The 57,224-nt window shown below is 66.8% G+C and carries 55 protein-coding genes and 1 pseudogene (1 of these 56 running past the window's edge); 15 read left to right on the top strand and 41 right to left on the bottom strand.

What is annotated here, in order from left to right; all coding sequences use genetic code 11:
- Together VJT49_RS18000 and VJT49_RS35300 are read right to left on the bottom strand one after the other, a co-directional pair.
- The coding region (locus tag VJT49_RS18000) for a transposase (RefSeq protein WP_414636016.1) at positions 1–297 on the bottom strand (297 nt) is incomplete at its 3' end.
- Positions 236–894, bottom strand: a pseudogene (locus VJT49_RS35300) (IS701 family transposase); the annotation flags it as partial. The gene VJT49_RS18000 and the pseudogene VJT49_RS35300, both read right to left, overlap by 62 nt.
- 151 nt (positions 895–1,045) lie before the next feature.
- On the opposite strand from VJT49_RS35300, the gene VJT49_RS18005 reads away from it, so the two are divergent.
- On the top strand, positions 1,046–1,312 hold the full coding sequence (locus VJT49_RS18005; RefSeq protein ID WP_324165997.1) for a hypothetical protein: 267 nt from the start codon (positions 1,046–1,048) through the stop codon (positions 1,310–1,312).
- Between the two features lie 3 nt (positions 1,313–1,315).
- Entirely contained in the window at positions 1,316–1,648 is a 333-nt protein-coding gene (locus tag VJT49_RS18010; RefSeq protein WP_324165998.1) for a hypothetical protein, read from the top strand.
- A gap of 245 nt (positions 1,649–1,893) precedes the next feature.
- Here the strand turns inward: VJT49_RS18010 and VJT49_RS18015 are convergent, their stop codons facing one another.
- From VJT49_RS18015 to VJT49_RS18075, 13 genes are all read right to left on the bottom strand, one after another.
- The gene (locus tag VJT49_RS18015) at positions 1,894–2,376 is read right to left on the bottom strand and encodes a (2Fe-2S)-binding protein (RefSeq protein ID WP_324165999.1); all 483 of its coding nucleotides are present in this window, start codon (positions 2,374–2,376) and stop codon (positions 1,894–1,896) included.
- The gene (locus tag VJT49_RS18020) at positions 2,373–3,191 is read right to left on the bottom strand and encodes an FAD binding domain-containing protein (protein WP_324166000.1); all 819 of its coding nucleotides are present in this window, start codon (positions 3,189–3,191) and stop codon (positions 2,373–2,375) included. The genes VJT49_RS18015 and VJT49_RS18020 overlap by 4 nt, the downstream gene beginning before the upstream one ends.
- Before the next feature lie 10 nt (positions 3,192–3,201).
- Entirely contained in the window at positions 3,202–3,927 is a 726-nt protein-coding gene (locus VJT49_RS18025) for an enoyl-CoA hydratase (protein WP_324166001.1), read from the bottom strand.
- A complete protein-coding gene (locus tag VJT49_RS18030; RefSeq protein WP_324166002.1) occupies positions 3,924–6,257 on the bottom strand; it encodes a xanthine dehydrogenase family protein molybdopterin-binding subunit in 2,334 nt (777 codons plus the stop codon). The genes VJT49_RS18025 and VJT49_RS18030 overlap by 4 nt, the downstream gene beginning before the upstream one ends.
- Positions 6,254–7,018: an SDR family NAD(P)-dependent oxidoreductase gene (locus VJT49_RS18035; RefSeq protein ID WP_324166003.1), complete on the bottom strand. Its 765-nt coding sequence runs from the start codon at positions 7,016–7,018 to the stop codon at positions 6,254–6,256. The genes VJT49_RS18030 and VJT49_RS18035 overlap by 4 nt, the downstream gene beginning before the upstream one ends.
- A 2-nt stretch (positions 7,019–7,020) precedes the next feature.
- Positions 7,021–7,815, bottom strand: a complete 795-nt coding sequence (locus tag VJT49_RS18040) for an MBL fold metallo-hydrolase (RefSeq protein ID WP_324166004.1) — start codon at positions 7,813–7,815, stop codon at positions 7,021–7,023.
- Positions 7,812–8,924, bottom strand: coding sequence for a zinc-binding dehydrogenase (locus VJT49_RS18045; protein WP_324166005.1), 1,113 nt, complete (start codon positions 8,922–8,924; stop codon positions 7,812–7,814). The genes VJT49_RS18040 and VJT49_RS18045 overlap by 4 nt, the downstream gene beginning before the upstream one ends.
- Complete coding sequence (locus VJT49_RS18050; protein WP_324166006.1) at positions 8,921–10,321, bottom strand: aldehyde dehydrogenase family protein; 1,401 nt, start codon at positions 10,319–10,321, stop codon at positions 8,921–8,923. The genes VJT49_RS18045 and VJT49_RS18050 overlap by 4 nt, the downstream gene beginning before the upstream one ends.
- Positions 10,318–11,010, bottom strand: coding sequence for an SRPBCC family protein (locus VJT49_RS18055; RefSeq protein WP_324166007.1), 693 nt, complete (start codon positions 11,008–11,010; stop codon positions 10,318–10,320). The genes VJT49_RS18050 and VJT49_RS18055 overlap by 4 nt, the downstream gene beginning before the upstream one ends.
- 75 nt (positions 11,011–11,085) lie before the next feature.
- The gene (locus VJT49_RS18060; protein WP_324166008.1) at positions 11,086–12,636 is read right to left on the bottom strand and encodes a class I adenylate-forming enzyme family protein; all 1,551 of its coding nucleotides are present in this window, start codon (positions 12,634–12,636) and stop codon (positions 11,086–11,088) included.
- Positions 12,637–12,743: 107 nt separating this feature from the next.
- On the bottom strand, positions 12,744–13,352 hold the full coding sequence (locus VJT49_RS18065) for a TetR/AcrR family transcriptional regulator (RefSeq protein WP_324166009.1): 609 nt from the start codon (positions 13,350–13,352) through the stop codon (positions 12,744–12,746).
- Positions 13,353–13,421: 69 nt separating this feature from the next.
- The gene (locus VJT49_RS18070) at positions 13,422–14,111 is read right to left on the bottom strand and encodes a 3-oxoacid CoA-transferase subunit B (protein ID WP_324166010.1); all 690 of its coding nucleotides are present in this window, start codon (positions 14,109–14,111) and stop codon (positions 13,422–13,424) included.
- The gene (locus tag VJT49_RS18075; RefSeq protein WP_324166011.1) at positions 14,108–14,821 is read right to left on the bottom strand and encodes a 3-oxoacid CoA-transferase subunit A; all 714 of its coding nucleotides are present in this window, start codon (positions 14,819–14,821) and stop codon (positions 14,108–14,110) included. Before VJT49_RS18075 ends, VJT49_RS18070 begins: the two co-directional genes overlap by 4 nt.
- A gap of 218 nt (positions 14,822–15,039) precedes the next feature.
- Between VJT49_RS18075 and VJT49_RS18080 the strand changes: the two genes are divergently transcribed.
- Positions 15,040–16,200, top strand: a complete 1,161-nt coding sequence (locus VJT49_RS18080; RefSeq protein WP_324166012.1) for an acetyl-CoA hydrolase/transferase C-terminal domain-containing protein — start codon at positions 15,040–15,042, stop codon at positions 16,198–16,200.
- 57 nt (positions 16,201–16,257) lie between these two features.
- On the opposite strand, the gene VJT49_RS18085 is transcribed toward VJT49_RS18080, so the two are convergent.
- From VJT49_RS18085 to VJT49_RS18100, 4 genes are all read right to left on the bottom strand, one after another.
- Positions 16,258–17,610 carry an amidohydrolase family protein gene (locus tag VJT49_RS18085; protein WP_324166013.1) on the bottom strand — a complete coding sequence of 451 codons (1,353 nt, stop codon included), beginning with the start codon at positions 17,608–17,610 and terminating at the stop codon, positions 16,258–16,260.
- A gap of 95 nt (positions 17,611–17,705) precedes the next feature.
- Positions 17,706–18,005: a putative quinol monooxygenase gene (locus VJT49_RS18090; protein ID WP_324166014.1), complete on the bottom strand. Its 300-nt coding sequence runs from the start codon at positions 18,003–18,005 to the stop codon at positions 17,706–17,708.
- 8 nt (positions 18,006–18,013) lie between these two features.
- On the bottom strand, positions 18,014–18,793 hold the full coding sequence (locus VJT49_RS18095) for an SDR family oxidoreductase (protein WP_324166015.1): 780 nt from the start codon (positions 18,791–18,793) through the stop codon (positions 18,014–18,016).
- Positions 18,794–18,973: 180 nt separating this feature from the next.
- Complete coding sequence (locus tag VJT49_RS18100; RefSeq protein ID WP_324166016.1) at positions 18,974–20,269, bottom strand: amidohydrolase family protein; 1,296 nt, start codon at positions 20,267–20,269, stop codon at positions 18,974–18,976.
- 335 nt (positions 20,270–20,604) lie between these two features.
- Between VJT49_RS18100 and VJT49_RS18105 the strand changes: the two genes are divergently transcribed.
- Entirely contained in the window at positions 20,605–21,522 is a 918-nt protein-coding gene (locus tag VJT49_RS18105; RefSeq protein ID WP_324166017.1) for a cyclase family protein, read from the top strand.
- Between the two features lie 102 nt (positions 21,523–21,624).
- Here the strand turns inward: VJT49_RS18105 and VJT49_RS18110 are convergent, their stop codons facing one another.
- Complete coding sequence (locus tag VJT49_RS18110; RefSeq protein WP_324166018.1) at positions 21,625–22,245, bottom strand: cysteine hydrolase; 621 nt, start codon at positions 22,243–22,245, stop codon at positions 21,625–21,627.
- A 244-nt stretch (positions 22,246–22,489) separates the two neighbouring features.
- Here VJT49_RS18110 and VJT49_RS18115 point away from each other — a divergent pair, with 244 nt between their 5' ends.
- The 3 genes from VJT49_RS18115 (at position 22,490) to VJT49_RS18125 (ending at position 26,262) form a co-directional block, all read left to right on the top strand.
- Entirely contained in the window at positions 22,490–23,263 is a 774-nt protein-coding gene (locus tag VJT49_RS18115; RefSeq protein ID WP_324166019.1) for an SDR family oxidoreductase, read from the top strand.
- Positions 23,264–23,344: 81 nt separating this feature from the next.
- Positions 23,345–24,559: a TMEM165/GDT1 family protein gene (locus VJT49_RS18120; protein ID WP_324166020.1), complete on the top strand. Its 1,215-nt coding sequence runs from the start codon at positions 23,345–23,347 to the stop codon at positions 24,557–24,559.
- 65 nt (positions 24,560–24,624) lie between these two features.
- Positions 24,625–26,262 carry a class I adenylate-forming enzyme family protein gene (locus tag VJT49_RS18125; protein WP_324166021.1) on the top strand — a complete coding sequence of 546 codons (1,638 nt, stop codon included), beginning with the start codon at positions 24,625–24,627 and terminating at the stop codon, positions 26,260–26,262.
- Positions 26,263–26,349: 87 nt separating this feature from the next.
- On the opposite strand, the gene VJT49_RS18130 is transcribed toward VJT49_RS18125, so the two are convergent.
- Both VJT49_RS18130 and VJT49_RS18135 read right to left on the bottom strand, forming a co-directional pair.
- Positions 26,350–27,276 carry a cyclase family protein gene (locus VJT49_RS18130; RefSeq protein WP_324166022.1) on the bottom strand — a complete coding sequence of 309 codons (927 nt, stop codon included), beginning with the start codon at positions 27,274–27,276 and terminating at the stop codon, positions 26,350–26,352.
- A 44-nt stretch (positions 27,277–27,320) separates the two neighbouring features.
- Positions 27,321–27,761 (bottom strand): Zn-ribbon domain-containing OB-fold protein, encoded by a 441-nt coding sequence (locus VJT49_RS18135; RefSeq protein WP_324166023.1) that lies wholly within the window; start codon positions 27,759–27,761, stop codon positions 27,321–27,323.
- Between the two features lie 188 nt (positions 27,762–27,949).
- Here VJT49_RS18135 and VJT49_RS18140 point away from each other — a divergent pair, with 188 nt between their 5' ends.
- From VJT49_RS18140 to VJT49_RS18150, 3 genes are all read left to right on the top strand, one after another.
- Positions 27,950–29,050 (top strand): acyl-CoA dehydrogenase family protein, encoded by a 1,101-nt coding sequence (locus tag VJT49_RS18140; RefSeq protein WP_324166024.1) that lies wholly within the window; start codon positions 27,950–27,952, stop codon positions 29,048–29,050.
- 69 nt (positions 29,051–29,119) lie between these two features.
- Positions 29,120–30,322 (top strand): CoA transferase, encoded by a 1,203-nt coding sequence (locus VJT49_RS18145; protein ID WP_324166025.1) that lies wholly within the window; start codon positions 29,120–29,122, stop codon positions 30,320–30,322.
- A 19-nt stretch (positions 30,323–30,341) separates the two neighbouring features.
- Positions 30,342–31,187, top strand: coding sequence for a MaoC/PaaZ C-terminal domain-containing protein (locus VJT49_RS18150; protein WP_324166026.1), 846 nt, complete (start codon positions 30,342–30,344; stop codon positions 31,185–31,187).
- A gap of 39 nt (positions 31,188–31,226) precedes the next feature.
- On the opposite strand, the gene VJT49_RS18155 is transcribed toward VJT49_RS18150, so the two are convergent.
- The 6 genes from VJT49_RS18155 to VJT49_RS18180 form a co-directional block, all read right to left on the bottom strand.
- Positions 31,227–32,288, bottom strand: a complete 1,062-nt coding sequence (locus tag VJT49_RS18155; RefSeq protein WP_324166027.1) for a serine hydrolase domain-containing protein — start codon at positions 32,286–32,288, stop codon at positions 31,227–31,229.
- Between the two features lie 47 nt (positions 32,289–32,335).
- On the bottom strand, positions 32,336–33,277 hold the full coding sequence (locus VJT49_RS18160; RefSeq protein ID WP_324166028.1) for a cyclase family protein: 942 nt from the start codon (positions 33,275–33,277) through the stop codon (positions 32,336–32,338).
- Between the two features lie 45 nt (positions 33,278–33,322).
- Positions 33,323–33,511 carry a ferredoxin gene (locus tag VJT49_RS18165; protein WP_324166029.1) on the bottom strand — a complete coding sequence of 63 codons (189 nt, stop codon included), beginning with the start codon at positions 33,509–33,511 and terminating at the stop codon, positions 33,323–33,325.
- 63 nt (positions 33,512–33,574) lie between these two features.
- Positions 33,575–35,236: a cytochrome P450 gene (locus tag VJT49_RS18170; RefSeq protein WP_324166030.1), complete on the bottom strand. Its 1,662-nt coding sequence runs from the start codon at positions 35,234–35,236 to the stop codon at positions 33,575–33,577.
- Positions 35,237–35,253: 17 nt separating this feature from the next.
- On the bottom strand, positions 35,254–35,457 hold the full coding sequence (locus VJT49_RS18175; RefSeq protein ID WP_324166031.1) for a hypothetical protein: 204 nt from the start codon (positions 35,455–35,457) through the stop codon (positions 35,254–35,256).
- A gap of 128 nt (positions 35,458–35,585) precedes the next feature.
- On the bottom strand, positions 35,586–37,082 hold the full coding sequence (locus VJT49_RS18180) for a long-chain fatty acid--CoA ligase (protein WP_324166032.1): 1,497 nt from the start codon (positions 37,080–37,082) through the stop codon (positions 35,586–35,588).
- A gap of 258 nt (positions 37,083–37,340) precedes the next feature.
- On the opposite strand from VJT49_RS18180, the gene VJT49_RS18185 reads away from it, so the two are divergent.
- From VJT49_RS18185 to VJT49_RS18195, 3 genes are all read left to right on the top strand, one after another.
- Positions 37,341–37,748 carry a VOC family protein gene (locus VJT49_RS18185; protein ID WP_324166033.1) on the top strand — a complete coding sequence of 136 codons (408 nt, stop codon included), beginning with the start codon at positions 37,341–37,343 and terminating at the stop codon, positions 37,746–37,748.
- Positions 37,749–37,815: 67 nt separating this feature from the next.
- The gene (locus VJT49_RS18190) at positions 37,816–38,418 is read left to right on the top strand and encodes a hypothetical protein (protein WP_324166034.1); all 603 of its coding nucleotides are present in this window, start codon (positions 37,816–37,818) and stop codon (positions 38,416–38,418) included.
- On the top strand, positions 38,415–38,699 hold the full coding sequence (locus VJT49_RS18195; RefSeq protein WP_324166035.1) for a hypothetical protein: 285 nt from the start codon (positions 38,415–38,417) through the stop codon (positions 38,697–38,699). The genes VJT49_RS18190 and VJT49_RS18195 overlap by 4 nt, the downstream gene beginning before the upstream one ends.
- Positions 38,700–38,797: 98 nt before the next feature.
- Here VJT49_RS18195 and VJT49_RS18200 read toward each other — a convergent pair whose 3' ends face one another.
- The 4 genes from VJT49_RS18200 to VJT49_RS18215 all read right to left on the bottom strand — a co-directional run bounded on the left by VJT49_RS18200 (position 38,798) and on the right by VJT49_RS18215 (position 44,263).
- The gene (locus VJT49_RS18200; RefSeq protein ID WP_324166036.1) at positions 38,798–39,589 is read right to left on the bottom strand and encodes an enoyl-CoA hydratase/isomerase family protein; all 792 of its coding nucleotides are present in this window, start codon (positions 39,587–39,589) and stop codon (positions 38,798–38,800) included.
- A gap of 222 nt (positions 39,590–39,811) precedes the next feature.
- On the bottom strand, positions 39,812–41,077 hold the full coding sequence (locus VJT49_RS18205) for a thiolase C-terminal domain-containing protein (protein WP_324166037.1): 1,266 nt from the start codon (positions 41,075–41,077) through the stop codon (positions 39,812–39,814).
- A gap of 48 nt (positions 41,078–41,125) precedes the next feature.
- The gene (locus VJT49_RS18210) at positions 41,126–42,460 is read right to left on the bottom strand and encodes an acetyl-CoA hydrolase/transferase family protein (protein ID WP_324166038.1); all 1,335 of its coding nucleotides are present in this window, start codon (positions 42,458–42,460) and stop codon (positions 41,126–41,128) included.
- Positions 42,461–42,721: 261 nt separating this feature from the next.
- The gene (locus tag VJT49_RS18215; protein WP_324166039.1) at positions 42,722–44,263 is read right to left on the bottom strand and encodes an MFS transporter; all 1,542 of its coding nucleotides are present in this window, start codon (positions 44,261–44,263) and stop codon (positions 42,722–42,724) included.
- 455 nt (positions 44,264–44,718) lie between these two features.
- Between VJT49_RS18215 and VJT49_RS18220 the strand changes: the two genes are divergently transcribed.
- A complete protein-coding gene (locus tag VJT49_RS18220; RefSeq protein WP_324166040.1) occupies positions 44,719–45,357 on the top strand; it encodes a TetR/AcrR family transcriptional regulator in 639 nt (212 codons plus the stop codon).
- Between the two features lie 215 nt (positions 45,358–45,572).
- Here VJT49_RS18220 and VJT49_RS18225 read toward each other — a convergent pair whose 3' ends face one another.
- Entirely contained in the window at positions 45,573–46,700 is a 1,128-nt protein-coding gene (locus tag VJT49_RS18225) for an acyl-CoA dehydrogenase family protein (protein ID WP_324166041.1), read from the bottom strand.
- A 332-nt stretch (positions 46,701–47,032) separates the two neighbouring features.
- Here VJT49_RS18225 and VJT49_RS18230 point away from each other — a divergent pair, with 332 nt between their 5' ends.
- Positions 47,033–47,764: a TetR/AcrR family transcriptional regulator gene (locus VJT49_RS18230; RefSeq protein ID WP_324166042.1), complete on the top strand. Its 732-nt coding sequence runs from the start codon at positions 47,033–47,035 to the stop codon at positions 47,762–47,764.
- On the opposite strand, the gene VJT49_RS18235 is transcribed toward VJT49_RS18230, so the two are convergent.
- The 8 genes from VJT49_RS18235 to VJT49_RS18270 form a co-directional block, all read right to left on the bottom strand.
- On the bottom strand, positions 47,653–48,534 hold the full coding sequence (locus VJT49_RS18235; RefSeq protein WP_324166043.1) for an alpha/beta hydrolase: 882 nt from the start codon (positions 48,532–48,534) through the stop codon (positions 47,653–47,655). The genes VJT49_RS18230 and VJT49_RS18235 overlap by 112 nt on opposite strands.
- Before the next feature lie 82 nt (positions 48,535–48,616).
- Positions 48,617–49,702, bottom strand: coding sequence for an ABC transporter ATP-binding protein (locus tag VJT49_RS18240; protein ID WP_324166044.1), 1,086 nt, complete (start codon positions 49,700–49,702; stop codon positions 48,617–48,619).
- On the bottom strand, positions 49,699–51,624 hold the full coding sequence (locus tag VJT49_RS18245; protein ID WP_324166045.1) for a dipeptide/oligopeptide/nickel ABC transporter permease/ATP-binding protein: 1,926 nt from the start codon (positions 51,622–51,624) through the stop codon (positions 49,699–49,701). Before VJT49_RS18245 ends, VJT49_RS18240 begins: the two co-directional genes overlap by 4 nt.
- A complete protein-coding gene (locus VJT49_RS18250; RefSeq protein WP_324166046.1) occupies positions 51,621–52,568 on the bottom strand; it encodes an ABC transporter permease in 948 nt (315 codons plus the stop codon). Before VJT49_RS18250 ends, VJT49_RS18245 begins: the two co-directional genes overlap by 4 nt.
- 101 nt (positions 52,569–52,669) lie before the next feature.
- On the bottom strand, positions 52,670–54,028 hold the full coding sequence (locus VJT49_RS18255) for an ABC transporter substrate-binding protein (protein ID WP_324166047.1): 1,359 nt from the start codon (positions 54,026–54,028) through the stop codon (positions 52,670–52,672).
- 889 nt (positions 54,029–54,917) lie between these two features.
- Positions 54,918–55,751, bottom strand: coding sequence for a mycofactocin-coupled SDR family oxidoreductase (locus VJT49_RS18260; protein ID WP_324166048.1), 834 nt, complete (start codon positions 55,749–55,751; stop codon positions 54,918–54,920).
- A 107-nt stretch (positions 55,752–55,858) separates the two neighbouring features.
- On the bottom strand, positions 55,859–56,950 hold the full coding sequence (locus VJT49_RS18265; protein WP_324166049.1) for a hypothetical protein: 1,092 nt from the start codon (positions 56,948–56,950) through the stop codon (positions 55,859–55,861).
- Positions 56,951–57,224 carry the final stretch of a UGSC family (seleno)protein gene (locus VJT49_RS18270; protein ID WP_324166050.1) on the bottom strand. It continues 281 nt past the right edge of the window, so the window shows 274 of its 555 coding nt (coding positions 282–555); its start codon lies beyond the right edge, outside the window — the gene reads right to left on this strand; its stop codon occupies positions 56,951–56,953. It lies immediately after the preceding gene.

Consider the following 57,224-nt stretch of genomic DNA (forward strand, 5'->3'; position numbering starts at 1 on the left):
GTCCTTGGTTTTCCTGGTGCCGTTGCGCCAGGTGACCCGGCGGCAGGCGGCACGTCCTGCGGACAGAGCCAGTTCCCGCAGGGGGACTGGTTCGTCGGGGTAGCGAGGCTTGGGCGGGCGGCCTCGGCCAGTGGACAGCGCAGTGGCGGGTACCGCTTCGCCGGGGTGGGCGGTGGCGGTGGGATCGACCTGCAGGACGTAGACCAGCTCGCGTTCGGTGAGTCCCCGCCGGAACTCGGGTGGGGTCCCCGTAGCCGGAGTCACCGACCACCGGCCGTTTCGGCAGACCCCACCCACCGGCTGGCTCGCTGGCCTCCGGGGTGAGCATCTGATCGAGCATGTCCAGCGCCAGCCGCCACTTCTCCCGATGCCGTACCTCGTCCGGGATTCCGGCACGCGCACGCCGGGCACGCACCTGCGCGGCCACCTCCGGGTCGTCGATCTTGTTGTCATCCCACGAGGCCGGGCAGAACAGCCGCCAGTTCGCCGCCACCGACGCCTGATCGGTGACCATCTGCACGCTCACCCCGATCTGACAGTTACCGGTCTTGCCCAACGTGCCCGAGTACTGGCGGGCCACCAACGGCGAGGCCTTCCCATCCTTGGGGAACCGCTGTCGTCCACCACATACGCCCCCGGGCCGATCGTCTCCACCGCCCAGTTCGCCACGTTGGCCCGCACACGCTCGCAGTCCCAGGTCGACGAGGTGATGAACTGCTGCAATCCCTGATGGTCCACCCCGAGCCGCTCCGCCATCGGCTGCATCGCCTTACGCGACCCGTCAGTCAGCAAGCCCCGCACATACAACTCGCCCTTGGCCCGCTGATCCGATCGCGGCAGTTCGCCGAGCATCCGCCCGGCGAATTCCACCAACCGTGGACGAATCCGCTCCATCTGCTCCGGAGTCACAACCCGAGTCAACCACAATCCACAATAGATGATCACAACAACACGCAGACACCTAACAAAGCACTACTAGAGAGTCGTAGTCAGCGCATCGCGATGTCGCAGGACCTGACCCATCTCCTCCAGCGAGGCGCCGAGCATGCCGCAGCCGATGCGCATGCACCACACCCAGACCCGCGCGGCGGGCGGCCCTGGCCACCACGTTGGTGACCGTGTTGCGCAACATCCGACCGTGCGGGGCGTTCGCGCAGACGAACACGTGCCGGGCCTCGGTCTTGGGTCGCCAGCCGGTCAGATACGACACGATCGCCTGCCCGACATCGCTGAAGAAGGAGTGGCCGCGGAAAAAGCACCCAGCAATCACGCGAACGCGGTGGACATCAACGTGCGCATCTGGAACGTGTGAACCGTGGGGCGCGGACCCGATGGCGGCCCGGTCACTCCGAAGGACTTCCACGTTGTCGCGCAGGCCTTCACCGACGCGCAGGACACCCTCGACCGCGTCTTCGGCGACCTGCTCACCGGACTCGATGGGGCGCACCGGTACCAGGACGGTTGGGTGGCGGCCATGGACAGCACCGTCAACGACGGCTTTCGCAGCGCTTTCGAACTGCGTGGGGCGATCGGCCACGGCATCGACATATCGGCTCTGAATCACTACAACGCCGACCACGACAGCATCCCCGACAACACGAGCACCCCGCCGCCCTGGACGGCGGTGAATCGTTCTTCGGCACCTTGAAGAACGAACGGGTGCATCGAGTGGTCTGCCCCACGCGTAAGATCGCCATGGCGGATTTTGCCGCCTTTATCGAATTACGCTGCGATAGCCAAACGTCTCCACTCAGGACTTGGCTGCAAGGCCCCCGGCGAGGTCCACGACGAGTACCTGAACCGGCAGCAAGCAGCATGAGTTGACCACCAAACAGCTGTCCGGAAAGATCGGGGCACCTCAGCCGTCGATCCGCGGCAATGCGCTGATCGCGGTCACGCGGGCCCCGTCTCCACGGCCATCTCGGCAGCCGCGGCCTCGACGGCGTCGACGATGCCGGCGTAGCCGGTACAGCGGCAGATGTTGCCCGAGAGCTCCTCCCGGATCCGCGCGCGGCACGGCCTCTCCTCACGGTGGAGCAGATCAAGCGCGGACATCAGCATGCCAGGAGTGCAGAATCCACACTGAAGCCCGTGATGGGTGGAGAACGCCTCCTGCAGTGGGTGCAGGGAGCCATCATCGCCGGCCATGCCTTCGACTGTGGTGATGGAACTGCCGTCGGCTTGCACGGCCAGCATCAGGCAGGCGCGAACGGGCCCGCCGTCGATGAGGACGGTGCACGCCCCGCACACGCCGTGCTCGCAGCCGAGATGAGTGCCGGTCAGACCGAGATCGTCGCGCAGCGCGTCGGCCAGGGTCCGGCGGGCTTCGACGTCGAGGTCGTGCCTGGTCCCGTTGACGGTGAGTTGGATGTTCATGCTACGGCTTTCTGGGTGGCCGCGGTCAGCGCGCGGCGCGTGAACTCCTCCATCATGGCGCGCCGGTACTCGGCCGAGGCGTGGATGTCGCCGGACGGCGTGACCGCGGCCGCGGCAGCGGCGGCGACCTGGTCTGGCGAACCGCCGTCGTTGAGCAGGTCCTCGGCCTCGGCAGGACGGTGTGGCACACCGCCGACGCCGCCGATCGCGAGCCGCCAGCGGCCTCGCACCTCGGCGGCGACGACGGTGACCAGCCCGAAGTCGCCGTGGCGGCGGGAGAATTCGGCGAATCCCCACCGCTCGGGTGCGGGCATGTCGATCGCGGTGATCAACTCGTCCTCGGCCAGAGTGGTTTCCAGAGGACCGGTGAACAGGTCTGTCGCCGTCGAGGTTCGAGTCCCACCCGGTCCGGCGATGTGGATGGTCGCCTCCAGAGCCGCGGCGACGACCGGCAGCTCCGCGGCCGGGTCGGCGTGCGCGATGCTGCCGCCGCTGGTGCCACGCGAGCGAATCGCGGCGTGCCCGATCCAGCGTGCGGCTTCCGCCAGCAGCGGGTGCAGGGTCTGCTCGACGAGCCGGGCGTGCCGGACGAGCGCGCCGAGCCGTACCCCTGTGTCGACCGGGGTGATGGTGGACAAGCCGGGGATCCGATTGATGTCGACCAGCAGCCGGGGGCGGGCCATCCGGAGAGCGAGAACAGGCATCAAGCTCTGTCCGCCGGCGATGATCTTGCCGTCGCCGGCGGCGTCGGCGAGCGCGCGCACGGCTTCGCCGAGGCTGCGCGCCCTCAGGTAGTCGAACGGTGCGGGCTTCATGACGAACCTTTCAACGGCCGCGGAATCGGGGCGCGCGCTTCTCCACGCGCGCCAGTTTGCTTTCGGCGAAGTCCTCGCTGCGCAAGCACGCGTCGAACGAGTCGTCGAGCGTGGGAGCCCAGGGCTCGGGCTCGAAAAGGTACTCCAGCGCACGCTTGGCGTACCGCAGCGACAGGGGCGCGAACTCGCTGATCTCCTTTGCCCAGGCCAGCGCGTCATCCAGCGAACCGATGCGGTCGGCCAGCCCGTGCCGATGGGCTTGGGCGGCGTCGAGCTGTTCGCAGCCGAGCAGCAACGCGCGAGCCGGGCCACCTCCGGCGAGCAAAGCCAGCCGCCGCACGGTCCACGGGTCGACCGAGAGACCATTGCCGGCCGTCGGTACCGCGAACGCCGCCGTCGGCGCGGCGACCCGCAGGTCGCAGGCGATCGCGAGCTGGGTACCCGCGCCGATGGCCGGCCCGTTCACGGCGGCGATCACCGGCACGGGAAGCGCCGTGATGGCACGCAGCGCGCGGTAAAGGGCAGTGCGGAAACCATCGTCGTAGACACCATCGAGATCGGCCCCGGCGCAGAAACTCGTGCCCCGCCCGGTGATGACCAGGACCCGCGCATCTGCCGCGAGTTTGCCGACCGCCTGCCCCAAGGATTCGAGGTGGCCGACGTCGACCGCGTTGCGCTTCTCATGTCGGTCGAGCGCGATCAAGGCGACCTCATCGCGCAACTCGGTGGTGATCATCGCAATGCCTCCCAGACGACCGCGGGGGTGAGCGGCAGGTGGGTCACGCGCACACCGAGCGCGTCCATGAGCGCGCCGGCGAGCACCGCGTTCGGACCGAGCGTGCCGCCTTCCCCGACTCCACGGACCCCCAGCGGATTGTCCGCGGGCTTGGCCAGGTGATCGATGACCAGGTCGGGCACCTCGGCGCTGGTGGGCATCAGGTAGTCCATCAGCGTGCCAGTCACCAGGTTCCCGGCCTCGTCATAGATCAGGTGCTCGTACCGCGCCCCGCCCAGGCCTTGGGCGATCGCCCCGGCGATCTGCCCTTCCACGACCTGCGGGTTGATCACCGTGCCGGCGTCCTCGACGCACACCCACTTGAGGATCCGCAGCTCCCCGGTCGAGGAATCCACTTCGACGACCGCGGCCTGCGCCCCGGCGGCGAACGCACCCCGGATCGGGTCGTAGAACTGGGTGGACTCCAGACCGGGCTCGATGCCCTGCGGAAGCCGGTTCGACTCGAGGTAGGCGACGCGGGCCAGTTCGGCGAGCGTGCCCAGAGGCTTGCGTTCGCCCGCGACGTGGATCTCGCCGCCGGCGACGGCGAGGTCGTCGACATTCGCCTCGTACAGTTCCGCGGCCAACCGCAGGATCTTCTCCCGGACAGCGGTACCGGCACGGTGGGCCGCACCACCGCCGATAACCGCCTGACGCGAGGAAAACGCACCGAATCCCCACAGCGACTCGTTGGTGTCGCCGATGCGGACCTCGACGTCCTCATAGGACACCCCCACGGCGTCGGCCACGACCTGGGCGACGGTGGTCTCCAGTCCCTGCCCCTGCGAGGTCACACCGGACAGCACGGTCACCCGGCCGTCGGGGTTGACCCGGACGGTGCAAGCGTCGTGGCCGGTGCGGAACGGCATGCGGGGGCCCGCCGCCGCGGCCCGGCCGAGCCCGGTGAGCTCGTTGTAGCAGGCCAGCCCCAGGCCGATCGGGTTTTCCCCCGCATCACGCCGACGTTGCTGCTCGGCCCGGAATGCGTCGTAGCCGATCGTCGCGACGGCCCTTTCGAGGCATTCGCCGTACCAGCCGGAGTCGTCGACCAGCCGCGACGGCATCCGGTAGGGGATCTCGGCAGGCGTGATGAGGTTGCGCCGCCGGATGTCCAAGCTGGACAGCCCGAGCCGCTCGGCGGCATCGTCGAGCAGCGTCTCCATCGCGAACACGCTCGCGGGGCGAGCCACTCCTCGATACGGGCCCGACGGCGCGGTGTTCGTCGCGACACCGCGGACGGTGCAGCGGTAGTGCCGCAACCGGTAAGGCCCGGACAACAGGCCACCGGCCATCAAGGGCTCGATACCGGCGGTCCAGGGATACACCGAGTACGCGCCGACGTTGCAGGTCACCTCGGCGTCGAGCGCGATGAGCTCCCCGTCGGCACTGAACCCCGCCTTGACGCGGTAGCGGTGGTCGCGGGCGTGGGTGGCCGCCAGCAGGTGCTCCGCCCGGTCTTCCACCCACTTGACCGGAGTGCCGCGCAGCCGGCGGGCGATCACGCACAGCGCGACGTCCTCGGGGTACAGCACCGCTTTCGTGCCGAAGCCGCCGCCGACGTCGGGTGCGATCACCCGCACGTTGCCTTCGGGCAGGCGGAGCAGCTCAGCCAGCATGTTGCGCGCGATGTGCGGCACCTGTGTCCCGGACCAGAACGTCAACCGGTCACCGTCCCACAACGCGACACCCGCGCGGCATTCCATCGGGTTGCCGGCATGCCGGTTGGTCACCAGTTCCCGCTCGAGGACGAGGTGCGCTCCGGCCATCGCCCCGGGCACCTCACCGGTGTCGAAGGTGCGTTCCAGCAACACGTTGTCGGGTGCGTCCGCATGCACCGGCTCCTCCGGTGGCAGCCACGCGGTGACCGTGGCGGGCAGCGGCTCGTAGTCGACGTCGATCCGTTCCAGCGCGTCCTCGGCCAAGTAGCGATTCCCGGCGACGACCGCCGCGACGGGCTCGCCGGCGAAGCGGACCTTCCCGCGCGCCAGGATCGGCTGTTCCGTCTCCACATAGGACGGCAGCGCCGAAAGCGCACGCAGCGACACCTCGGCGAACTCGGGCAGATCGCCGGTGAACACGCCGCGCACCCACGAAGCAGACCGCGCCCCGGCCGCGTCGACGCTCCTGATGCGCGCGTGCCCGTACGGGCTGCGCAGGAAAGCCACGTGCTGCATCCGTGGCAGCTGCAGGTCGGACACGTAACGCCCGTGGCCGGTGAGGAGCCGGTCGTCCTCCTTGCGGCGGACGACGCGGCCGATCGCGGGCTCGTGCTTCGTTTCCGGCGTGTTCACGGCATCGCGTAGCCGCCGTTGACCGACACCACCTGCCCGGTGGTCCAGGACGACAGCGGCGAGGCCAGCAGCAGCACGGTCGGGGTGACGTCTTCGGGACGGCCCAGGCGGCGCAGCGGGTACGCGGAGAGGATTTTCTTCATCTTCGCGTCGTCGGCGTTGCCGGTGTGTGCGTCCAGGCTCGTCGTCCGCACCAGCGCGATCGACACGGCGTTGGCGCGGATCTGGTGCCGGGCGAGTTCCTTGGCCAGCGACTTGGTCAGCCCGACGGTGGCCGAACGCGTTGTCGCGGTCACCAGCAGCCGGGGCTCCCCCACCCGGCCGGAGTCGCCCATCAGACTGACGATCGCGCCGCCGCCGTTCTCGGCCATCTGCTTCGCGACGGCCTGCGTCACGCGCAGTGTGCCCGCGACGGTGACGCCGATCTGAGGCGTCCAGTCCTCCTCCGTCGTCTCGAGGAACGGCTTGCTCTGCGTGGCGGCGGCGTTGTTCACGAGGACGCCGATCGGGCCGAGCTGCGCCTTCACCTCGTCGACGGCGCGCGCGACGGACTCGCCGTCACGCAGGTCGGCGCCGACGGCGATGGCCTTCACGCCGAGCGTCCCGGCTTCCTTCGCAGCGGCTTCGGCGCCGTCGGCGGACGAGTTGTAGTGGAACGCGACGTTGGCACCCTCCGCGGCGAACGCCAGCCCGATGGCGCGCCCGAGCCCCTGCCCGGCGCCGGTGACGAGCACGTTCGTGCCGCTGAGTCGAAGATCCATGATCAACCCTTCTCGAGGAACCGGAAGCGGCGTTCGCCGCCGACGGTCATCAACCGTCCCGGGGGGAAATGCGCGGCGGCGAGCACGTCCGGATAGTCCGTACAGGCGTCGACGAGTTCCGATCGCACTTTTTTGGCCGCGGCGGGGTCGACATCGAACACGGCCTCCCACACGGGATCAGTGAGCTCGACCGGTGAATGGGCCACATCGCCGAGCAGCAAGGCGCGTTGGCCCTCGCTCGAGACCACGAAGACGGTCGATCCGGGCGTGTGGCCCGGGGTGTGCCGGGCGTCCAGGCCCGGTGCGAGCGTGGTGTCGGACTCGAACGTCTCGGCCCGATCGGCGAGCGGGGACAGCTTGCGCACCGCACCCGGCTCGGCGTCGGAACTCTCGACGAAGTGCGCCCAGTCCGCCCGGTGCACGCGGTAGGTCGCGTTCGGGAACACGACCTCGCCCTTCTTCGTGGCCCAGCCGACGTGGTCGAAATGCAGGTGCGTGAACAGCACATCCGTCACGTCCGCGGGCTCGACGCCCAGTCCCCGCAGGCTTTCGAGGAACTGGCCGCCGTGGTACTTGTCGTTGTTGATCGTGCCGACCCCGGCGTCGACCAAGACGACCCGGGCGCCGGTGCGGACGAGGAAGCCGCCCAAGGTCAGCTCGAGATTGCCCGCGTCGTCGAGCAGATGCTCGTGGCATGCCCACGCGTCGGAGACGCCGGGGCGGCTGAGCACCTCGCGACCGGGCTCGTACCCGTAGCCGTCGTGAACCGGCTCGACGGCGAGCGCACCGATCTTCATCGCGTCTCCCCAGGCGTGATCAGAGTGCGGATCCCACGCCCCGCGGCCATTTCCCGCAGAGCATTCTCCACATCGGACAGACCGCCGTGTCCGGTCACCAGCGCGGCGAGGTCCAGCCGGCCGGTGCGGACGTGCTCGAAGTAGCGGGGCAGGTCCTGTTCCGTGTCAAGGGACCCGGCGACGCAACCGACCAGAGTGCGGGCGAAGTGGAACAACTCCAGCGCGCTGAAGCTGATCTTGTCGTCCTTGCCGCCGATCCCGACGACGCATGCGCTGCCGCCCCGGCGAGTCATGCCCCACGCGTCGCGGATGGTGCGGGCGGAGCCGGCGCAGTCGAACACGTAGTCCACACCCTGCTTGCCGGTCAGCGCCCGCACGGCCTTTTTGGTCTCGTCGTCGGCCGGCACGAAGTGATCGGCGCCCAGTTTCGTCGCCAGTGATGCCTTCTCGGCGTTGCGGTCCACCGCGATGATCGTGCGTGCGCCAGCGAGCTTCGCGCCCTGGATCGCCGCGAGCCCGACCCCGCCGAGGCCGATGACAAGCACCGACGAACCCGGTGTGACGGCAGCGGTCTTGGTCACCGCACCCACGCCGGTGGTGACCGCACAGCCGAGCAGCGCGGCGTCGGACGAGCTGATGTCGGCGGGAACCTTGACCGCCGCGGCGGCCGGCACCACCGTCTGCTCGGCGAACGAGCCGACAGTGAGCCCCGGGTAGACCGGATCGCCGTGAGCGTCCAGCGCATACGGCTCGGTGGCCCGGCTTGATCCGTTGACACACAGGTGCGGCTCTCCTCGTCCACAGTGGACGCATTCCCGGCAGGGGGTGATCCACAGCAGGATCACCCGGTCCCCCACGCTCAGCCCGGTCACCTCGGGACCGGTTTCCAGCACAGTGCCGCACGCCTCGTGTCCCAGCACGGCCGGCAGCGGCTGCGCGAGCACCCCCCGGGCCAAGGACAGATCCGAGTGGCACACGCCGGTCGCGTCGACTCGCACCCGCACGTCGCCGGGTCCGGCATCACGCAACCGGATGCGCTCCACCGCCATGGGCCGCTCCGGCGAACGCAGCACCACGGAGTCGACCTCGACGCGGTATCCCTCGCTCACAGCTGCACCGCCTTGACCTCGAGCATGTCGTCGATGCCGTAGTCACCGATCTCCCGGCCGATGCCGGACTGCTTGTAGCCACCGAACGGCGCCCGCGGATTGAAGGGAGCGGCGTTCACGTCGACTTGGCCGGTCCGGATACGTCCCGCCCAATCCAGTGCGTTCCTGGTGTCCTCGATCCACAGTGCGCCGCCGAGACCGTAGATCGAGTTGTTCGCCAGATCGATCGCGTGCTCGTCGGACTCCGCGGCGAGGATCGACAGCACCGGCCCGAACACTTCCTCCTGCGCCAAGCGGGAATCCGGATCGACCTCGCTGTACACCGTCGGCGTCACGTAGTACCCCTTCTCCGGCAGCGTGACGCTACCCGTGACCGCCTTCGCGCTCCCTGTCCGCAGGAAACGCTCGACCTCTTTCCGCTGACCCGCCGAGATCAGCGGACCGAGCCGCTCCCCCGGTACATACTTGGCCGCCGCGGCGGCGGCCAGCTCCTCGACCTGGGCCAGCCGCGCGGCAGGGACAATGAGCCGGGACAGCGCCGTGCAGGTCTGCCCGCCGTTCAGGAAGCAGTTGCCCACGGTCACCTTGACCGCCCTGGCCAGCAGCTCGTCCGAGACGTCCGACAACACCACGCTGGCCGACTTGCCCCCCAGCTCCAGCGTGAGGCCCTTGATGGTGTCCGCCGCCGCGGCGGCGACCTGACGGCCCACCGCGGTCGACCCGGTGAAGGACACGTGGTCGACGCCGGGATGCCGGCTCAGCTGGTCCCCTATGTCGCGGCCCCCTCCCGTGACGAGGTTGATCACACCGGCCGGGAACTCGGCGGCTTCGAAAGCACGCGCCAGCTCGAACGCGGTCAGCGGCGTCAGCGCCGCAGGCTTGAGCACGACGGTGCAACCGGCCGCGAGCGCGGGCACCACCTTCACGATGATCTGGTGCAACGGCAGGTTCCACGGCGTGATCGCCGCGACGACCCCGACCGGCTCGCGCAGGATGACCGAGTTGTCCCGCCGCCGCTGGAACGGGAACGCTTCGAGCGCGTCGGCGACACCGTCGATCACCTTCAGCGGAGTGTCCACATGCAACTTCCGCGCCACCGGCGGCGGCGACCCCTGCTCGCGCGTGATCAGCGCGGCGAACGTGTCGGCACGCTCGGTCATGACCTCCCGCAGCCGCCGCAGCGCCCGAACCCGGTACGGGACCGAGGTGTTCGCCCAGCCATCGAACGCCTCGCGGGCCGCGCGCACCACCTGATCGACGTCCGCCCGCGACACCTGGGTCACCACACCGGTGGGCTCCTCCGTGGCGGGGTTCTCCACTTCGCACTCGGCACCTCCGCCGGCGACCCAGTCGCCGCCGATGTAGACCAGGGGTTCGCGGATCAGCTCGCTCGTCACCGAGTGACCTCCTCGGGGTAGGACCGGCCGGGCACGCCCGGGAAGAACAGGTTGACCACGACCGGAGCGGACCGCTCCGGTCCACGACGCCCGGTGCGGGACAGGAGGATTCCGACGATCAGGGCCAGCACCGCGCCGGCCACCGGAACCGCGCGCCAAGCGATCGTGCTGCCCATGCCCGACATCACGTCCAGCGGTTCCACGTCGTCGAGGTCCACGGGCGCCGGTACCGCGGCCGAAGCCCCGCCGGAGGCGAACTCGGCTTCCAGCCGCCGTACGAACTGGCCAAGCAGCTTGTTGCCGACGTCCGCGATCACGCCCCGGCCGAACTGAGCGACCCGCCCGGAGAGTGCGAGATCCGTGCGAACATCGACCTTCGTGCCCTCACCCTGCTCGGTCAGACTCGCCGTGACCGTGGCCGCCGCGTTGCCCTGGCCACCGATGTCCTTGCCCTCGGCACGGATCACCGCGCGGTGTGCCTGGTCGTCCTTCTCGATGAACCGCGCCGTGCCGCGATACCGCGCGGAGATCAGCCCCACCTTGATCTTCACCGCACCCTGGTACGCGTCACCGTCCGTGCCCAGCAGAGCCGCGCCGGGCAGGCACGGCGCGACCCGCTCGAAGTCCGTCAGCACCTTCCAGGTGTCCTCCACCGGCAGATTCACGATGAAGGTGTTCGAGAGCTCCACGGCGACCACCTTACTAATTAACGTTAGTTTGGATGCTAGGGGCAGGCCAGTCCCGGGTCAACCCGCTGTCCGGGGTCAGCCCGCGAGGGTGCTCAATCGCTCCTGCAGACGGAAGCGCATGATCTTGCCCGACCCGGTCCGGGGAATGGCGTCGACCTCGATGACGTCGGCGGGCACCTTGAACCTGGACAATTCGCGCCCGCACAGCTCGAGCAGCGCTTCGACGTCCAACCCGCCCGGCCGCTCGGCCACCACGAATGCGACCGGTTCCTCCCCGAGGTCGGCATGCTTGCGTGCGACCACAGCCGCATCCTGAACACCGTCACCCCGCAGGAGCACAGCCTCTACCTCAGCCGGGTAGATGTTCTCCCCGCCCCGGATGATCAGCTCCTTGGTCCGCCCGCTGATGGTGAGGAACCCGTTGGAGTCCCGTCGGCCCAAGTCACCGGTGCGATACCAGCCGTGCCGGAGCACTTCGGCACTGGCATCCCCGCGGTTGTGGTACCCGCGCATGAGATTCGGCCCGCTCACCCACAGCTCGCCTTCCTCGCCCGCGCCGACGTCTTCCCCCGTCACCGGATCGACCAGCCGCACACCGACGCCAGGCACCGGCAGCCCGCACGAGCCGAGAACCCGCCCTCCGGTCGGCCAATTCATCGTGACCATCGTCGAGGTCTCGGTGATGCCATAGCCCTCGAGCAACGGGACCCCGAACATTTCCTCGAACTCGGCATTCAGCGCGGCCGGCATGATCGCTCCGGCCGAGACGCACAGCCGGAGCGCCTCACTACGGAACCGTGCGGCGCGAGCTCCGTGCACGAGGTACTGGAACATGGTCGGCACACCTGGCAGCACCGTGTAGGGGCCGGTCCGCAACAGATCGAGGACCCGCGAGGTGGAGAACCTCGGAAGGATGCGCTCGGTCGCACCGACCGCGAAAACCGCGAGGACACACAGGTCGAGCGCATAGGAGTGGAACAGCGGTAGCGGGCAGAGCACCTGGTCGTTCTCGGAAAGTCCCACGATCGGCGCCCAGCACGCAGCGACCACCCACAGGCAACTCCGCTGGGTCAGCAGCACCCCCTTCGGCCGACCGGTGGTACCCGAGGTGTAGAGCATCCAGGCGACGTCGTCGAGTTCGAGATCGTCCCGCGGCGGCGACCCCGGATCCGTCGTCGACCACCGCTCGTAGGACCGCACCCCGGACGGTGCTTCCCCCGCACCCACCAGCAGGACGAGAACGTCGTCGCGGTCCGCGGTCAGGGCCTCGACGTGCGCGAGATGCGCCTCGTCCGTTATCGCCACCCGCGCACCGGAATCCGTGAACATGTACCCGATTTCTGCGGGTGCAGCGTCGGGATTGACGCACACCCCGACCAGGCTCGCCCTCGTCGTGGCCAGGTACGACTCGGCGGTCTCGGCACTGTTGTCCAGGTAGATCAGCACCCGGTCGCCCCGCGCCACGCCCGCGGCGACGAGGTGCCCGGCCAGCCGGCGCGTCCGCTCGGCCAGCCCGGCGTAGGTCACCGCCCTGTGGTCGTCGCAGAACGCGACCTTGTCGCCAAACCGCTCCGCGTGCTCTGTCAGCAACTGCGGCACCGGACGTATCAACTCGACTCTGAGCATCGGCACTCCCGAAGTGTTCACAAGCACGCCCCCGGGTCACACCGTACGAACTAATGATAATTAGTGTCAACCTCGGTGACGCGGGCACAGCCCAGCAAAGGAAGGAGTCAGCGCAGCCCGGCGATGCGAAGCGCGTAGCGGCTGTACGTTTCCGCGACCGCCTCCGCGGACTGTGGCCCGTCCTCGCGGAACCAGCGGGCGATGCTGACGCACATCTCGAGGATGCCGAAGGCGGCCAGCGTCGGCTCGCCCTCGCTGAACCGGCCCGTCTTCGCCCCCTCCCCGATGAGGTCCCTGATCGCCTGGGCATGCCGCCTCCGCAGGTCCAGCACCCGAGAACGAGCCGGCTCCTCCAGGCTGGCGATGTCCCGGTTGACAATCAGCGCCTCCCGGCGATGCGTCGCATGCCGCAGCGCGTAAACACGGGTCGCCCGGCGAAGCCGCTCGGCGACGTCCTGCACACCGTCGACCGCCTGCTCGTAGTCCGCCCACACCTGCTCGGTGGTCTCGGACACGATGTCCCGCAGCAAATCCTGCTTCGCCCGCATGTGGTTGTAGAGACTGGGAGTACGGATCCCCAGCGCCGACGCGATCTGACTCAGCGCCGTACCGTGATACCCTCGCTCCGCGAACAAGGTGAGCGCGGCATCACGCACCGCCACGGCAGTGACCGTGGTCTTCGCCTCGGCCTGACTGACAGGCGACTTCGGATCCATGCACCCATGATCCCAGGCGTTCCTTCACGAGAAGCACGCACCACCTCCGCCACGCCCCCGCCATGACCATTACCCAGCGGCCGGCTTCATGAGCGGGACGGGCGTCAGGTCCACGTCCAGCCGGGATTCGAGTGCACCGAGCGTGATCCCATAGGTTTCACGCACCGCGACTCCGCCAGGCCCGATATGAAATACCGCGAAATCAGTATAGACCCGCGTCACACACCTGCGACCCGTGAGCGGACAGGTGCATCTCGGCACAATCTTGGACTCACCCGAAGCGGTGAAGAGACTCATCATGACGAATACTTCACGTGCCCCGACCGCCAAGTCCATCGCGCCACCAACCGCAGGGATCGCGTCCGGTTCACCCTTGTGCCAGTTCGCGAGGTCGCCACACCGAGAAACCTGGTAAGCCCCGAGTACGCATAAATCGAGGTGACCGCCGCGTATCATCGCGAAGCTGTCCGCGTGATGGAAGTATGAAGCTCCCGGATGCTCCGTGACCGGAACCTTGCCGGCATTGATCAGGTCTTCATCTCGTTCGTGCTCGTCAGCGATTCTCCCCATGCCGAGCATGCCGTTCTCGGTATGGATCGTGATACCGTCCTCGACGTCGAGGTACTCGGCGACCGCAGTGGGTCGACCGATGCCGAGATTGACATAGGAGCCAGGTGAAATATCGGAAGCAACCAGGCGAGCCAGTTCTTGCCGGTTCAACGGCCCCCGTTCGGGCCGCTCTCCGAAATCCGCGGTCATGCGATCACCCGCTGAGCTTGGTCACCGACCGGTACGACACAGTCGACATAGATTCCGGGAGTCACGACCGCTTCTGGGTCGATGCTGCCGACTTCCCCCAAACTGCCGACCTGGACGACGGTGCGACGCGCGGCCGCCGCCATCACTGGAGCGAAGTTCCGCGCCGTCTTGCGGTAGACCAGGTTTCCCACCGTGTCAGCGCGAGCGGCCTTGATCAAAGCGACGTCTCCATGAATGGGAAACTCCAGGACGTGGTCACGTCCATCGATGACGCGACTCTCCTTTCCCCGCGCCAGCAACGTGCCCGCTCCGGTCGGGCAGTAAAAGGCTCCGATGCCGGCACCAGCCGCCCGCAGACGCTCGGCCAGCGTTCCCTGCGGGACGACTTCCAGCTCGACACGGCCCGCGCGATAAAGCCGATCGAATACCCACGAGTCCGCCTGCCGGGGAAACGAACAGATGACCCGGCCGACCTGGCCGGCGGCGAGCAACGCGGCGAGTCCGGAGTCGCCCGAACCCGCGTTGTTGCTGACGATCGTCAGCTCGCGCGCCCCTTGCCGGCACAGAGCATCAAGCAACTCGAAAGGTTGCCCGGCCGGACCGAAGCCACCCACGAGGACAGTGGAGCCATTCTCGACCTCCGCGACGGCGTCGTCAGGAGTGCTGACAGATACGGACCTCATAGCACGCTTTCTGGTGGGCGCCGGCAATGGGAGCACAATCCGCGTCGGGATATCGAGGCTAACACGAGGACCTCCTTCTGAAAAGACAATACGTTCCGTCTACTCTCTGGGCAAGACGATACGTATGGTATTGACTGACGGGGCGCTGCTCCGTACTCTGGGCAACCCTGGCACAGGACCCAGGCGCCACACTTGTGCGAGATGACGCCCTACGATGCGCTACCACTGATCGCGAATCACGGCTCATGACTGAATTGGATCGACTCGTCCGTCCGGGGAGCCGGATCGCCCTCGGCGACGGGTGCGGAACCCCGGTATCGCTGCATGCCGAACTGAGTCGCGTGGCCGCGGGCCACGGCGTGCGAGTGGTCCTCGGCTGGATGCCAGGTCGCACCCACCTGGACGCGGCTGCCTTCGCGGACACACGAGTCCTGATGGGCGGGCAAGGCGTACGTTCGATGGTGGACAGCGGTGCGGCGCAGCTTGTGCCATGCCGGCTGTCCGCCGTTCCGGCGCTGCTGCGGGGCCCGCTGCGACCGGACCTGTTGGTAGCTACCCTGGTCCGCCGCTCTGATGGGCTCCATCTCGGCGCGGAGTCGTCGTGGATGCGCGGACTGATCGAGGCCGGTGTTCCGGTCGCCGCAAGCCTCTCCACCACCACGCCGGCCGCGGAGGCCGGGCCACCGGTTCCCGCGCGGCAGGTCACCGTCGTCGAGGAGACCGACGAATCTCCTGCTGAGATTCCGAACGTTGCGCCTACTGCCGTCGACGTGGCCATCGCCCGGAACGTGGCCGAACTGGTGCCGGCCGGGGCCCGGATCCAGGTCGGGCCGGGCAGGCTCGCCCAAGCGATCGTGGGCGCCCTGGAAGTACCGGTACGTGTGGACTCCGGCCTGCTCCCGGACCCGGTCGTCGATCTCGATGCGAAAGGCCTGCTGATCGGCGAGCCAGTAGCCGCCTACCTTTGCGGAACCCGCCGGCTCTATGAATGGGCGGACGGGCGCCGCATCCTCCACCCCATCGAGACAACCCATGACATCGGACGGCTCTCCGCGTCGGGCGCCCCGCCGTTGATCGCAGTGAACGCCGCACTGGAGATCGATCAGGACGGTCAGGTCAATTCCGAGGGAATCGGAGACAAGAGCGCGGGCATGATCGGTGGGCATCCCGACTTCTGCGCCGCGGCGGTGCGTGGGCCTGGCCTGTCGGTCATCGCCATGGCCTCCATGGTGCGGGGAAGTCCGACACTTGTCGAACGGCTCTCCCGATCGGTCACCACCTGCTCCCACGACCTCGACATCGTGGTGAACGAACGCGGCATCACTGATCTACGTGGGCTCTCCCGTTCAGAGCGCCGAGCCACGCTCCTGAAACTTTGGGATGGGCAAATCACAATGGAGGGTTAGCGAGGTGACAGAGCCCGATCGCGTAGCGTGCGACCGGACTCTGTCACGGGCGAGAGGTCAACCCTGGCGGCTGACGGCTGCGAGATCGTCAAGGAGTAGCTGGTCGAGTGCCGCGGGGTCGGGCTTCTCCGGCGGCTGCAGGTAGCCACCGCGCGACTGGAAGACCTCCAGTAGCTCGGGGTCGGCCTTACTACCGCCATTGATCGCCTGGACGGGCGGGCCGATCCGCTCAGCGATCGCGTCGAGCGGTTTGGGGTCGAGACCGAGCGTTCGGATCAAGTTGCCGCCCAGCAGCAGCCGCAGCTCATCCTCCGGCACACCCGCGAAGCAGTCCGCCAGCCAGACGTCGGTGTTGGGCCAAGTCCCCTCGGAATGCGGGTAGTCGCGGCCGAAGTTCATCGACTCGATACCGATCTCGTACCGGTACTGGACCTCAGCCTTGTGCATGAACGACACCCCGGCCAGGCAGTTCCGCCGGAAATACTCGCTCGGCAGCTTCTTGGCCGGCACCTGATCGCGGGCGCGCAGGTAGGTGGCGTCGAGGTGCGCCAAGGTACCCGGGAGCCAGTCGGCCCGCAGCTCGACCAGCAGCAGCTTCAACCTCGGGTGCCGGTCGAAGACACCGCCGAGCATCATCTGCCACATCGCCTGACGCGGTTTGAGGTTGAGCGCGAAGAAGTCCTTCGCATGGACCATGAACTCTTCGAGAAGGTTCGTGCGCCCGGCGGCTTCCATGTTCTGGATGACCTTCTCGTACGTGCGCCCGTACTCGTTGGCATGGGTGCCGTAGCCCGCGTGCATCACCACGGCCAATCCGAGGTCTTCGCACTTCGACCAGAAGGGATCGAAGAACGGGTCGTACAGCGGCGGAAAGTCCTCACGAACCACCCTCCCCGGGATCCCCGTCGCGACGAATCCGTGCTCCGAAAGCCAGTCGAGCTCGCCCAGCATGAAGTCCATGTCCCCGGCGACCGCGGCGTCGCCCACGACGAAGAGCCGCTCCTTGCCGGGGATGAAGGTGTCGTATGCCCAGCGGTGGTAGGCCTGGTTGCCCGCCCTGAGGAGATCCTCCGGCAGCTCGCGGAAGAACGAGCTGAACAGCATCGGCACTCGCTGGTCGCCCGGGATGACGAACTCCGCGGCGATCCCTTCGCGGTCCATCTCGGCGAGGCGGAGGTCGAGATCCCAAACTCCCTGCCAGCGGCCGCTCCGCAAGACGTGATCCGGATCCATCAGAGCCAGGGCGTCGTCCGAGAAGGAGACCAACGGCTTCTGGAAGTTGATGAACCTCTCGCCGTCCTCGTGGCAGTCCGAAAGGTATTGGTGATACTTCTTCTCGACGTATTCAGGCCAGAGCTCCTCCGGCATTGCCGCGTGGCCGTCGGCCGACACGATCGTGACCTTACTCATCTGAACCTCTCCGTTTCGCACTCATCTGAACCTCTTCGCTTCGCCGGCCGCCGCAATGGTTGTCCAGAACTCGAAGCGGAACGAGCTCCAAGACTTCAGTTGATCTTCTTGACTTCGAACCGGTCCGTGTTCCGGGCCCGTACCCGGCATTTCCGCGTCGCCGCGAGGAAACTCTCGAAGGGCTCCCCCGCAACGTGCGCCTCGAACGCACGCGCGTCCACGTAATGCGCATGCGCGATCACCGCGGTCGACGAGTGCGGGTCGGGTGCCACCACGTGGCGAACGCATCCCGGTTCCTTCGCGCTCGCCTCCATCAGGCTCGCCGCATGCTCCAGGTAGATCACACGATCGTCGTCCTCGAAATCGGTCCAGGAAAGGATCACTATTCCGTCCATCGACATCCTCAGCTCGGCTGGCGCGTCGTCAGGCCGCCATCAACGGGGAGGTGGACCCCGGTGATGAACCGAGCCTCGTCGCTGGCCAGGAAAAGCGCCGCGCGCGCGATGTCCCATGCGTCGCCTGCGTGGCCGAGCGAACTCTGCTCGCCGAACGGGTACGAGTCCGGGTCATAGCCCATCTCCCGCATGGTCGCCCGGCGCAGCGGCGTGTCGATCATGCCCGGTGAGATGCAGTTGATGCGGATACCCTTACGCCCGTGTTCGTTGGCGATGTCGACGGTCAGGCCCAGCAGCGCCGCCTTGGAAGCCGCATACGCCGCCGCACGGCCGTTCCCGCTCCTGATCGAGGAGACCGATCCGATGTTGACGATCGACCCGCCACCCCGTCCGATCATCGAGGGCAACGCGGCACGGGTCATGAGGAAGGGCCCGCGGGCGTTGATCGCCATGACCTTGTCGAACAATTCCGGCGACGTCTCGCTGACGCCGACAAGCGGTGTGTAGGCCGCGTTGTTGACGAGGACGCCTATTGGACCGAAATGCGAGATCGCAGCCTCGACAGCGGCCTCGCAGTCTTCCGCCTTGGAGATATCCGCGACGACGACTACCGCCTTACCACCCTCGTCCTCGATGAGCTGGTAGGTCTGCGCCGCGCGCTCCTCGTACAGGTCGACCAGCGCCACACGAGCGCCTTCCCGAGCGAAGAGCCGTGCGATCGTCTGCCCGATTCCGAGCCCGGGCCTGCTCGACCCGGCCCCGACGACGATCGCGATCTCGTCCTTCAAACGGTCACGCGAATTCATGCGCCGTTGCACCTCCGCATCAAACCGAATATCAACGTGCCGGCAAGGGATACCGCCAACCGACCAGCACAGTCTGGCAGGCCGGTGGGGCGGCGAACCATCACGCGCCACGCGAGTAACCGAACATCCCCGTGCCGACGCACCCCCAGGCCCGGACCAAACCTAGATTCCCAGCAGCGATGCGGTGTTGTCGCGCACGATCAGTTTCAGCTCGTCCGGAGTGACGATGCCGATCTCCTCCAGGACGTCAAGCGGCTCCGGCAGACCCTCGGGGTGCGGCCAGTCCGATCCGTAAACGACGCGGTCGACACCGACACACTCGATGATCTCGCGCCACGGGTCCTCGTAGTACGGGGAGATCCAGAAATGCTGCTTGTAGACTTCACTCGGCGGCTCGGAGATCTTGACCTTGTCGCGGACGCCGCGGCCCCAGATCATGTCCATCTTTTCCAGCAGTGGCGGGAGCCATACCGACCCGAGCTCGATGATCATGCACTTCAGGTTGGGGAACCTTCCGAAGAGGTCACCGAAGATCAGTGCGACGATGGTGTCGGACATTGCCCTGTCGCCGGCGCACGTGATCGCCTCGAACCCGGACGCCAGCGCGGCCGGGTAGTGACTCCGCCCGTAACCCCACTCCCTGGCGAAGGTGTCCTGGTAGCCGAAGTCGCCCAGATGGAACGCGATGACGAGGTTCGCCTCCTGGGCCCTTGCCCAGAAGGGATCGAACACCGGGTCAGCGGGCGACCGGCCGAACGCCGGCCCCGCCCGCAGAATCGCGGACTTCGCCCCCGCGGCGATCAATCGCTCGACTTCGACGACGGCCAGCTCCGGGTCGTACAGCGACACGAGGGGTGAGGCGAAAATACGGCCGTCGGCGCCGTAACCCCAGTCATCCTCGACCCAGCGGTTGAACGACCGCATCAGCGCGTACCACACCTTGGGGTCGATGTCCTTGTAGGCGCAGCACTCACTCTCCACGAGGACACCCAGCGTCGGCAGCAACAGGATCGCCTCGAGGTCGTGCTCGTCGAGGACCTTCAGCCGGGCGTTCCGGTCGTTCATGTACTCGGGGTGGTCCTGCGCGCGCACGCCCCCCGCGTCGGGACGGACCTCACCATGGCTCTTGAAGTACTCGCGCAACGCACCAGGCGGTGAAGTGCGCTCACCGAGCGGACCCGAAATGTGGCGAAGCCGCTTGCCTGCCCGGTACAGACGCCCCAGGCCGTCCGCCTGATCACGCCGGACCACGATGGCCTCATCGGCGTACTTGCTCTCCAGATGCCGGGTGAAGCAGTCGTCCGGCTCGTAGTAGTGCTGGTCGGCGTCCACAAGGCGGTAGCTGCGGTGTCGTTCGTACTCGGCGCGGCGGGCGATCTCGGCCTGACGACGCGCTTCGCGCTCGGCGTCGGACTCGGTCTGCTGCGCCTGCCGGTGATTGACGTTCCTGACAGACATGGAAACCCTCACTTGACCTGGACTGCGAGACAAGAGCACATCGGATCGTGACGCCGGCCACACCCCGGACGGTCTGATCCCACGGTAGAGGACGGCAGGTGGACCGTCAAGACGATCCGTTGCGTATCGACAAGCGTCCCCGACGTACCTGAGATCGGCGCCGAGGGACATCGGTCGGCGACGCGGAGTGAAGATGCCATGGAACCCGGACAAGAACCTGCGCGCGTCCGACCTGAACGGCGCCGAGATCGATCACCTCCGTGAGGGGACGCGATCCGCGGCCCTATGAGATAGTCGAAACGCACCGTATTGACAACTGGACCAGGGTGAGGCCCGTGACAGAAGCAAGCAAGATCGACGAAGTGGCGGAGTTCCACCGGTGGCTGTCGGAGGTGACCGACGAAACGCGCGTACGGTTCGGCCCCGCCGACCGATTGGGCACCGCCAACTACATCGATACGGCCGCCAGGCTTCGCGCCGCGGGGTCGATCAAGACCGGGGAGGCCGTCAGCCTGGCGCGCCCACTGGTCGAAGGCCCGGGATTTCACGTGGAAACCACCTTCGACGCTACCGGGACATTCGGTTTGGACCGCATCGATTCGACCTGCCACGGCTACCGCAAAACGCACATGGACGCGCTGAACCACCTGGCGTCGAACGGCGATTTCTATGGTGGACGGTCAGTCGCCGACGCGCCTCCCACCATCGTCGATCTCGCGGGCCGGTGCCTGTTCACCAGGGCCCTCTTCGCGGACATCCCCGCCGTGCGGGGCACAGCGTGGGTCTCCGAAAACGAGCCGGTTACCGGCGCGGATATCGACGGGGCCCTGTCCGGTGTCGATATCCAGCCGGGCGACGCCCTGGTGCTCTACATGGGACGCGATCGCTGGGAAGCGGAGGGCAATACGCTGGGCCACGAGCCGGGCCACGAGCGAGGCCACGGCGCGGGCGTCTCCGCGATGAAGCCGGGCGCGGGGCGAGGGGCTGCCCGTTGGATCGTGGAGCACCAGATCTCCATGGTCGCGTGGGACTTTCTCGACGCGGTCGACGACCCGGACGCCGGTTCCGAGGCCAGGGGCAGCGTTCATCGGCTACTGCCCGCCGCCGGTCTCGTGTTGATCGACAACTGCGAGATGTCCTCTGCGGCCCCGCTGATGAGCAGGTTGGGGCGGCGAACAGCGGCCATCGCCGCACTGCCGCTCGCCGTCCCGGACGGGACCGGCAGCATCATCACGCCCTGGCTGGTTCTCTGAACCCAGCCGCGTCACGGCGTGGCCGACGACCATCGCCGAAACTCGGAACCGGTCACCGGGCTACCGCTTTTCGCGGACAGCCCGGTACCGCTTCGACGCGCCTCAGTGACCCGCTCGTGTTCGCCTGCGCGGCGCCGGTCTGATCAGGCCACCGAGGTCGTCAGTGGTAATGATCTTCGCTTGCGTCGACAGAACCTTACGCACAAGGAACTCGTGGACCTCGGCATCCGGGTCTGCGACACAGTCCGCGAGCAGGTAGAGCTGGTAGTCCCGGTCGGCCGCATCCCGCACGGTCGAGAGGACGGTGCTGCTGGTGTAGATGCCGGCCAGGATCAGGTTGATGATGCCCTGATTGGTGAGTTCTTCGTCCAAACGCGTCGTGATGAAGGACCCCACCCGGGTCTTGCGCTCGACGATGTCGCCATCCTGCGGCGCGACGCTCTCGTGGATGCCCGAATTCGCCGCGTCGACATGCAGGACACGCTCCTTGATCGCCGGCAGCAGGCGTCGGTTCGTGTCGGGCACGGTCGCGTAGTCCAGGTTGCTGTACGCGGCCCGGACGTAGGCGACCTGGACCGACATGTCCCGCGCGGTCTCGACGGCCGCCGCGACTCGCTTCAGGAGATCTTCGCTGTTCGGAAGAGGGCCGAGTTTGAAGGGTTGGAGGTCCATGACCAGCAAGGCGCTCTGCGCCGGGTCGAGCGTGTGCCGAGATCGAGCCATCGAGTCCCTCTTTTCCACCAAGCGTCAGAGGTCGACACCAGCGAGCGGGAACTGCGACCGTGGACCCGCTGCCACATGCCGCCGCGACAGTTCTCCGCCACCCGCCGGTGCGTGACAACACGGATCGTATCGTCTAGTCTATCGGAGGCACAGGGCCGGCCGCGATCCGCTGACCCTCTTCAGTCAGGTGAGCGTCGTCTGGGGCCGCTCGGTCAGGCCCGGCGCTTTCGGAGCAGGAGACAGCATGGCGGGCATCGCGGAATTCAGCTTGGAGGGCCAGGTCGTCGTCGTCACCGGAGCCGGCAAGGGAATCGGCCGGGGCATCGCGCTCGACGCGGCTCGCTCCGGCGCGACGGTCGTCGGCTGCAGCCGTACCCAAAGTGACCTCGACTCTCTGCTGGCCGAGATCGAACCCCTCGGCACGCCAAGCGGGTCGCTCGTTACCGACCTCAGCACTCTCGACGGCATCAAGGACCTGTACGACTTCACGCAAAAGAAGTTCTCGCGCATCGACGCGGTGGTCAACAACGCCGGTGTCAATCGTCTTCGCGATGCGATCGACTACTCCGAGTCGGAGGTCGACGCGCTGTTCGCACTCAATCTGAAAACGGTCTACTGGTCCAGTGTCTTCGCCGCGCGATCGATGATCGACTCCGGCATCGCCGGGTCGATCGTCAACGTCACCAGCCAGGCGGCCGTAGCGGCTGCGCCCGGCCGTGCTCCCTACAGTGCGGCCAAGGCGGGAGTCAACCACCTTTGCCGGTCACTCGCCGCGGAATGGGCGCCTTACGGAATCAGGGTCAATGCGCTCGCCCCGACGGTCACCGCGACCCCGCTGGGCATCCGAGCCATGGACGAGAGGCCCGAGCTCGCCGCTGAGGTGAAGAAGCGCGCGGTGCTCCGAGGGCGGGCGGCCACCGTCGAGGAGATCTCGCGTCCGGCGATCTTCCTCCTCTCCCCTGCGGCGTCCCTGATCACGGGACAGACACTCGTCGTCGACGGAGGCTGGACGCTGTAGCGGGCGGTCGTCCGGTGATCATGGGCTGACCGCCGACCGCCGGGAAGCCCTGGCGAAGGTGTTCGAAAACAAGGGGTGTGTATGCCCGAGGTGCTGAGCGGGATCCTCGTCGACTTCGGCGTCATCTTCGTCGCCGAGCTGGGCGACAAGTCACAACTCATAGCGTTGACGTTCTCGACGCGCTATCGGGCCCTTCCAGTTCTGGCCGGTATCACGATCGCGACCTCGGTCGTGCACCTGATATCCGTTGCGGTCGGCCTCGGTCTGGGCACCGCGCTGCCCACGTCATGGATCGCGGTGGCCGCGGCGGTGGCTTTCCTCGGGTTCGCCGCGTGGACCCTGAAAGGTGATTCGCTCACGGAACAGGAGCAGAACAAGTTCAACCGTGGAGCCAAATCAGCGGTGATCGCTGCCTCCGCGGCATTCTTCCTCGCCGAGCTCGGCGACAAAACGATGCTGGCCACGGTCACTCTGGCCACCCAGAACAACTGGTTCGGCGTGTGGCTCGGCTCGACAGCCGGCATGGTCGCCGCCGATGCGCTGGCGATCCTGCTCGGCCGGCAGATCGGTAACCGCATGCGAGCCGAGGTGATCCGCTATGGTGCCGCCCTGCTGTTCGCGGTGTTCGGCGTGGTACTGCTGTGCGACGCGGTCACCCGGTTCACGGGGCGAAGCGTCTGGCAGTTCGTCGCCGTGGGGGACCGTCATCCCGGTGTCTGGCTGGCATTCGGCCTGGCTCTGGCCGCCTGTGTCCTTGTGGGCGCCGGACGTCGATGTGCGCATGTCGGTCGCCACCGGGTGTCCGGGCGCTCGACACCCGGTTCCGCGGCGTGGTGGTCGCGAGTCCTGTTCGTTGTTGCCTTCCTGTGCAGCTTCATCGGGCCGCTCCTTCTCGCTACCGGCGTGGTGCAGCCGGTCGCCACATTCGTCGCGTCACCTGGCATCGTCGCGGCCGGGGCCGGTGTCGGGCTCCTAGGGCTTGGGATAATCGCGGCCGCCCTCGCACAGATGAATCTTGCCCACCGCAGGGGCGCCAGTCCGATTCTGGCCACCACCGGTCCCTACGCGCGAGTCCGGCAACCCGTCCTGACCGGCACCATGCTCGTGAGCGTCGCAATCGTCCTCGCGGCACCGACCGCTGTCGGGGCCCTGGGGTCAGCACTGATCATCGCGGCCGGTCACGTCGAGTCCCGCCGAGTGTGCGAGCCCTTGTTTTCCCGAGGCGGAGGGGAAGTGTACGCGCGCTATCACGCCCGGACCGGCCGATTCCTGCCGCGGCTCCGCACCGCCATGTGAAACCTGATAACCGAGCCCAGCTCTCGTTGCCACCGTTCGTTTCGACCCCCATCGCGGAGAGGCGCATGACGAATACACAGCCCATGCCGGCCCCGGACCTTCCGGCGGAGGTTACTCCCCTCGAGAGTTTCCTGACGACCACCGCCCGGCTGCCGTCGCATCCCTTCATTCGCTACTTCGATCGAACGCTGACTTTCGCGGAGGTCGACAGGCTCAGCACCGCTTTGGCCGCGGCGCTGCGAGTCCGTGGGGTGACCCGCGGAAACCGCATCGCGCTCTTCCTGCAAAACGATCCCGACTTCGCGATCGCGCAGCTCGCGGGCTGGAAGGCGGGGGCCGTCTGCGTCTCGATCAACCCGATGCTGCGCGGGCAGGAGCTCGAGCACATCCTCGTCGACTCCGGTGCGACAGCGCTGGTCGCGCTCGACGGCCTGTGGCAGGAGGTCGCCCGGGAGATCGTCGACCACACCCCCGTCCATACGGTGCTGGTGACTGGGCCGGACGACTGGACTGGGCAGAACCCAGCTCCGGCACCCTCCGCCGGGGCGGTCGAGGGCATATGCGTCGAGTCGCTGCGGACCGTGGTGCGCGAACACGCCGACGCGGAGGCCCAGCACGAGTTCGGTGCTCTCGACGACGTCGCCCTCATCTGCTACACGTCCGGCACGTCAGGACGCCCCAAGGGTGTCGCGGCGACACACCGCAACGTGGCGTATAGCGCCGAGGTCTACCGGACCTGGATGTCGATCGACGAGAACGACGTCTTCCTCGGCGGAGCGCCGATCTTCCACGTGACCGGGCTGATCGCGGGCCTGGCCCTCGCCTATCGTTCCGGCATGTCGCTGGTGCTCTTCCACCGGTTCGAGCCAGGCGTCTGCATCGAGGAGATCGCCACCCATCGGCCGACCTTCACCATCATGGCGACCACCGCGTTCCAGGCGTTGGTGAATCACCCGAACGCGCACCGCAGTACGCTGGCATCCCTGACGAAGGTTTACAGCGGCGGCGCCCCGGTCACGGCGGCGATCGACCAGCAGTGGCGCAGGCTGACCGGGCGAGGCATCCGCAACGTCTACGGCCTGACCGAGACGACCGGCCCGACCCACGCGGTCCCCCTGGACGGAGACGGACCGATCGACGCGGAGTCCGGGGCGATGTCCGTGGGCCTGCCTCTCCCCGGTGTCGAGGCGCGCCTCGTAAGCGCTGAGTCGGGTGTCGATGTCCAGCCCGGCGAGCAGGGAGAGCTGTGGATCAAGGGCCCCATGGTCATGAAGGGGTACTGGGGCCTCCCCGAGGCAACCACCCAGGCATTCCACGACGGCTACTTCCGGACCGGCGACGTCGCCACGCGGGATCATGACGGGTGGTTCTTCGTCATCGACCGCCTCAAGGACATGATCAACGCGTCGGGTTACAAGGTCTGGCCGCGCGAGGTCGAGGAGTTCCTGCTTCAGCATCCCGACATCCGCGAGGCCGCTGTCGTCGGCGTCGCGGACGCCTATCGGGGCGAGTCGGTCAAGGCCTTCGTCGTCCTGCGCGCCGGAAGCCGGTTGAATCCCGACGATGTCATCGCGTTCGCGAAGACGCGGATGGCCGCCTACAAGTACCCGCGGCACGTCGAACTGGTCGACAGTCTGCCGAAAACCGCGAGTGGCAAGATCCTCCGCCGTGAACTCCGGACAGTTCACACCGCGACCCGCTGACATCGGGTCGCGGCCTGGGCACGCGAGTTGCCTGCCCACGCACGCGAGTTGCCTGTTCGGGACGCCGAAACCCCCGTCGGCACGGCACTAGAAAGTCGCGATGGGATTGACGGGGCTGCCCGACGCGGCCTGGAAACGAACCGGCGACACGGACAACAGAAAGTCCCATTGCTGGAGCCGCTCCGCGGTTCGCGCACACTCGTAGAGATCGCAGTGATCCACGAGCCACATCCCCAGCGCAACCTGGGCACAGGTATGAATGGGGAGGAATATCGTCGGATAGCCGGACGGAATCACATCCTGGCCGGTGTCGCAGCCGACATAGGCGACATCGCGCTCCCGCATCCAGGGCAGGCAAGCGGCGTGCCACCCCGGCTGGCCGGTCTCCCCGGTGAGCATCTTGCCGGTCTCGTGCCGGCGGCGGTCATATCCGGTCCGCAGCAGAACCGCATCGCCCGGCGCGACACGGACACCCTGCCGCCGCTCGGCCGCGGCCAGATCTTCCGGGAAGACCGCCTCCCCCATCTCCAGCCAGTCGACGCCCCGGACGGCTGGGATGTCGAGCAGCACGCCTCGGGTCACGAGGCCACCTGCGGCCGCCGTGACCGCGCCGAAGGCAGCACCGTCCGAGACGGTCACCGCGTCGCGCCCGACACGGCCGTTGTACATCTCGCCGGCCCAGAAGATGTGACACAGCGCGTCCAGGTGGGTGAAGATCGCGTCGTGGCAGTCGAAGCGAACGTGCTCGTTCACACCTCCCCATGGATGCTCGTCCGGCGGAAACCGCCTGACCTCGGTCTCCCGATCGATCCCGCCGGCGCCCGTCGGCACCTCCCATGAACACGACACGCTGACCCCGTGCCGCACCGCTGACGCCCCGCGCCGCCGCGCCTCGGGCGTGATCAGGTTGAGGGTGCCCAGCTCGTCGTCGTCGCCCCAGCGACCGCGATTCGAGAGCTTGATGTAGAAGTCGAGAAGCTCGTTGGTCGTCGGGGGATTCTCCCTTGAATACATTCGTTCTCCAGATGCGAGCGGTTGAAGCCGGCGCGACCACAGATCTAGAGGTTGCCGCCACGAGGCGGCGCAGGCTTCCAGCGGAGCAGCGTATCGCTTTCCGTGACCTCATCGAAGGTCGCGACGACCTTCATACCGATCGACAGCTCCGGCTCCGCGATACCGACGACGTTGCCGTGCAACCGGATGTGCGGAGCGTCGTCGAGAGCGACCATGACGACGTTGTACGGAACCGAATCCCGCCACATCGGCAGCGTTGGCCGATGGACGACGACGAAGGAGTAGATCGTGCCGGTGCCGCTCATGCGGCGCCATTCTCGCTGTTCCGAGCCGCATTCGGCGCACACCGACCGCGGCGGGTGGCGAAGCGCGCCACACCCGGCGCAGGCCTGTATCACCAGCTCGTGCCGCCGGACGGCGTCCCACCATGGCTGTGTCTCCGAGTCCGCCTCGGCGAGGAGGAAGTCGTAGGAATCGGTCGCCATTGCCCACCTTCACAGAGCTTTAGGCCGCGCGTCCGGCCGACAGGCCCAGCAGGCGACGGCCGGTCGCAACACGGACTGTAGCGGACGGACATCGATCACACAAGACGATACGGATCGTCGCGCTTCTGTGCTAGATTGCCGGTCAGACCGGCTCCGAGGGGTGGCGACGGGATGGAGGATTGCTGTCGATGACCAATGCGATCCCGGTGAAGGACGAAGACCCCCGTCGACAGGCCGTGCGGGCCTGGATCGCCGACCATCCGGACCCGTCCCCCCGCACCCTCGCCGATGCCGGACTCGTCGCGCCCCAGTGGCCGGTTCCCTGGGGGCGGGACGCGGACCCCGAGTCGCAGCTGATCATCGAGGATGAGCTGCAGCGTGCCGGGATCGCCGTTCCGCTCAATCCGAACGGCATCCTCTTCACCGGACCGAGCCTGCTGCTCGGCGGTACCCCCGAACAACAGGCGCGCTACCTACCGCCGATGCTCTCCGGCGAGGAGCTGTGGTGCCGGCTCTACAGCGAGCCGGACGTGGGTACGGACCTGTCCGCGATCCGGACCCGCGCGGAACGCCGCGGCAGCGTCTTCGTCGTCAACGGCTGGAAGCTGTGGGCTCCGTTGGCTCAGGCGGCCGTTCTCGGCGGCCTGCTCGTTCGCACGAACGGACAACCGGGAGACCGCGACGGGCTGTCGTACCTGATCTGCCCCATGGACTCCCCGGGGCTCTCGGTTCGTCCCGTGCGGGACCTGGCGGGCGGGTACCGTTTCAACGAGCTGTCCTTCGACAATGTCGAGATCCCGGTAGCCAACCTCGTCGGTGAGCAGGACCAAGGCTTGGCGGTCGCCGAGTCGCGCCACCACTTCGAGCGCGTGTCCACGGCGAGAGGTGCGGCGTTCGGGAACGGACCGACGGCACGTGACCTCGTTGAGCATTGCGCGCGGCGCGCCGGGCAGGTCGACCCGCTCGTCCGGCCCCGCCTGGTAGAGGCCTACCTCGACAGCGAGATCCTCCGGATGATGGCGATCTCGATTGCCGAGTCACGGAGCCTCGGCAGGGATACCGGCCTCGCCGAGCGGGCGCGGAAGATCCTTCTCGAACGTCACGGCAGGATGCTCGGAATGCTCGCCTGTGACGTCCTCGGCGCGGGCGGCATGCTCGTCCCCGGGCATGCGGAGGCAGAGGAACAGCTATGGCACAACGCGTTCCTCTCCGGGCCGTCGATCACCATCGGCGCCGGGACGACCGAGATCCAGCTCGAGGAGCTCGGCGACAGCCTTCTCCAGGTCTGATGTGCGGGGCGGCCGGTCACCGGTGAAACGGTTGATTCATCGGCCGACAGATACAATGCAGAGGGAATCATGACACTGCCACTTCGTGGAATACGGGTAATCGAACTCGGCAGCTGGGTCTTCGTGCCCAGTGCCGCGGCGGTCCTGGCCGAATGGGGCGCCAACGTCATCAAGGTCGAGAATCCCCAGGGCGGCGACCCCATGCGCGGGATGATCGTGCGAGATCGCCGTGGGCGGCCCCGAACGGACGGCATGGACCGGATGAACCACAACAAGCGTTCCCTCGGCCTTGATGTGAAGCACCCTCGCGGGCGTCAGGTCTTGCTGGACCTTTGCCGCAATGCCGACGTTTTCATGACGAGCTGGCTCCCGGCGGCACGACAGCGTGCCGGCGTGGATCTTGCGGATATCCGGTCGGCCAATCCGTCGATCATCTACGCGAGGGGCAGTGGCTACGGTCCAAATGGGCCTGAAGCCGAAAAAGGCGCTGTCGAAGCCACCGCGTACTGGGCTCGCTCCGGAGCGGCGCACTACTATTCCCAGCCTCCGGAAAAGGTGATGGCACCGATCATCGCGCCCTCGGCGGGCGATCTCGTGGCAGGCCAGACTCTCGCCGGGGGGATCGCCGCGGCACTTGTCCAACGCGAGCGAACCGGCGAGGCTTCCGTTGTCGACGTCTCACTGTTCGGTGAGGGCATTTACGGCATGTCGGGCGAGATCTCGAGACGGCAGATCCTTGGCGAGCCGCCCGAGCCGATCACCCGTGAGAACACACCGAACCCGATTCTCAACCATTATCGGACGGCGGATGGCCGAGTGATTCAGTTGGGCTTCACACAGCTCGGCTACTGGGCCAAGGTAATGACCGCGATCGGACGAGGAGATCTTGCGACGGATCCCCGCTTCGCCGATCCCGCGGCGCTGCACGCCAATCGAGTCGAGGCGATCGCCAGCCTCGACAAGGAGTTCGCCAGCCGCACCTGCGCGGAGTGGGTGGAAAACCTCAGCGTGTTCGACCGAGGTTGGGAGGTCGTTCAAAAGGGCATCGAGGTGTGCGACGACCCTCAAGTCACAGCCAACGACTACATCGCTTACCTCGACCGCTCCGGCGAACTGACACCCATCGTTCGGAATCCGGTGCAGTTCGACGAATCCGTCCCGGAGATTCACCGCGCGCCCGAAGCCGGTGAACAGACCGACGAGATCCTCGGTGAGTTGGGGTTGGGCTGGAATGCCATCGTCGACCTCAAGGTGACCGGCGCTGTCCTGTAGAAGTCCCGGGAGGATCGCGATGCCCTTGGATCCCAGCGCCGTCGGCGCGTCGGCCGAGCCCTATCGGGCCACGTGGGGCGGCAGGGACGCTTTGCTGTATGCCCTGTGCATCGGCGCCGGCGTCAACGAACTCGCCTACACCACCGAGAACACGCAGGGTTTAAAACAGCAGGTTTTTCCGACCTTCGCCTTGGTCGCCGGTCATGGACCCGAATCGAGGCTTCCGTCCTTCGGCGACTTTCCGCTGACCAAGGCCCTGCACGGCGCACAGACGATCACCTTGCACAAGCCGCTGCCCGTCGACGGCGATGTCACCATCCAGAACACCGTCAGTGCGATGTACGACAAGGGCAAGGACGCCGTCGCCGTGCTCGAGGGCGTGGCGACCGACAACAGCGACGGTGCGCTGCTGTTCTCGCGCCGGACCTCGCTGTTCGTCCGCGGCGGAGGCGGATGGGGCGGCCGGCGCGGCCCCAGCGGCAATCGCAACATTCCGCCGGCGCGCGATCCCGACCACGAGATCACCTACCCGACGTCACCCAACCAGGCCCTGCTGTACCGGCTGACCGGGGACCGCACTCGCCTGCACAGCGATCCCGCCCTCGCGACGGAGGCGGGCTTCGAACGCCCGATTCTCCACGGATTGTGCACCTTCGGCTTCACCGGCCGCGCGCTCCTGCACATGCTCTGCGACGGCATCAGCTCGCGCTTCGCGCACATGGAAGGCCGGTTCAGCAGCGCGGTGCTTCCGGGTGAGGCACTCACGGTACGCGTCTGGATGACGGAGCCCGGTCAGGCCGTGTTCACCACGGCTGTCGGCGACCGCGTCGTGATCGCTCGAGGCAGGTGCCAGTACAGAACGTGAGCCGGGCGTCGCCGCAGCGGTCGGGGCAACGCCATCCGCTCACCCCAGGCACTCGACCACGCACCGCGACATTTCGTTCGCACGCTCGTACAGGCGCTCCACGTCCATCTCGTACAGATTCGGCGTATAGGCAAAGCTCACGCGACGGTCCGGGTCAGCCCACGCCATGGCGCCACCCCCGCCGGCGTGCCCGAACGCGCGAGAGTTGGGCCCCATGTGCATGTACTCGGAGTTGAGTTGAAAGCCGCGCGCAAAGCGGATCTTGGAAAGAACGGCGTGGGATTCCCCACCGTGCCACGGTCCGGTCACGAAGTCGGCGGTGGCGTCGTCGATCGTCTGCCGGTCGAGAAGAAGGACGTCGCCGAGTCGACCGCCACACGCCAGCACACCCAAAACGCACGCCACGGAACGCGCATTACTGAAGCCGTTCGCCGCCGGAATCTCCCATCGCCGGTCCATGACGATCGGCTGAGCAGGTGCGACCTCCGCGAGACGGTCATGGACGGTGTCCGGAGCGCCGATCCACGCCTCCACCCCCAGCGGCTTGCAGACCTCGTCCTGGAGGACGTCGTTCGGTCGACGGCCGGTGACGCGCCGGATCAGCTCGCCGACGAGCCAGCCGTAGGTGATCGCGTGGTACGCGTGCGCGGTGCCCGGCTCCCACATCGGCGGTGACGAAGCAAGAGCTGCACAGACGCCGTCCCAGTCGCCCCACCGGTCGAGTTCGAGCGGCACCTCGGGCAAACCGGCACGGTGATCGAACACGTGCTTGACGAGCACCGGCGCCTTGCCGCGAGCCGCGAACTCCGGCCAATAGGCGCTCACCGGAGCGTCGGGATCCAGCAGGCCACGTTCGATACACCGGTTGCCGCAGATTCCCGTGAGAGCCTTGGTCACCGACATCACCAACACGAGTGTGTCGGCCATCCACGGGCGACGGCGCGCCCTGTCTGCCCAGCCGCCCCAAACGTCCACCACGGGCCGCCCGTCCACCGTGACAGCGACCGCCGCGCCGAGATCGCGACCACTCTCGATATTGGATCGCATCAGATCCGCCAGCCGCTGGAAACGAATGTCATAGGCTCCACTGAGAATGGACATCGGATTCCCTCCCAAGGCGAAGTGACGGTGGACGGGCTGGCCCTCGGTCATTTGACCGCGACCGGATTCACCGGTGATCCCGTACCACCTGGCATGTTCAACGGCGATGCGAAGAACATGCACGAGTAGACCCCGTCGGCGGCGCAAGCGGCAGCCAGGTCCTCGAAGTCGAACAATTCCCCCAGCAGCACTCCCATGTCCCGCAGGACCAGCATGTGAAACGGCAGCAACGGACCGTCGCCGTTGGCTCGCACCACTTCGACCGCCTGGTTGTCGGCACACACCGCGGCGATGTCATGCTCACGCAGCCATCTGGCGCATTCCCAGGTGAGCCCTGGTTGCTCACCCGGCCCGACGTCCAGCCCGCGGCGTTGCCGAGGGTAGGTGCCCGTCCTGACGAGCAGGATGTCGCCCGGACGGGGCTCGACGTTTTCAGTTACCGCCACGGCCTCGAGCTCCGCAGGGCCGATCCGAGTTCCGGGCAGGAGGCAGGACATCCCGCGATGCCGTGGAAGATCGAGCAACAGCCCGCGCGACATGACGCCGTCCGCGAGCGTGTCGATCGCGCACCGGTGCGCGCCCCATCGCGTGACGGACGTGGCCGCCTCGTACCCATTGTAGATACGGTCGTCATACCATGCGTGTGAAAGAGCATCGACGTGTGTCGCCATGTGGTTACCGATGATGAGCATGTCCTCCGCGAAGCGAACGTCTTCGACATAATCACCCCGCGCATTGTCACCGCGGTAACCGATCATCTTCCGGATAGGGTTGAACCGTCCTGTGGCCCGCTGGTCGAAAAGACCAGTTTCGTCGACAGGCATCGACAGCCGGAACGAGACACCGCGGCGAACCTCGGCGGCCGCCTCCGCCACCCGCTGCGGAGTGATCAGATTCAGGGCCCCACGCTCGTCGCTGTCGCCCCATCGTCCCCAGTTGGACAGCTCACGGCCCAGCTCCCGAAGCTCGTCCATGCCGATCACCGCCATCGCGGTCTCCTGTCCCCGCCGATGACGCGTGATGGGCCCGGGCGCCTATTCGTCCAGCGTGATGGCAGCGTTCGGGCACATGTCGGCCGCCTCGGCGACCTCGGGCCGAAGCGACTCGTCCGGCTCTGCGAGCACTTGCAACCGACCGTCGGGGTCGAGTGTGAACACGTCCGGGCAGATCTGCACGCAACTCCCTGTCGACGCACACGCATCCCAGTCCACCGTCACTTTCACAGTCTTGATCTCCGTTTCCTCAGTCGTGGATGTGCCGATGGCCAGGTGAACGTTGACGTGGTTCTACGAACCAGAAGGAGTACCGGCAGATCGGCGACTGAATGTGAGCGGCAGACGTTCGAGCGTCTGCGTCACGAGGGTGTCCACGTAGGTGAGCTTTTCGACCGGTATTGCGAGTGTAATGCCGTCGAGGCGACGGATGATCTCTCCAGCCGCCACCTTGATCTCCATTCGCGCGAGCGGAGCACCGACGCATCGGTGGATGCCCATGCCGAAGGTGAGGTGGCTCAGCGTGTTGCCGCGGTCGACATCCAGATTCCGCGGACACCGGAAATGGGTCTCGTCGTCGTTGGCCGAAGCGAACATCACGCAGACCTGGGAGCCGCTGGGGATGGTGACACCGCCGATCTCGACATCGCGCCTCGGGGATCGCCACAGGCCGTGGCTCGGCGGATGAAGGCGCAGCGTCTCTTCCACGAACCGGGAGATCAAACGATCATCCTCAGCCGCCTCGCGCAGCCGTGGCACCAGCTTGGGTTCGGTGGCCAACGACAGCATCAGGTTCGCCAGCGCCGCCGCCGTCGTGTCCGCGCCAGCAACCATGAGCGCCGAGACGATCGCGACGATCTCACCGAACTCGAGCTCGGGTCGCTCGTCATCGTCAATCCGCGCATTGACCAACTGCGAGATCATGTCATCGCACGGCGCCTCCGTGCGCGCCTTGATCGTGTCGATGATCAGCCGCTGCTTCCCCGCCAGGATCCGAGCATTCTCAAGCATCTGTTCGTACGACTGCCGCCGACCCATCTGAGCCAGCGCAACGCGACTCCACTGCGCGAACCGCTCCGCACCGACTTCGCCGAAGTCCAGTCCGAGCTGCTCGCACATGATCCGTGCGGTCATCGGAACGCCGATTTCCTTGATACCATCGGCATACCCTCGCTCGACGAGCGGCTCGATCAACTCGATGACGATCTGGCGAGTCCTGTCCTCCAACGCTTTCACCCGCCGCGTGGTGAACAGCGGAAGCATCAACCGACGAATCCGAGTGTGCTCGGGCGGGTCCCTCGGAGCGGCGAACACACCGCCACCCTCCCGCCGCATGATCTCGTAGAACTCGTCCTGGCGCCCGCTCGCGTACGTTCCTTCAAACGCCCCCGCCAGCGAGAATGTCTCATTGTCCTTCATGATCGCGGCAATGTCGTCGAACCGCGTCACGATGTACGTGTCGAGCTTTGCGTCGTAGTAGACCGGCGCCTGCCGGCGCAGCGCCCGGTAGAACGGGTAGGGATGATTGAAGATCTCCGGATCGATCCGCGACTCGTCACCTCGAAGCAGCATCGTGCGCTCAACCGCACAGGCCGTCTCGGTCTCCCCTGAACCATTCGCATCCCGCATAGCAGATCCCATCCAGGCAACCGAATTTACACTGGTCGAAACGTACGTATCGTCTGTCAGGCGATGCCTGCTTGCGCTCCCCCGCACACCGGCCGCCGGTGCGGTCCACAAAGCACAACTCATCCCCTGGCCCACGCGGGTGCCACCGATCGGCCGACTGGCCACACTGGTGGATCCCATTACGAATCTCGCGTTGATGTGCGCTGATCGTCGGATATCCTCGCGGAACACTTTCATGATGATCTCGGCGAAGAAAGTTCGACGAGGTCGAGCCAGTTCGATCGGGTGGAAATGAAATGCCACCGGAACCGCCCATGTCGAACCCACCTCCCGGCAAAAATCCGTCAATCGCTTGCGGGCAGCGGCTTCGGCGTCTTGATCTCCAACAGGATGCCGTCCAGCGCGGGGACACCCTCGCCAGGCTTCGTGCAGAGCAGCTCGATCGTCCCCGCGGCACCGTCGGTGTAACGTTTCCCGACCGCCGTGCCGCCATCGTGGCCCTGGCGGGCCTTTTCCGCTGCGTCGCCAGGTGCGGTGAGGGCAGGCACTCCACCGATTGTGAGTTCGACGGGTTCGGTTGGGGCCCTGACCACGATCAGTTGACCGTCACAGACCGCGCTGTGGAGGCGGGTCCCGGGCTTCACGATGATGGACAATCCACTTCTCCTTGCCAGTTTCAGGACTGCACGAGGCTGGGCTTCGTCGCCGCGACCTCCGCGGCGACGACGCGTCGCAGCAGCTTGCCGGTTTCGGTGTGAGGCAGTGACTCCCGGAAGACGACGAGATCGGGCGTCTTCGAGCCACGAAGTCGCTCACGCACCGTCGACTGGATCTCCTCCGCGGTCAGTGTCGCTCCGGAGGCTGGAACAACTGCCGCAAGGATCCGCTGACCCCAGACTTCGTCCGGGATTCCGACAACGCACGCCCCTGCAACGAGCGGATGCCCGAGCAAAACCTCCTCGATCTCCGCAGGTGCGATGTTCTCGCCTCCCCGGATGATGGTGTCGTCGGCTCGACCGTCGATGAAGAGGAAGCCGTCCTCGTCGACCATTGCCTGATCCCGGGTACAAAACCAGCCACCTGCGTCCAACAGGCTTCCGGTCGCGTACTCGCCGGAGATCTGGTCGCCCCGGACGTGAAGGATGCCTCGGACACCCAATGGCACGGCCTCGCCCGCCTCGTCGCGGATCTCAACGTCCACGGTTGGCAGCACCCGTCCCGCGGACGCTAGGCGCCGCGCGATTTCCGGCGCTTCGGCCGCCACCGCCGCGCGGTGATCGTCGGGGCCCAGGACCGCGATCGTGGATGCCGTCTCGGTGAGGCCATACGCGTTGACGAAATCGGTGTCGGGGAATGCGGCGAGCGCGTCCCGGATGACCCGCTCGGAGACCTTGGCACCGCCATAGGACAACGACCGCAGAGCCGGCAGCTCCGCCGTGGCGCCCCCAAGATGGTCCACGATGCGCGCGAGCATGGTGGGGACCACCATGGCGTGCGTGATCCCTTCGGCACGTGCGGTCCTCAGCCAGGATTCGGCGCTGAACCGCGGCAGGTAGACCAGGCGACGTCCGGCATAGAGGTTCGACAGCATGTTCGCCATTCCCGCGACATGGTACGGCGGCACCGCCACGAGGGCGGCCTCATCGGGGCCGGCGCTGCCGAATTCCACCGAGCCGAGCAGATAGGCCATGAGGTGACGGTGGCGCAGGAGCGCGGCCTTCGGCGCCGAAATGGTGCCGCTCGTATGCAGGAGGATCGCGACCTCGTCGGGGTTGTCCGCGGGCTCATGCCGAGGAGGTGAAGTGGTCAGGCCACGCAACCAGTCGTCGATGATCGTGGCCCGTTGCCCCAGCCTCGACGCGGACCTTCGGTCGGCGATCACGACCGAGTTGTCCTGGGCCGCGATGAGGCATTGGAGCGCCGAGTCCTCGAGACGGTAGTTCAGCGGAACGAACGGCACTCCCGCCCATACGGCCGACAACACGAGACACGGCAGGCGCGCTTGGTTCTCCCCTACGTAGACCACGCTGCTGTACCCAGCCAAGGTCGTCGCACCGCGCCGGACGGTATCACCGATATCGGAGCCATCGAGAGGCATTCCGGGACCGCCTCCCACCAGGACGCGGTCCGGGTAGCCCGACTCGATCATCTCGACCAGGGTCGCGAGGTGCATAGCCGATGATCACCTTCGATTCATTGCCGCGGACGGAGTCGAAACGACGACAGGAAGCCGCGGAGTCGGACGTCGATCAGCGATCGAGAAGCGCGCTTCCTTTCCCGGTTCGCGGCGAGTTCCTGCCCAGCAGCACTCATGATACGATACGTAGTGTCTTGACACAAACCTTCGCACTCCTGTGCTCCTGAGAACGAAGCGGCCTTCCTGTCAATCGGTCGCTCCGCGCCAAGCGCCCGGTAAAAGGAGAAATCCCGCGTGAGCGACAAACTTGCCAGTCCACCTCGGGTCGAGATCGGCTTCGTCAGCCGCGACACCGGCCTGCGCGACTTCCTCGCGACGGTGTTCCGCCTCGATCCGCTCCCTCCCGTCGAGCTCCCCACCGGGAGCCTCTACTGCATGGCCGGATACGAAACCGTCTTCAAGGTCTTCGTGCCCAACGAGGCTCCTGAACCACAGAAAAGGTCCGGCGCGTTCTTCGGAATCGAGGGGCTGCGCTTCCTCACCATCCGTGTCGACGATGTCGACGACGTCGTGGAGCGAGCGGCCGCGAGCGGTGGCCGGGTCCTGCAGGGCCCGCACGAACCGGTCCCGGGCATCCGCGTGGCGATGCTCGAGGATCCCGACGGGAACACGCTGGAAGCGTCCCAGCGACTCCTGGCCTAGGAGACCCAGATCGTTCCCGTCCCCGAAATCTCAGCGGCAGCCGATCTGCCAGAGCAATGGAGGCTCGGTGTCCCCCCGATGGCAACTTCCGTCCATCGACCCCTCGATCGCCCTGCGGGACTACGAGGAACGGCTCGCGGCACTGGACAAACCCCGTCACCGGCAGATGCTCCAGACGCTCATTGATCATGTACGGGCCGTGCTGCTCGGGGATCTCGCCGGCGTCATGCGGACGATGTCCGCCGAGCCGGAGTTCAGCACGTGGGGTCCAACAGGTGATGTGGGTCGAAAGGGCGCGGACGCTGTGCGCGCCGGATACGCCGGGGCCTTCGCACGGCCTGGCGGTGCGATCACGAACCAGGTGAACAAGGTCGAGCGTCTCGTGGTCGACGACGACACGATCGCGCTCGAGCTCACCGAGACCAGAATCTGGCCTGCCGCCACCGCCAAGGCCGAGGGCTACACCGTCCCCGACGCCCAGGGCTACTACGCGGTGCGGCGCCGGTGCGCCGTCCTCATTCCCTACGACGACCAGGCGCTCATCGAGGGCGAGATCAACTACGGCCTCGGCTGGCCCGCCGCCCCGGACGACTTCGAACGAGTCGCCGAAGGTGATCTGTCGGCCGAGTATCTGGAGTGGTTGCGGGCCCTCGAGAAGGAGGAGCAGTGAAGATCGTCTTTCTCGCGAAGTGGCGGCCCGAAACCGACTCCGCCGCGATCGAGAACCTCCTCGAGGTCGCCGAGAAGTCGTTGGCCAGCGGGCCTTTCGCCGATTACCAGCATGGCCTTGGGCTCCATCTCGCGCAGGGTGGGGCGAGCGTCGCCGATTGGGGATTCATCCTCGATCTGGAGCCGGATGACCTCGAGCGCTGGAAGACCTCCGAGGCGCACGAGGCCCTCGGCCGTGCCCTCAGGCCGATCTGCGGCGAAGGGATGACCATTGAGTTCTGACGGTTTCACCGCGGGCTCCGCGCATCAAGTGATTTCGGTCCCGACGCCCGGAGCGTAGGGACCGAAGTCGCTTTCTCACCTGAGCGCGCATCGTGCTTTCATCGACCGACGAAGGACGGCTCCCGCCGCTCGATGCCGGCCGCGATGCCTTCGGCGCTGTCCGAGGTCTCCCAGAGCCGCGTCTGCTCCGCGAGTTCGCGCTCAAGCGCCATCCCCACCCGGTCGGCCAGCCCGGCGCGTAAGGTCTCTCGGATCGACGTCACCGCGAGCGGTGCCGACGTGGCGATCTCCCTGGCGAGGGCCAGCGCGACCGCCCGTTGCTCTCCCGCTTCGGCGAGCCTGTCGACGAGCCCGATCGTTGCCGCCTCCCCTCCCTTCACGGTGGCACCACGCAACAACAGATCGGCGGCCGCCTGCCGTCCGACGATCTCGGGAAGCGTGACGCTGAGCCCGAAGCCCTGGTGGATACCGAGCCACGCGAAGTTGGCGACGAATCTGCTGTTCGCGTCGGCGACCCGGAAGTCGGCGGCGCACGCGAGTCCCAGCCCGCCCCCGACCGCCGCTCCCTGCACTGCCGCGACGATCGGCTTCCGGAGGGCGAAGAGGCGCACAGCACTCGCGTAGAGCCGGCGAGCGGCTCTCGCCCGGTCCGCGCCGAACTCGCCGTTCGCCCCGAAATCCGCGCCGGCACAGAAGTGTCTACCCGCCGAGCAGATCACCAGCGCCCGGCAGGCGGGATCTCGATCGAACGCGCCGGCGGCATCCGCCAACGCCGCGATCAGCTCCTCGTCGAAATAGTTGGCTGGTGGGCGGCGCATCTCGAGTACAGCGACGTGGTCCAGGACGCTGACGCCCAACGATCGGGAGCCGGCGTAAGGGTGATCGGGCATGGTCAACTTCCTCTTCACGGGGGCTGAGTCGGCGGACCGACGTGTGCGGGGAGGACCGCCGCGGTGCCGGTCCTGCTGGGTTCACCACGACAAGGCCCGCGCGGATCCTCCTCTCCCTGACGGCGCCTTGTCTCGGATCGAGACCATAGTCAGTCGGCAGAGGTTGGACACCACCGGAAGAAGTAGCGCAGCTGTCGCAGTACTCGAGGGCGACAGGGAAGTTCAGGCCCTTCTCATGACGAGGCCGCTCAATCCGCCGACGCTCGCGTTCAGTGCCACCTCCGGTTCCGGCACCTGACGACAGATCGCCCGATCGTAGGTGTGCTTGCCGGCCGTCCATTCCGGGCAGAGGTCCTCGGCTTCCCAGCGGAGCTGCTGCACGGCCTCCAGCACGTTGTTGAACCCGTGGCAGTAGCCCTCGTTCATGAGACCACCGTGCGTGTTCATCGGCAGTTCGCCGTCCAGCCTCGTCCGCCCCTCGCCTGCGAAGTCCTTTGCCTCACCGCGGGCGCACCAACCCATGTCCTCGAGCATCCGCATCGGCATGTCAGTGAAGTTGTCGTACGCCTCGAAAAGGTCGACGTCGCCGCGCTCGACGCCCGCGGCGCTCAACAGCCGTGGGCCAAGCGTCCTCATGCCGGTATCGACGATCTCGTCCGCGGAACGGTGGCCGCCACTCCCGGCCGAGACCAGAACAGGGTGCTTCCTGAGATCTCGCGCGCGCTCGGCCGTCGTCACGATCAAGGCGCAGGCGACGTCCGTCTCGAGGCAACAGTCCAGGAGGTGGTACGGCTCGGTGATGAGAGGTGAAGCCTGGTGATCCTCGACGGTGATCGGCTTGCGCATGACCGCTCGCGGATTGGCGACGGCGTTCGCGCGGGCTCCGACGGCCCACTCGGCGAAGTCCGCGCTCGTGACGCCGTGCAGTTCCATATAGCGACGCGCCTCGAACGCCGACTCCGACGGTGCGCCGGCCAGGCCATAGACCCTGGTGAACTGGCCGTCGCCGCCGATCCTCGGTACGGCTGTGACGCGCTGATCGCCCTGATTGCCCCAGCCCGAGCCCCAGCCCGAGCCCCAGCCCGAGCCCCACTGCCCCATCCGGACTTCGGAACGACCGTTCATCGCCCGGTACACGAGGACGTAGCTGCAGATGCCGTGATGGACCGCCTGGGCGGCCTGCACGACAGCGAGCGAGGCCAATGGACCTCCGCCGACGAGGCTCGACACATAGGAGTTTCGCACGCAACCCAGTGCCGACACGACGGCGCGCACCGCTATCGAGTCGCTCCCGATCTCGTACATCACTGCACCGTCGATCTCTTTCGGATCGATACCCGCGTCCGCGCACGCTTCCCGTGCCGCCCGTACGGCCAGGGTCAGGACGTCGACTCCCGAATTCTTCGAGAACGCCCCGGGCTGCTCGAGGCTGCGGCTGTACCCGATTCCCGCAATCGCCGTCTTGTCCCGGAAATCACGCTCCGACACGGTGTGCTCCTCACCATTTCCCGCCGACTGCCCGGACGTCGCCAGAACTCACAGGTTTCGGGCCGCCTCCTCGAGCTCCGGTCGCTGGTCCGGGTGAGCGATGGCGATCAAGGCCTCGGCCCGCTCCCGCATCGTCTTCCCCAGAAGTTCCGCCACGCCGTACTCGGTCACGACCGTGTCCGCGAGATCCCACGGAACCGTCACCACTTGCCCCTGGGGGTGCTGGTGGACGATCCGCGACACGCTCCCCTCGGACGTCGTCGACGGAAGCACCGTGACGGCCCGGCCTCCCTTGGACAGAAAGGCGCCTGTGTGGAAGGACAGTTGCCCCCCGGAGCCGGCGAGCAACCTGGGACCGATGCTCGAGACGGCGACCTGTCCCTTCAGATCGATCGCCAGAGCATTGTTGATGGCCACCATATTGTCGTTCTGCGCGATCACCGTGGGATTCAGCACATAGTCGTAATTGTGGAACTCGAAGAAGGGATTTTCGTTGACGTAGTCCCAGTCCTCCGGCCCGAGCGCGGTCAGTCCGGTCGTCACGAACTTGCCGGGGTGGAGTGTGGCGCGCTTCGACGTCACGATCCCCCGCTTGACGAGATCCAGGATCCCTGGCGCGGCCGTCTCCGAGAAGAAGCCGATGTCTTCCTTGCCGTCGAACGCTCCCAACTCCGCCAGCGCGAAGGTCGTGGTCCCCGCCCCGATCTCGACGGTGTCTCCGCTGCACACAAGCGTCGACACGTGCTGAGCGATGGCCTTCGCGGCCGGACCCGGGCCACGACGCATCCGGTGGGCAGCAGGCTCGTCGTAGTTGAAGAAGCAGTCGATCTCGGACACGTGGACCAGTGTGTCGCCGAACGTCCGAGGCAGGTGGCTGTTGATGCCGACGGCTTTGACCTTGGAATGCGCCATCCCGGTCTTCAGGTCCCACAGCTCCGCCCCGACACTGCAGAAACCGTTCTCGTCGGGCGGGGTGGCGGTGAACCAGCAGTGATCGTAGCCGGTGCTGCCTGACCTGCCCTGGTCGATGTGCCGTTGCAGGTCGCCGAAGCCGACGACGGTGTAGTCCACGATGCCCTCCGCGATCGCGGAGCGAGAAGACGGCGTCGCGAAGCTCACGTTCAGCCGGAGCGTCGAGGACCATTCGTCGGTGAAGATCCCGTAGTCCTCCCAGAACGACGAGATCCGCCTGATCTGAACGCCCTTGAGTTCGTATGCCCGCCCCAAGAGCGCACCGACGAGGGCGGGACACTCATGCCCCGTGGCGATGTACACCCGGTCACCCGACGCGACCTTCTCCACGATCGCTTCCGGAGTCACCATCCGGCTCTCGTAGTGCTCGCGCCAATCCACGGCACCACGACCTGGATCCGTCTTGCCCATGGTTTTCTTCTCCTGGCAACATCATGCGGCCGCGGTCGCCTTCATGGCATCGATGGGGCCGCCTTCCGCGACCGACCGTGCGGTCGGACCTCATTCGAGGGGAGGCCGCGACCACAGATTAACCAGCGGCGTAGCCAAAAACAAGACGGAACGGATCGTCTAGTAAGACTTGGCCGACGGATCCACTCACCCGCCACCGCGCCGGCCTCCGGGGTCACGTCCACCCCGAAGGCCGGCCCGCCGAACCGCCCGTGGCGCGGGTCAGGCCTGCTCAGCCGGGGCGGGCGGCTGTGCGGTGTGTGCCGGGCTCAACGCCTCTTCCGCCGGCGATGCCACCTCTCGCCGCGGCTGACGGCGACCATGCGGTATGAACAGGGCCGTGATCAGACCGGCAACCGCGATCGCGCCCGCGGTCAGCAGCGCGATGCGGTAAGCGCCTTCACTGTAGAACGCGACACCACCGACCGCCGCGATCACCGAGTTTCCGAGGATCGCGAAGATCAGGACCTGTGCCACAGCACTGAAGATCGAGGCCGCGGACAGCGATACACCGTTCGCGATGCCGCGCTGATCCTCTGGCGCCGCGAGCAGAACGAGGCTCGCAGCCGCGGCGAGGAACATGCTCCCGAGCCCCCCGAGACCATAGATCGCGATCATCGCGCCGTCGGAACCCTGAAGGTCGAACGCGAGGAGTATGCAGACCACCGTCAGGAGGAACCCCGAAACGATCATGTGCGTGCGGTAGCCGATCGATCGCACGGTGAACCCGACCAGGAAACCGCCCCCGACCGTCAGCGCGGCGAAGGGAATGGACCAGACTGCGATGTCGAGGGGGGTGAGATCGCGACCGTAGGACGCGACAGAGCTCGGTGTGGACCACATGATGACCACGATGATGTTGACGCTGATCACTGTCCCGTTCAGTAACGCTCTTGACAACGTCGGAGTCAGGAGAGCGCGCCGCTTCAGAAGCTTCACGTTCACCAAGGGTTCGGAGCTGCGGTTCAGTTGCAGTATCCAGACCAGGAGCAGGACTATCCCGGCCGCCGTGAAGCCGAGGGTGAACGTGCCCCACCCGATCGCCGGAACCTGCCCCAGCCCGATCAGAAGGCAGAAAGAGCCCACCCCGAGCAGAAGTGCCCCCAGATAGTCCACACGAGCGACGACACGAACCGGCGACTCGGGAACCACCACCAGTGCCAGGGCCGCGGAGACAGCACACAGGACGAGCTGGAACCAGAACGGCGCCGACACGCCCCATCGGCCGACGAGCCACCCGCTCAGCAGCGGACCACCGACAATGATGAGGCCCGCGCCGTTCATCGTCACGGCGATGGCGACAGCGCGACTGCGTACCGGGAACACCTCCCGGATCAACAGGACGCAGAGGGCGGCAAGCACGACGCCGGCCGCCATCAAGGCCCGGCCGACGAGCAGCACCTCGAAGGTCGGGGCCAGTGCGCAGACAAGGCATCCCAGGCTCGTGACGACGCTCACGAAAGCCAAGATCCGCTTCTTCCCGTACACGTCGGCGAGCTTGGTGAAGAGCGGGACCAGGACGGCTCCCGCCAGCAGGACGGTCGTCATCACCCAGACGATGTTGCTGGTCTTGTACTCGGCGGCGAGATCGCCGAGGATCGGGTTGTACAGGAGGAAGTCGAACGTGGCCTGCTCGGCGAGGAGAACCAGCGCGAGTCCCCCGAGGATCCAGTAACCCGCGCTCCTCGTTTGAGCGAATTCAACCTTCTCCCGCTTGCGGCGATCGACCGCGGTCTCGGCGACCACCGTCGATCGATCGACCACTTCTATACCCAGTCCGTGATCCTCTTCAGACAGTCGGGTTTCAGGCATTCCAGACCCCTAGATACTCGAAGGGCGCAGGGCCCCGCACGCCAACGCCCAAGGTTCGTGACGGCTGCAGAGGTCCTCGACTGGGCGAACGCGAACAGACGGAGTGCGAGAGAACGTGTCGAGCCTCACACTTGATAAGAGCATCGTGAGCGCCCGCCGCTGCCTTGTCAAGACGTTCCGGATCGACTGTGCGATCTCGAGTGGCCCCGATCCGCCGCGGGTCGATCACCGCACGCAGCGTGCCCGCCGCCACCCTCCCGAACTGTGCGCGCAACGCGGCGACGTGCGCGAAAGGAACCGGCCGGAGCCGGAGATCCATTTCGGCACTCCGCAGAGCAGAGACGATACGGATCGTCTAGAATCGCGTGCGCTCCGATGGTGATGCCCGCGACCCCAGTGAGGTGCCAGTGCCAGACCAAGCAGCGACATCGAAGCCCCAGCCGAAGCGCAAACCGCCGTCCAGCGGCAATCGGCGAAATCCCCACACCCACAAGGCGGTCATCAAGGCCGCCCTCGAGCTCTTGAAAACGGTCCATTACCCCGCTCTCACCATCGAATCCATAGCCGCCGCGGCGGGCGTCGGCAAGGCCACGGTCTACCGTTGGTGGCCTTCCAAGGGCGCGCTCGTCGCCGAAGCCATCTCTTCCACTCTCACGGTCGAGGACCCACCCGACACCGATGATCTCCGCGCCGATCTCATCGCCGCCGCGGAGATCTCCATCCGCAACTACGCCTATCCGTCGAGCGGCGTCCTCATCACCGCCCTCGCCGCGGACCTGGCAGAGGACCCGGAGTTGCTCCAGTCGTTCGTCAGCACCTTCGTCCAGCCCCGACGCGCACTTGTCCGGAAACTGCTCCAACGCGCGATCGACGAAGGAGTCATCGCACCCGACGTCGACCCCGATCTCATCATGGACATGTGGGCCGGAGCCGTGATGTACCGGCGCGCATTGAATCACACCCCCATCGGGAACACCTTCGCGGAGGAACTGGTCGAGGTGTTCCTCTCCGGAGCACCCGCACACAAACTCGGCAAGTCGCCGTGACGCGTTGAGCCGGAACACCCTGAACAAGAGCACCTGGGCAAACTGAACGATTGGCCCGCCGGTGCCGGCATCCGCCGGCCGATCCTCTGTTCGAAATCTCTCGCACGATCGCCGCACGATGAGGTGCGGCGAATCGATCATCTCCGCATCGCCAAACCGTTCCGTCAGCGCAGTTCCCGAACGCCCTCGGAAGCCATCGGTCCGGCCGGCATGCCTCAGATCCCGGTCTGCCGAACCAGCACCGCACGGTGACAGGCCGGAGTGCCGAGGAAGAGCTGGCTCGCCTTCGCCCGCTTGAAATACAGATGAGCAGGATGCTCCCAGGTGAATCCGATGGCCCCGTGGATCTGGATACTCTCGGCCGCCACACGGACATACGCCTCCGAGCAACGCACCTTGGCGAGGCTTGCGGCCATGCGCAGATCCGCGGCGTCGTCGGAAACTGCCCAGGTGGCATAGCGCAGGGCCGCCGTGGCCGCCTCCAGCTCCACGAAGAGATCGGCGCACCGGTGCTTGATCGCCTGGAATCTGCCGATCACCTGCCCGAACTGGACTCTGCTTCGGGCATACTCGAACGCTGTCTCGAGCACTCTCCGAGCTCCGCCGACCTGCTCGGCGGCCAGACTCACCGCGGCCCGGTCCAGCATCCTCGACACCGCGGCCCATCCCTCGCCCTCGACGCCGATCAACCGGGCAGGCGTCGACTCGAAGACAAGTCTCGCCAGCTTGCGCGTCTGGTCCAGGGTCGAGAGAGCCTCGGCGGTGTAGGTGCCGGCAGACTTCTCCACGGCGAACAAGGAGACGCCCGCGGGAGTGCGCGCAACGACAAGGACCAGGTCGGACACGCTCCCGTCGACGACGTAGGTCTTCTCGCCGGTCAGGCGCCAGGACCCGCCGTCCTTGACAGCCGGCATTCTCACGCCGGCTTCGTCCCAACGACCGCTGTCCTCGGTCAACGCGACCGTCGCGATCGTCTCTCCGCTGGCGATGCCGGGAAGACAGTCTCGCCGCGCGGCCTCGTCGCCGCTGACGGCCAGGAGGGTCGCGGCCAACGCGACCGTCGAAAAATACGGAGCGCACACCAGCGCCCGGCCCATCTCCTCGAAGACCACCGTCAACGCGTGCTGGCCGGAACCGGATCCCCCGTAGTCCTCGCCGATGCCGAGCCCAGGCAGGTCGAGCTGGCTCACCATCTGTTTCCAGACAGTGGGGTCATAGCCCTCCTCCGTCCCCATCAGGCGCCTGACCTCCGACTCGGGCGACTTTTCCGCGAAAAAGCGCCGGAGTACCTGCCTCAGCTCCTCATGCTCATCGCTGAAACCGAGAATCACTGAGTGCCCCATTCGCCGTCTCGACAAAGTTTCGGGGCCGGACAATGAACGCACCGTCCCCTCTGCGCGTTCGCCGCCCAACTCGCGCTTCGTGGCGCCGCCAAGAGCACCCGGGAGAGCGCGGAAACCACACGCAGACGCTCGAAGGCCGCCCTCGAGCCTAGGCAACGGCACCACCCCTTGTCAAGACGATACGACTCGACACAAGCCCCGCCGCGACGCGGTCGACGCAAGTACCCGCCACTCCACCGTCACCCTGCGTGGTTCCCACAAGCGACCGGTAGACTGTACTTAACTAACGCCCAGGGGGCCTTGTGACCACAAGGAGAAGGAGTGGGAGATACGTGCAGAAGCGAGCCCCGGCGCCGAAACAAAAGCCTGCTCAGTCGAGCGGCAATCGGCGAAACCCCTACACGCACAAGGCCATCATCAAGGCCACCCTCGACCTCTTGAAGACCGTTCACTATCATACGCTGACGATCGAATCCATCGCCGCCGCGGCAGGCGTCGGCAAGGCCACGGTTTACCGCTGGTGGCCGTCCAAGGGCGCGCTCGTGGCCGAAGCCATCTCCTCCACCAACATCATCCAGGACCCGCCCGACACCGGCGATATCCCCGCTGACCTCCTCGCCGCCGCCAAGATCGCCGTCCGCAGCTTCGCGAGCCATCCCGGCGGCGTTCTCATCACCGCGCTCGCCACGGATCTTGTCGCGGACCCCGAACTGCTCCAGTCGTTCGTCGCCAACTTCATCCGACCTCGACGAACTCTGCTCCGGGATCTCCTCCAGCGGGCCATCGACGAGGGATTCATCGCACCCAACGTCGACCCCGACCTCATCATGGACATGTGGGCAGGCGCCGTGATCTATCGCAAGCTCATGGCACAACTGCCGGTCGACGACAAATTCGCGGCGCAGCTCGTGGATGCGTTCCTTCTGGAAAAGCGGACCGGACACGCTCCGGATCACCTTTCGACACGGCGCGATCCCGATGTTCGGGCCACTCCTCGTCGCACCGGCGCCAGGGCGGCTTCGGCGAAACGCAGGAACTCTTCTGGGGACTCACGCAGGAAGTAGTGCGTTCCTTTCGGCCGGTACAGCGACATGCCGGGCTGCGCCTCACGCATCCGGGCGATGATGCGATCATCGAAGAAGCCGCTCTCGGCCGCCCAGAGGACCGTGATCGGCGCGGTGATTCGCGACCAGCACTCCCACAGGTACGGATTGCCTTCGACGATCTCCGTCTCGTACAGCCAGTGCAATTCCGGATCGGCTCGGCGAACCACCTTTCCCACCCAGTTCGTCCGATATTCGTGCTCCAGCGCTTTGCGGTGGAACTCGTCCTGCCACGCGGGGTTGAGCGCGCGAAGGTGGCCGAGCGTCTCCTCCGGCGAATCGAACCAGCTGCGGCGGTTCCGGCTGAACTCACGTAACGCGAGTGCTTGGTCACGGGGTATCTCCGGCCCGCATTCCGAAAGGAGCAGATGGCGGAGCCGGCCGCGCCATGTCGCCGCGAACGCGATCCCGATTCGCGATCCGAGAGAATGCGACGTGTACTGGATCTCCTCGATTCCGAGGTGGTCGAGCAGGCCGGCGAGATCGCTCGCGAAAGCCTGGACCGAGTAGCCGTCCGCTGCCCAGCCGCTCCTGCCGTGGCCCCGCAGGTCGACGCAGATGACGCGGCGGGTGGCCGCGAGCCGCTCTGCCACCGAGTCCCAGACGTGAAGTTCCCGATTGAGGCCGTGCACAAGGAGCGTCGTGTCATCCGCGTCGGCGTTCCACACCGTGTAGTGAAGCTTGATGTCGTGTGGCTGGGCAAAGCCGTCTATCTCCGGCCCCTGGCTCACTGCTCCTCCTGCCATCCCGCACTCGGGCTCGAGATTCGTTGTCGTGGCTCCCCATCTGCCTGGCAACCCACTGCCGCTCCACTCACCGGTCGCGCTCCCTCACGGTGGGTGCGGGTGGCTTTCCGAGGACCGCGACCGGGCTACCGTCGAGCCTCGGACCCGAGGTATGCAGATGGCAGCGGATACTCGTTCCGTCCCTCGTCTGGAACGCCGGCGGTGGTTCGACGGAGCACTGATCCATCGCGTACGGGCACCGGGTGTGAAACCGGCAACCCGACGGAGGGGCGGCGGGGTTGGGAACATCGCCGCGGAGGACGACGCGCCGGCGCGTCCGCTGGATCTGAGGATCCGGCACCGTCACCGCCGAGAGCAGCGCATGGGTGTAGGGATGCCGGGGATTCTCGTAGACGTCGCCGGCCTCACCGATCTCGACGATTTCCCCAAGGTACATAACCGCTATGCGGTCGCTGACGTGACGAACGAGGGCAGGGTTGTGCGCGATGAAGAGATAGGCGACGCCGAGGCGCTCTTGCAGGCTTCCCAGCAGGTTGATGACCTGGGCCTGGGTGGACACGTCGAGCGACGACACCGGCTCGTCGAGAATGATCAGCCGTGGTGCGGCCGCGAGCGCGCGGGCGATCGCCATGCGTTGCAACTGCCCGCCGGACAGCTCCCGCGGGTAGCGCTCGAGGTGGGAGCTCGGCAACCCGACGAGCGACACGAGCTCGTGGAGCCGAGCCGTGCGGTCCATGCCCCGGAGCCCGAGATGGACCTCCAGCGGCTCGGCAACGCTCGCCTCGAGCGTCTGGAGCGGGTTGAAGGCGGAAAAGGGGTCCTGGAAGACCATCTGCGCACCGCTTCGCAGGCCCCGCAGGCGGCTCCGGGCGGATGCGGTGACGTCCTGGCCCTCGAAGTGCACCGATCCACTGGTCGGATCGAGCAGCCGCAGGGCCAGGCGCCCCAGGGTCGACTTGCCCGAGCCGGACTCACCGACCAGCCCGAGCGACTCGCCGGGGCGAACCGTGACACTCACGTCGCTCACCGCGTGGACGTGGGCGCGAACCCGCCGCAAGAGGCCGCCCCGGACGGGGAAGGTCATCGAAACATCGCGCAGCTCGAGCAGCGGCGCACCGCTTGTGCGGAACTTGTCGTTCAGTGCCGCGCTCATGACCTGCCCGCCAGATCAAGCTCCGCGGTGCGGGTGCACCGGCTGAGGTGATTCACCCCGGAGGCGATGAGGGGGATCTCCCGGGCGGTGCACGTGTCCCGCACGAAGTCACAGCGAGAGGCGAGCCGGCAGCCGGCCTTGATGGTAGCGAACTCGGGAACCTGGCCGGGGATCACGTACAGCTCCGAGCGCGGCTTGGCCTGTTGCGGCATGGCTTTCAGCAGGCCGCTGGTGTACGGGTGCCGCGGGTTCTTGAACACCGCGTCCACGTCACCGGTCTCCACGATCTGGCCCGCGTACATCACCGCGACGCGCTGGCAGATGTCGGCGACCACACCGAGATCGTGGGTGACGAACAACATCGCCATGTCGAGCTCGGCACGCAGGTCACGCAGAAGTTCGAGGATCTGGGCCTGGATGGTGACGTCCAGCGCGGTCGTCGGCTCATCGGCGATCAGCAGCCGCGGACGACACACCAGTGCCATGGCGATCATCGCTCGCTGGCGCATGCCCCCGGAGAACTCGTGGGGATAGGACTCGGCGCGGCCGCGGGGGATCCCGACCAGCTCCAGTGCTTCCCGCATCAGCCGGTTCGCCTCGTCCCCCGAGGCTCCCCGGTGCCAGCGCACCACCTGCGAGATTTGCCGGGCGATGGTCATCGCCGGGTTGAGACTCACCAGAGGGTCCTGGAATACCATGGCGATCCCGCTTCCGCGGACAGCCGCCAGGTCGCGGAAGGGGAGCGACAGCAGATCACGACCCTCGAACCAGATTCCCCCTCCGGTGATCATGCCCGGAGGAGACGGCAACAGACGCATGATCGACAGCGATGTCACGGTCTTGCCGGATCCGCTTTCACCGACCAGGCCCAGCGTCTCGCCGGGTGCGATCGAGAACGATACGTCGTCCAGGACTCCCACCCTGCCGGTGGGAGTCGCGAACTCTACCGCCAGCCGGTCGACGACGAGAAGGTCCTGACCATCTCGCGGAGGTGTGAGGGCGCTTCTGGGCTCAGCCTCCCGGGCGACCATCGTCATTCCGAGGCGGCCCCGCCTGCGAGGCGGTGCCGACGACCCGAGAGCCACGCGCAGCCCCTCACCGAGCAAGTTGAAGGCCAGCACCGTCAAGACGATGGCGACACCCGGCGGGATCACCTCCCACGGATGTGCCAGGACAGTGTCCGTCGCCTGCCTCAGCATGCTGCCCCAACTCGCGCTCGGGGGCTGGACGCCAAGACCGAGGAAGCTGAGCCCCGCCTCGGCAAGCAACGCGAACCCGAGAAATACCGACGCCTGCACGATCAGGGGTGACAGCACATTGGGAAGCAGATGGCGCCACAGGATGCGACGTGTGGGAGTGCCGATGGCGCGGGAGGCGTCGAGAAAGATCTCTTCGCGCACGGCGAGCGCCTGAGCTCGAGTCAGCCGGGCCAGGCTCGGAACGGCGCCGACGGCGACCGCGATCCCGGCGTTCAGTAGGCTGGGGCCGAGCGTCGCCACGATCGCGATGGCCAGGACAAGCGCCGGGAAGCTCTGGATCGCCTCCATCACCCGCATGAGGAAGACGTCGATACCCCGGCCGAAGTAGCCGGACAGCAAACCGATGGGGACGGCGACGGCAAGCGCGACGCCGACGACCAGCACGCTGAACCGTAGGCTGACGCCGGCGCCCTCGAGGATCCGGCTGAACGTGTCCCGGCCGAGGCCGTCGGTACCGAGCCAGTGCTCGGCGGACGGTCCCGAGAACGGGGACACGTCGAGTTGAGCCGAGGGGTCGTAGGGCGCGAGAGCCCGGTGAAAGATTCCCGCCGCTGCCACGACGATGATGAAGGCGAGCGGGAACAGCGCGACGGGATCGCGCCGGAACCGGCGAGCGGCCCGACGGAACTCCCCCTGCCTTCGTCCGGGCTTGTCGACACTCATGAGGCACGCACCTTGGGATTGAGATAGCCGTAGGCGATGTCCACCGCGAGATTGGCCACGACGTTGGCGACCACGAACAGGAGGGTCACCGCCTGGATGACCGGGACGTCCTTGTTGCTGACGGCTTCGAGCATGTACATCCCGATGCCCGGAATGCTGAAGATCTGTTCGACGATGACGGTGCCGCCGAGTATCGCCCCGACCTGCAGACCCATGACGGTGACCGCCGGAATGGCGGAGTTCTTCAGGGCGTGGCCCACGACGACCTGGCGGGTGGTGCCGCCCTTCGCCCATGCTGTCCTGATGAACGCCGACTGCATGGTGTCGGTGAGGCCGGCCCGCACCTGCCTGGCCAGGATCGACAGAGCCGCGAGCGCGAGTGCGACCGCCGGCATGATGATCGTTTGTAGCCATGCCAGCGGGTCCTCGGTGAAACTCGTGTAGCCGAAAGGCGGTAACCACCTCAGGTTGATCGCGAACAGCGCGATGAGCACGAGAGCGACCCAGAACGGTGGCATCGACAGTGCGAAGCTGGTCAGGAACATCAGCCCGCGATCCAACGGCCCCCGGGGACGCAGTCCGCCGAAGACACCGACAGCCAGGGCGAGCGGTACTACGAGCACGAAGACGGCGATGGCGAGACTCGCCGTGACCGGTATGCGCTGGGCCAGCTCGGCGGCGACGGCATGCTGCGAATAAAGCGATTTGCCGAAGTCGAGCCGCAGGGCAGCGCCGAGCCAGGTCCAGTACCGCGCCAGGAAGGGCTCGTCGAGATGCAGCTCCGCGCGGATCTGCGCGACCGCTTGAGGCGATGCGTCGGCGCCGCCCGCCAGAGTCACAGCAGGATCACCTGGCACCAGTGCGACCAGGCTGAACACCAGGAGCGACATCACCACGAGCAGTGGAACCGCGATCAGTAGTCGTCGTCCGATCAGTCCGAGCACGGTACTCCCTTCCCTGTGGCAGTGGGGACAGCGGATCCGCCGGCGGCGGGCTTGTGCCGAGCGGTCGTCGGCGAGACACCCCTCGAAGTCACTGTCGCCGCCTAGTTCTTGACGAAGATCGAATCGAACTCGGGGTAGCCGAATGCGCTGAATTTCGGCGTCCCTCCTACCCGTGCGGTGTTCCAGCCCGCGATCGTGGGGTAGGCGACGATCGGCACGACGTAGGCGTGCTCCGCGACGATCTGCTGCGCCCTCTGATACGCCGCGACCGCGGCGGGATCGTCGGGGGCCAGGCCGGCGGCCTCATTGACGGCCTGCATCACGTCGGGACGGTCGGCACCGCAGAGGGCGAGCAAACCTCCCGGCGCGAAGTGCCTGGCGAAAACGCCGTAGTCGGTGCTCCCGATGGTGGCGAAGAGCATCGCACCCGGCTTCTGCGGAACGATGAAGCCCGCCGCGATATCCCGATCGGCCACTATGTTCGTCCTGATGCCGATGGCCTGAAGCTGAGACTGCAGAACCTCCGCCTCGCCGCCGAAGTCCAAGGGGGTCGGATAGTGCAGGTCCACCACGGTGTCCCGGACGCCGGCCGTCGCGAGGAGTTGCTTCGCCCTCTCGGGGTCGTACTTGACGACGTCCTTCGCCGCCTTGTCGAAGTTCTTGTTCTCCTCGCGATAGAAGCTGTACGCGGGTACCGTCTTTCCCGCGAACGCCAGCTTGGCGTAACGATCCCGGTCGGTGCCGAGCTGGACAGCCTGGCGGAAGGTCTCGTTGTCGAACGGGGGCTTTCCGGTACACATCGCGAGCTCGACGTTGAAGACGGCAGACACTTGTGTCGTGAATCCTCCGCTTCGCCCGACACTGTCGGCGTTGTCGACCGGCACGTAGCTGGCCCAGTCCAGCGAACCGGCCAGGAGCCCGTTCACCTGCTGCGGGCCGGTCGGGGTGTTCACGATGTCGACGCCACCCAGCCGCACGTTCGCCGCATCCCAGTACCCGGGGTTCTTGCGCAAGGAGAGTTGCTGCTGCGGCGTGTTCTCGACCAGAGTGAACGGCCCGGCGCCGACCGGCTTGGTGTCGATTTCCCCCGGATTCTCCGCGATCTGCTTCGGGGACATGATGGCACCGTCACGCTGGGACATCTCGATCAGGAATTCGCCGGCCAGAGGCTGTTTCAGCCGCGCGAGCACCGTCAGCGGGTCGACGACCTTGACGTCCTCGAGGGCCTTCATCGCCGGATCCTGGCCCCCCTTGGCCGCGGGCGTCGCCGGCGTGCGCGCCCGCAGGAGGCTGGTCCTGACGGCGTCGGCGTCATAGGCCGATCCATCGGTGAACTTCACACCCGGGCGAAGGGTGATATTCACGGTCCGGGGGTCGACGACCTCCGCCCCGGCGGCCATACCAGGCACGATGGTGCCGTCCTCCGACTGCCACATCAGGGTTCCGAAGACCGCTGACATCCAGATTACGTCGGGAGCAAGCGCTGACTGCGTGGGGTCGAAGTGCGCCCCGGCGACCGGCAGGGGGTATCCGTACTTCAATACACCCGCTGGGTCGGCGCCTCCGCCACCCGCACCGCCCCGGCCGACCGACCCGCAAGCGGTCAAGGCCGTCACCAGCAGGGCGACGAGTGCCACCGACCGTGCTCGTATCAAACCGGTCCGTCCCATGATGTCCTTTCCCGTCGGCGACCCCGCTGGATCGTCCGGCATCGAGATCGTGGGGTGGCAGATCTTTCGCGCCGCACCGAACCGTGTACGCGACGGTCCTTCGAAAGGTTTCTCCACGATGGCGAGAGAGCGGTCGGTTCCTGCCATGGCCGAATGGCGGTGAAGACGAATTCGGTCGAGGTCGTACGCCGCTTCGGCCTGATCGCGCTCGAGGTGCGTTTCCAGCATCCGACGATGCCGCGAATTCGTCGTTGTCTTCAGCCGCCCCGCGAACGCTCGGCACGTGATCGTCGGGTCTTCGGCCGGTATGAGCCACCGGTCATTCATGGCATGCCACCTCGTCGTGCCAGCGCGATATCACCGTCGCCTCACCCGTCGCGGGAGCGAATGTGAAGTCAGCCAAGTGTCTCCGCATCGAAGGCTTCTGTCAAGACACTACGTTCCGTCTCGACCCGGACGCCGGGAGTCCATCGAAACGATACGAATCGTCTGGTGGGCGCGCTCCCCTGGCGCGTACCAAGACGGGATCAACGATGATCATCGCTGCGATGGGCGAGACACCGGGAGCTGTCGTCACCGATCTTCCGGCCGACTTCACGAAAATGTCGTCGGCTCGGCAAGTCCTAGAACGACCACGCGCCGCCGGTGTTCCGGGGCCGCGTGCCGTCCCGATTCAGGCTTACCGCAGGAGGAAGCCGGCGTCGACGGGAAGCGCCACACCGGTGATATAGCGCCCCTCGTCGGAGACGAGAAAGAGTACGGCGTTCGAAACGTCCTCGACCTCGATCCAGGGGACCGGCATCGCGTTGATCGACCGATAACCATCGATGACGTCGTCCAGCCCGGGGGACCGCAGATCCGGCCGGAAAAGCCGATACATGGCGTCGTTACGAACCATCGTGGTGTCGACCGTCGACGGGCAGATCGCGTTGACCCTGATCATCTCTGGAGCGAGCTCGGCCGCGAGCGCCTTCATCAGGCCCACGTTCCCCGTTTTCGCCGCCACATAGTGAGCCATGTTCTGCGCGCCGGCCAAAGCGGCGCCCGAGCTCGTGATCACGATAGAACCACCGCGGCCGCCCGCACGGAGGTGCGGGATCGCGACCTTCGCGGTGTGCCACACGCCCGTGAGATTGACGTCGATGGTGTCGCGCCAGCCCTCGTGGGACAGGTCTTCAGCATGGCCGAACGCGCCACCCATGCCGGCGTTCGCCAGAACGATGTCCAAGCGGCCAAGCGCCGCGACACCGTCGTCGACCGCTGCCTTCAGCGCCTCGTAGTCCCGGACGTCCGCCTTGGTGGCGATGATGCGGCGGTCGAGAGCCTCGACCGCCTTCACCGTCTCGGCGAGGTCTCCGGGTGTCGCCATGGGGAATGGCACGGTTTCGATCTGCTCGCAGATGTCGACCGCGATGATGTCGGCACCCTCCGCCGCGAGGTGCAGCGCGTGGCTACGGCCTTGCCCACGAGCGGCGCCGGTGATGAAGGCGACCCGTCCCTCGAGACGTCCCATGACAGAATTCCCACTTCTCTCCGAGTACCGCCTGGCATGACCTGGTCCGCACCACGGTCGCTCAACGTGCCGGCAACGGGCAGGGAGCCCTGCCCCGGGGCTCCGCCTCAGCGTGGCAGCGAGATGCGCTCCGAACAGGGGGCTCCGACCTTGAAGGCCCCGCAGGGGATGATCTGATTGCAGTGGACGTCACCGGCCACGACGATCTGGATGTCGGCCGGCGAGTCGTAGGCGCGGATGACCGCGTCCGGGTCATCCCACTCCGGGTCGAGCTCCCATTCCTCCGGCTCGTCGGCCAGCGCGGTGGCATAGACCTTGCGGTCCCGGATCGGCATGACCGCGCGCTCCCAGACCGCCTCCTGCAGCGCCTTCCGGCTCCAGCCAAGGGCGTCGACGTAGCGGGCGGTCTGCGGCGTGAGCGCCACCGTGGTGAAGGTTCCGGTTGCCGCAGGGACTCGGGCCAGGTAGTGCGCTGTTCCGCCCGGAGCGACGATTCGCGCGGCGATGGTGTTGATGAGCCCCTCCGGCGTGGCACCACGTGCGCCCGGCTCTGGCGGAATCATGAGCAGCGCCTGGGTGCCCTCCGCGGCGATGACGGTGACCACGTTGTCCGACGCCTCGAAGCCCCTGGTCGTGTGGTACGGCGTCCACGGGCTCATTTCCTCGTACTCGGCGAAGCAGAACGACAACTTGACCGGTGATCCCTGGGACGCTGCGTCGCCGATCCCTGGCCGACCGCCTCCGATGTTGATCAGCACAAGGCGAATCGCCCGGCCGATCGTCACGTTGGCGTGCCAACCCGGGCCCATGCATCCCACGCCACCCGCTATGCCCAGTTCGTTCCGGATCGGGCCGTTGACGACGAGCATCGGGCCGTACGGCCCCGTGCTTGCCTGGATGGTCATCAGGCCGAACTCCGGCCGCAACATCGCGCGGGTAGCGGCGAGCACCACCGGGAAGTACTCAGGCCGGCAACCTGCCATGACCGCGTTGACGGCAATCTTCTCGACGACCGCCTCGCCGTTGATCGGCGGCACGGCGCCCAGGCTCGTGGCCGGATCGACGCCTCCGGCCTCGACCATTCGCTCGACACGCTCCGGGGTGGGAACGACGACAGGAAGGCCGTCGGTCAGCGCTGCCTCCAGGAGCGCCTCGGCCGCGGATTCCTCATCGGCGGCCGAGAGTCGCTTGCTGATCACCTACGCCGCCACCTGCCAGCGAGCCGCCTTCCGGTCACGGCCCTCCCACAGGCCGACGATGCGCGGCACCAGTACCTTCGCGATGGTGTTCATCTCGTCGTCGCTTCGACCCTGCATCGGGTACGGAACCTCGACGGCGGGAAGATCGACGATCCCGGAACGATCCACCAGCGCCTCGAACATCTCCCAGAAATGGGCCGTGATGACCCCGACGTTGGGGATGCCGACCTCGGTCAGAACAGTGGAGTCCCGCGCCGTGCCGGCTGTGCAACCG

Origin of the sequence: Amycolatopsis sp. (assembly GCF_035276945.1) — a bacterium.
In the GTDB taxonomy this organism is placed as follows: Bacteria; Actinomycetota; Actinomycetes; order Mycobacteriales; family Pseudonocardiaceae; genus Amycolatopsis_E.

Excerpts from the sequence above, each read along its gene's own strand:
- VJT49_RS18005 (WP_324165997.1), top strand. The coding sequence starts at position 1,046 with ATGCCGCAGCCGATGCGCATGCACCACACCCAGACCCGCGCGGCGGGC.
- VJT49_RS18015 (WP_324165999.1), bottom strand. The coding sequence starts at position 2,376 with ATGAACATCCAACTCACCGTCAACGGGACCAGGCACGACCTCGACGTC.
- VJT49_RS18020 (WP_324166000.1), bottom strand. The coding sequence starts at position 3,191 with ATGAAGCCCGCACCGTTCGACTACCTGAGGGCGCGCAGCCTCGGCGAA.
- VJT49_RS18025 (WP_324166001.1), bottom strand. The coding sequence starts at position 3,927 with ATGATCACCACCGAGTTGCGCGATGAGGTCGCCTTGATCGCGCTCGAC.
- VJT49_RS18035 (WP_324166003.1), bottom strand. The coding sequence starts at position 7,018 with ATGGATCTTCGACTCAGCGGCACGAACGTGCTCGTCACCGGCGCCGGG.
- VJT49_RS18040 (WP_324166004.1), bottom strand. The coding sequence starts at position 7,815 with ATGAAGATCGGTGCGCTCGCCGTCGAGCCGGTTCACGACGGCTACGGG.
- VJT49_RS18060 (WP_324166008.1), bottom strand. The coding sequence starts at position 12,636 with ATGCTCAGAGTCGAGTTGATACGTCCGGTGCCGCAGTTGCTGACAGAG.
- VJT49_RS18065 (WP_324166009.1), bottom strand. The coding sequence starts at position 13,352 with ATGGATCCGAAGTCGCCTGTCAGTCAGGCCGAGGCGAAGACCACGGTC.
- VJT49_RS18070 (WP_324166010.1), bottom strand. The coding sequence starts at position 14,111 with ATGACCGCGGATTTCGGAGAGCGGCCCGAACGGGGGCCGTTGAACCGG.
- VJT49_RS18080 (WP_324166012.1), top strand. The coding sequence starts at position 15,040 with ATGACTGAATTGGATCGACTCGTCCGTCCGGGGAGCCGGATCGCCCTC.
- VJT49_RS18085 (WP_324166013.1), bottom strand. The coding sequence starts at position 17,610 with ATGAGTAAGGTCACGATCGTGTCGGCCGACGGCCACGCGGCAATGCCG.
- VJT49_RS18090 (WP_324166014.1), bottom strand. The coding sequence starts at position 18,005 with ATGGACGGAATAGTGATCCTTTCCTGGACCGATTTCGAGGACGACGAT.
- VJT49_RS18100 (WP_324166016.1), bottom strand. The coding sequence starts at position 20,269 with ATGTCTGTCAGGAACGTCAATCACCGGCAGGCGCAGCAGACCGAGTCC.
- VJT49_RS18110 (WP_324166018.1), bottom strand. The coding sequence starts at position 22,245 with ATGGCTCGATCTCGGCACACGCTCGACCCGGCGCAGAGCGCCTTGCTG.
- VJT49_RS18115 (WP_324166019.1), top strand. The coding sequence starts at position 22,490 with ATGGCGGGCATCGCGGAATTCAGCTTGGAGGGCCAGGTCGTCGTCGTC.
- VJT49_RS18120 (WP_324166020.1), top strand. The coding sequence starts at position 23,345 with ATGCCCGAGGTGCTGAGCGGGATCCTCGTCGACTTCGGCGTCATCTTC.
- VJT49_RS18125 (WP_324166021.1), top strand. The coding sequence starts at position 24,625 with ATGACGAATACACAGCCCATGCCGGCCCCGGACCTTCCGGCGGAGGTT.
- VJT49_RS18130 (WP_324166022.1), bottom strand. The coding sequence starts at position 27,276 with ATGTATTCAAGGGAGAATCCCCCGACGACCAACGAGCTTCTCGACTTC.
- VJT49_RS18135 (WP_324166023.1), bottom strand. The coding sequence starts at position 27,761 with ATGGCGACCGATTCCTACGACTTCCTCCTCGCCGAGGCGGACTCGGAG.
- VJT49_RS18140 (WP_324166024.1), top strand. The coding sequence starts at position 27,950 with ATGACCAATGCGATCCCGGTGAAGGACGAAGACCCCCGTCGACAGGCC.
- VJT49_RS18145 (WP_324166025.1), top strand. The coding sequence starts at position 29,120 with ATGACACTGCCACTTCGTGGAATACGGGTAATCGAACTCGGCAGCTGG.
- VJT49_RS18150 (WP_324166026.1), top strand. The coding sequence starts at position 30,342 with ATGCCCTTGGATCCCAGCGCCGTCGGCGCGTCGGCCGAGCCCTATCGG.
- VJT49_RS18155 (WP_324166027.1), bottom strand. The coding sequence starts at position 32,288 with ATGTCCATTCTCAGTGGAGCCTATGACATTCGTTTCCAGCGGCTGGCG.
- VJT49_RS18160 (WP_324166028.1), bottom strand. The coding sequence starts at position 33,277 with ATGGCGGTGATCGGCATGGACGAGCTTCGGGAGCTGGGCCGTGAGCTG.
- VJT49_RS18180 (WP_324166032.1), bottom strand. The coding sequence starts at position 37,082 with ATGCACCTCGCGACCCTGGTCGAGATGATCGAGTCGGGCTACCCGGAC.
- VJT49_RS18200 (WP_324166036.1), bottom strand. The coding sequence starts at position 39,589 with ATGCCCGATCACCCTTACGCCGGCTCCCGATCGTTGGGCGTCAGCGTC.
- VJT49_RS18210 (WP_324166038.1), bottom strand. The coding sequence starts at position 42,460 with ATGGGCAAGACGGATCCAGGTCGTGGTGCCGTGGATTGGCGCGAGCAC.
- VJT49_RS18225 (WP_324166041.1), bottom strand. The coding sequence starts at position 46,700 with ATGGGGCACTCAGTGATTCTCGGTTTCAGCGATGAGCATGAGGAGCTG.
- VJT49_RS18240 (WP_324166044.1), bottom strand. The coding sequence starts at position 49,702 with ATGAGCGCGGCACTGAACGACAAGTTCCGCACAAGCGGTGCGCCGCTG.
- VJT49_RS18245 (WP_324166045.1), bottom strand. The coding sequence starts at position 51,624 with ATGAGTGTCGACAAGCCCGGACGAAGGCAGGGGGAGTTCCGTCGGGCC.
- VJT49_RS18255 (WP_324166047.1), bottom strand. The coding sequence starts at position 54,028 with ATGTCAGCGGTCTTCGGAACCCTGATGTGGCAGTCGGAGGACGGCACC.
- VJT49_RS18260 (WP_324166048.1), bottom strand. The coding sequence starts at position 55,751 with ATGGGACGTCTCGAGGGACGGGTCGCCTTCATCACCGGCGCCGCTCGT.